Annotated in this window: 51 protein-coding genes (1 of these 51 running past the window's edge); 21 read left to right on the top strand and 30 right to left on the bottom strand. The window is 60.5% G+C overall.

The annotated features are described in order from the left end of the window. Positions 1-77: the end of a hypothetical protein gene (locus JMA46_RS05060; RefSeq protein WP_207344302.1), read on the top strand. It extends 82 nt beyond the left edge of the window; only the last 77 of its 159 coding nucleotides appear in the window; the start codon falls outside the window, past its left edge; its stop codon occupies positions 75-77. Positions 78-139: 62 nt separating this feature from the next. Here the strand turns inward: JMA46_RS05060 and glnA are convergent, their stop codons facing one another. Beyond that, a complete protein-coding gene (glnA, locus tag JMA46_RS05055; protein ID WP_207344211.1) occupies positions 140-1564 on the bottom strand; it encodes a type I glutamate--ammonia ligase in 1425 nt (474 codons plus the stop codon). 177 nt (positions 1565-1741) lie between these two features. On the opposite strand from glnA, the gene JMA46_RS05050 reads away from it, so the two are divergent. Next, entirely contained in the window at positions 1742-2179 is a 438-nt protein-coding gene (locus JMA46_RS05050; RefSeq protein WP_207344210.1) for an RDD family protein, read from the top strand. Between the two features lie 112 nt (positions 2180-2291). Then, entirely contained in the window at positions 2292-2948 is a 657-nt protein-coding gene (locus tag JMA46_RS05045) for a pyridoxal 5'-phosphate synthase (protein WP_207344209.1), read from the top strand. A 90-nt stretch (positions 2949-3038) separates the two neighbouring features. Here JMA46_RS05045 and JMA46_RS05040 read toward each other — a convergent pair whose 3' ends face one another. After that, positions 3039-3971 carry an aldo/keto reductase gene (locus JMA46_RS05040; protein ID WP_207344208.1) on the bottom strand — a complete coding sequence of 311 codons (933 nt, stop codon included), beginning with the start codon at positions 3969-3971 and terminating at the stop codon, positions 3039-3041. Between the two features lie 63 nt (positions 3972-4034). On the opposite strand from JMA46_RS05040, the gene ilvA reads away from it, so the two are divergent. Beyond that, positions 4035-5288, top strand: a complete 1254-nt coding sequence (ilvA, locus tag JMA46_RS05035) for a threonine ammonia-lyase (protein ID WP_207344207.1) — start codon at positions 4035-4037, stop codon at positions 5286-5288. Positions 5289-5377: 89 nt separating this feature from the next. Here the strand turns inward: ilvA and JMA46_RS05030 are convergent, their stop codons facing one another. The 3 genes from JMA46_RS05030 to lipB form a co-directional block, all read right to left on the bottom strand. Further along, positions 5378-6148 carry a DUF4191 domain-containing protein gene (locus JMA46_RS05030; RefSeq protein ID WP_207344206.1) on the bottom strand — a complete coding sequence of 257 codons (771 nt, stop codon included), beginning with the start codon at positions 6146-6148 and terminating at the stop codon, positions 5378-5380. A 62-nt stretch (positions 6149-6210) separates the two neighbouring features. Beyond that, positions 6211-7227 carry a lipoyl synthase gene (gene lipA, locus JMA46_RS05025; protein WP_207344205.1) on the bottom strand — a complete coding sequence of 339 codons (1017 nt, stop codon included), beginning with the start codon at positions 7225-7227 and terminating at the stop codon, positions 6211-6213. Further along, on the bottom strand, positions 7224-7961 hold the full coding sequence (gene lipB, locus JMA46_RS05020) for a lipoyl(octanoyl) transferase LipB (RefSeq protein WP_348770063.1): 738 nt from the start codon (positions 7959-7961) through the stop codon (positions 7224-7226). The genes lipA and lipB overlap by 4 nt, the downstream gene beginning before the upstream one ends. A gap of 90 nt (positions 7962-8051) precedes the next feature. Between lipB and JMA46_RS05015 the strand changes: the two genes are divergently transcribed. Further along, entirely contained in the window at positions 8052-9899 is a 1848-nt protein-coding gene (locus JMA46_RS05015; protein ID WP_207344203.1) for a serine/threonine-protein kinase, read from the top strand. Positions 9900-10025: 126 nt separating this feature from the next. On the opposite strand, the gene JMA46_RS05010 is transcribed toward JMA46_RS05015, so the two are convergent. The 3 genes from JMA46_RS05010 to fdxA form a co-directional block, all read right to left on the bottom strand. Then, positions 10026-11309, bottom strand: coding sequence for a citrate synthase (locus JMA46_RS05010; protein ID WP_207344202.1), 1284 nt, complete (start codon positions 11307-11309; stop codon positions 10026-10028). A 215-nt stretch (positions 11310-11524) separates the two neighbouring features. Beyond that, positions 11525-12682 (bottom strand): succinyldiaminopimelate transaminase, encoded by a 1158-nt coding sequence (gene dapC, locus JMA46_RS05005; RefSeq protein WP_207344201.1) that lies wholly within the window; start codon positions 12680-12682, stop codon positions 11525-11527. A gap of 10 nt (positions 12683-12692) precedes the next feature. Beyond that, a complete protein-coding gene (gene fdxA / locus JMA46_RS05000) occupies positions 12693-13016 on the bottom strand; it encodes a ferredoxin (RefSeq protein WP_176636557.1) in 324 nt (107 codons plus the stop codon). 107 nt (positions 13017-13123) lie between these two features. On the opposite strand from fdxA, the gene JMA46_RS04995 reads away from it, so the two are divergent. Beyond that, a complete protein-coding gene (locus JMA46_RS04995; protein WP_348770059.1) occupies positions 13124-13357 on the top strand; it encodes a hypothetical protein in 234 nt (77 codons plus the stop codon). Between the two features lie 32 nt (positions 13358-13389). On the opposite strand, the gene JMA46_RS04990 is transcribed toward JMA46_RS04995, so the two are convergent. The 11 genes from JMA46_RS04990 to JMA46_RS04940 all read right to left on the bottom strand — a co-directional run bounded on the left by JMA46_RS04990 (position 13390) and on the right by JMA46_RS04940 (position 28110). Next, positions 13390-13836: a hypothetical protein gene (locus tag JMA46_RS04990; protein ID WP_207344200.1), complete on the bottom strand. Its 447-nt coding sequence runs from the start codon at positions 13834-13836 to the stop codon at positions 13390-13392. Beyond that, the gene (locus JMA46_RS04985; protein ID WP_207344199.1) at positions 13833-14699 is read right to left on the bottom strand and encodes a PIG-L family deacetylase; all 867 of its coding nucleotides are present in this window, start codon (positions 14697-14699) and stop codon (positions 13833-13835) included. Before JMA46_RS04985 ends, JMA46_RS04990 begins: the two co-directional genes overlap by 4 nt. 161 nt (positions 14700-14860) lie before the next feature. Next, the gene (locus JMA46_RS04980) at positions 14861-16648 is read right to left on the bottom strand and encodes an ABC transporter ATP-binding protein (RefSeq protein WP_247647065.1); all 1788 of its coding nucleotides are present in this window, start codon (positions 16646-16648) and stop codon (positions 14861-14863) included. Between the two features lie 4 nt (positions 16649-16652). After that, positions 16653-17666 carry an ABC transporter permease gene (locus JMA46_RS04975; protein ID WP_207344198.1) on the bottom strand — a complete coding sequence of 338 codons (1014 nt, stop codon included), beginning with the start codon at positions 17664-17666 and terminating at the stop codon, positions 16653-16655. Beyond that, entirely contained in the window at positions 17659-18585 is a 927-nt protein-coding gene (locus JMA46_RS04970) for an ABC transporter permease (RefSeq protein WP_207344197.1), read from the bottom strand. The genes JMA46_RS04975 and JMA46_RS04970 overlap by 8 nt, the downstream gene beginning before the upstream one ends. Before the next feature lie 217 nt (positions 18586-18802). Continuing rightward, on the bottom strand, positions 18803-20437 hold the full coding sequence (locus tag JMA46_RS04965; protein ID WP_207344196.1) for an ABC transporter substrate-binding protein: 1635 nt from the start codon (positions 20435-20437) through the stop codon (positions 18803-18805). A 650-nt stretch (positions 20438-21087) separates the two neighbouring features. Continuing rightward, entirely contained in the window at positions 21088-23004 is a 1917-nt protein-coding gene (gene typA / locus JMA46_RS04960; RefSeq protein WP_207344195.1) for a translational GTPase TypA, read from the bottom strand. A 315-nt stretch (positions 23005-23319) separates the two neighbouring features. After that, entirely contained in the window at positions 23320-25125 is a 1806-nt protein-coding gene (locus JMA46_RS04955) for an ABC transporter substrate-binding protein (protein ID WP_207344194.1), read from the bottom strand. 695 nt (positions 25126-25820) lie between these two features. After that, positions 25821-26432: a hypothetical protein gene (locus JMA46_RS04950; protein WP_207344193.1), complete on the bottom strand. Its 612-nt coding sequence runs from the start codon at positions 26430-26432 to the stop codon at positions 25821-25823. Next, on the bottom strand, positions 26429-27214 hold the full coding sequence (locus JMA46_RS04945; protein WP_247647064.1) for an endonuclease/exonuclease/phosphatase family protein: 786 nt from the start codon (positions 27212-27214) through the stop codon (positions 26429-26431). Before JMA46_RS04945 ends, JMA46_RS04950 begins: the two co-directional genes overlap by 4 nt. Before the next feature lie 92 nt (positions 27215-27306). Beyond that, complete coding sequence (locus JMA46_RS04940) at positions 27307-28110, bottom strand: glycosyltransferase family 2 protein (RefSeq protein WP_207344191.1); 804 nt, start codon at positions 28108-28110, stop codon at positions 27307-27309. A gap of 202 nt (positions 28111-28312) precedes the next feature. Between JMA46_RS04940 and JMA46_RS04935 the strand changes: the two genes are divergently transcribed. Together JMA46_RS04935 and JMA46_RS04925 are read left to right on the top strand one after the other, a co-directional pair. Further along, entirely contained in the window at positions 28313-28798 is a 486-nt protein-coding gene (locus JMA46_RS04935) for a nucleoside deaminase (protein ID WP_207344190.1), read from the top strand. Between the two features lie 1067 nt (positions 28799-29865). After that, entirely contained in the window at positions 29866-30018 is a 153-nt protein-coding gene (locus JMA46_RS04925; protein WP_207344188.1) for a hypothetical protein, read from the top strand. 503 nt (positions 30019-30521) lie between these two features. Here the strand turns inward: JMA46_RS04925 and JMA46_RS04920 are convergent. Next, positions 30522-31004: an isoprenylcysteine carboxylmethyltransferase family protein gene (locus tag JMA46_RS04920; RefSeq protein WP_207344187.1), complete on the bottom strand. Its 483-nt coding sequence runs from the start codon at positions 31002-31004 to the stop codon at positions 30522-30524. A gap of 270 nt (positions 31005-31274) precedes the next feature. On the opposite strand from JMA46_RS04920, the gene JMA46_RS04915 reads away from it, so the two are divergent. The 4 genes from JMA46_RS04915 (at position 31275) to JMA46_RS04900 (ending at position 34458) form a co-directional block, all read left to right on the top strand. Further along, positions 31275-31904: a hypothetical protein gene (locus JMA46_RS04915; RefSeq protein ID WP_207344186.1), complete on the top strand. Its 630-nt coding sequence runs from the start codon at positions 31275-31277 to the stop codon at positions 31902-31904. 515 nt (positions 31905-32419) lie between these two features. Then, a complete protein-coding gene (locus JMA46_RS04910; RefSeq protein WP_207344185.1) occupies positions 32420-33112 on the top strand; it encodes a histidine phosphatase family protein in 693 nt (230 codons plus the stop codon). Positions 33113-33136: 24 nt separating this feature from the next. Next, positions 33137-33691, top strand: coding sequence for a DUF3090 domain-containing protein (locus tag JMA46_RS04905; RefSeq protein ID WP_207344184.1), 555 nt, complete (start codon positions 33137-33139; stop codon positions 33689-33691). After that, on the top strand, positions 33691-34458 hold the full coding sequence (locus tag JMA46_RS04900) for an SCO1664 family protein (RefSeq protein WP_207344290.1): 768 nt from the start codon (positions 33691-33693) through the stop codon (positions 34456-34458). Before JMA46_RS04905 ends, JMA46_RS04900 begins: the two co-directional genes overlap by 1 nt. A gap of 140 nt (positions 34459-34598) precedes the next feature. On the opposite strand, the gene JMA46_RS04895 is transcribed toward JMA46_RS04900, so the two are convergent. Then, a complete protein-coding gene (locus JMA46_RS04895) occupies positions 34599-35039 on the bottom strand; it encodes a YtoQ family protein (RefSeq protein ID WP_207344183.1) in 441 nt (146 codons plus the stop codon). Positions 35040-35189: 150 nt separating this feature from the next. Next, positions 35190-36275 carry a redox-regulated ATPase YchF gene (gene ychF, locus JMA46_RS04890; protein WP_207344182.1) on the bottom strand — a complete coding sequence of 362 codons (1086 nt, stop codon included), beginning with the start codon at positions 36273-36275 and terminating at the stop codon, positions 35190-35192. A 131-nt stretch (positions 36276-36406) separates the two neighbouring features. Here ychF and JMA46_RS04885 point away from each other — a divergent pair, with 131 nt between their 5' ends. Next, the gene (locus JMA46_RS04885; RefSeq protein ID WP_207344181.1) at positions 36407-37603 is read left to right on the top strand and encodes a DNA recombination protein RmuC; all 1197 of its coding nucleotides are present in this window, start codon (positions 36407-36409) and stop codon (positions 37601-37603) included. Here JMA46_RS04885 and JMA46_RS04880 read toward each other — a convergent pair whose 3' ends face one another. Continuing rightward, the gene (locus JMA46_RS04880) at positions 37604-38683 is read right to left on the bottom strand and encodes a 4-hydroxy-3-methylbut-2-enyl diphosphate reductase (RefSeq protein ID WP_207344180.1); all 1080 of its coding nucleotides are present in this window, start codon (positions 38681-38683) and stop codon (positions 37604-37606) included. A gap of 10 nt (positions 38684-38693) precedes the next feature. Continuing rightward, entirely contained in the window at positions 38694-39527 is an 834-nt protein-coding gene (locus tag JMA46_RS04875) for a hypothetical protein (protein ID WP_207344179.1), read from the bottom strand. A gap of 165 nt (positions 39528-39692) precedes the next feature. On the opposite strand from JMA46_RS04875, the gene xseA reads away from it, so the two are divergent. Together xseA and JMA46_RS04865 are read left to right on the top strand one after the other, a co-directional pair. Further along, on the top strand, positions 39693-40997 hold the full coding sequence (gene xseA, locus JMA46_RS04870; protein WP_207344178.1) for an exodeoxyribonuclease VII large subunit: 1305 nt from the start codon (positions 39693-39695) through the stop codon (positions 40995-40997). Further along, positions 40994-41272, top strand: a complete 279-nt coding sequence (locus JMA46_RS04865) for an exodeoxyribonuclease VII small subunit (RefSeq protein ID WP_207344177.1) — start codon at positions 40994-40996, stop codon at positions 41270-41272. Before xseA ends, JMA46_RS04865 begins: the two co-directional genes overlap by 4 nt. A gap of 64 nt (positions 41273-41336) precedes the next feature. Here JMA46_RS04865 and JMA46_RS04860 read toward each other — a convergent pair whose 3' ends face one another. From JMA46_RS04860 to JMA46_RS04845, 4 genes are all read right to left on the bottom strand, one after another. Continuing rightward, positions 41337-42191 (bottom strand): polyphosphate kinase 2 family protein, encoded by an 855-nt coding sequence (locus JMA46_RS04860; protein WP_207344176.1) that lies wholly within the window; start codon positions 42189-42191, stop codon positions 41337-41339. Positions 42192-42205: 14 nt separating this feature from the next. Next, the gene (locus JMA46_RS04855; RefSeq protein WP_207344175.1) at positions 42206-43423 is read right to left on the bottom strand and encodes a pyridoxal phosphate-dependent aminotransferase; all 1218 of its coding nucleotides are present in this window, start codon (positions 43421-43423) and stop codon (positions 42206-42208) included. Positions 43424-43490: 67 nt separating this feature from the next. Continuing rightward, complete coding sequence (locus JMA46_RS04850; RefSeq protein WP_207344174.1) at positions 43491-44462, bottom strand: glycine betaine ABC transporter substrate-binding protein; 972 nt, start codon at positions 44460-44462, stop codon at positions 43491-43493. A 26-nt stretch (positions 44463-44488) separates the two neighbouring features. Continuing rightward, positions 44489-46405, bottom strand: coding sequence for a glycoside hydrolase family 35 protein (locus JMA46_RS04845; RefSeq protein WP_247647063.1), 1917 nt, complete (start codon positions 46403-46405; stop codon positions 44489-44491). Positions 46406-46617: 212 nt separating this feature from the next. On the opposite strand from JMA46_RS04845, the gene JMA46_RS04840 reads away from it, so the two are divergent. Further along, a complete protein-coding gene (locus tag JMA46_RS04840; protein WP_207344173.1) occupies positions 46618-47640 on the top strand; it encodes a LacI family DNA-binding transcriptional regulator in 1023 nt (340 codons plus the stop codon). 17 nt (positions 47641-47657) lie between these two features. Here the strand turns inward: JMA46_RS04840 and JMA46_RS04835 are convergent, their stop codons facing one another. Further along, positions 47658-48578 (bottom strand): BadF/BadG/BcrA/BcrD ATPase family protein, encoded by a 921-nt coding sequence (locus JMA46_RS04835; protein WP_207344172.1) that lies wholly within the window; start codon positions 48576-48578, stop codon positions 47658-47660. Positions 48579-48595: 17 nt separating this feature from the next. Between JMA46_RS04835 and JMA46_RS04830 the strand changes: the two genes are divergently transcribed. The 3 genes from JMA46_RS04830 to corA all read left to right on the top strand — a co-directional run bounded on the left by JMA46_RS04830 (position 48596) and on the right by corA (position 51306). Beyond that, positions 48596-49651 carry a nitronate monooxygenase gene (locus tag JMA46_RS04830; protein ID WP_207344171.1) on the top strand — a complete coding sequence of 352 codons (1056 nt, stop codon included), beginning with the start codon at positions 48596-48598 and terminating at the stop codon, positions 49649-49651. Between the two features lie 101 nt (positions 49652-49752). Beyond that, the gene (locus JMA46_RS04825; protein WP_207344170.1) at positions 49753-50268 is read left to right on the top strand and encodes an Lrp/AsnC family transcriptional regulator; all 516 of its coding nucleotides are present in this window, start codon (positions 49753-49755) and stop codon (positions 50266-50268) included. 42 nt (positions 50269-50310) lie between these two features. Next, on the top strand, positions 50311-51306 hold the full coding sequence (corA, locus tag JMA46_RS04820) for a magnesium/cobalt transporter CorA (RefSeq protein ID WP_207344169.1): 996 nt from the start codon (positions 50311-50313) through the stop codon (positions 51304-51306). 18 nt (positions 51307-51324) lie between these two features. Here the strand turns inward: corA and JMA46_RS04815 are convergent, their stop codons facing one another. Beyond that, positions 51325-52611: a GNAT family N-acetyltransferase gene (locus tag JMA46_RS04815; RefSeq protein WP_207344168.1), complete on the bottom strand. Its 1287-nt coding sequence runs from the start codon at positions 52609-52611 to the stop codon at positions 51325-51327. 152 nt (positions 52612-52763) lie between these two features. Between JMA46_RS04815 and JMA46_RS04810 the strand changes: the two genes are divergently transcribed. Together JMA46_RS04810 and JMA46_RS04805 are read left to right on the top strand one after the other, a co-directional pair. Beyond that, on the top strand, positions 52764-53393 hold the full coding sequence (locus JMA46_RS04810) for a malonic semialdehyde reductase (protein ID WP_207344167.1): 630 nt from the start codon (positions 52764-52766) through the stop codon (positions 53391-53393). A 324-nt stretch (positions 53394-53717) separates the two neighbouring features. After that, complete coding sequence (locus tag JMA46_RS04805; protein ID WP_247647068.1) at positions 53718-57578, top strand: family 20 glycosylhydrolase; 3861 nt, start codon at positions 53718-53720, stop codon at positions 57576-57578. The last annotated feature ends 93 nt before the right edge of the window (positions 57579-57671 follow it).

Below are 57671 nucleotides of genomic sequence, written 5' to 3'. Positions count from 1 at the left end.
TGGCCGTTGTCGCAATTGTTTTGTTCGTTGCCACAGCTGCGATTGGTTGGGTGCGGCGGAACGTCACATCCAAGTAGTTCACAGCGTGGCATGAGGAAGGGCCGGAACGTAAACGTTCCGGCCCTTCCTCATGCGGTGTCTAGCAGCCGTAGTAGAGCTCGAATTCGTACGGGTTCGGGCGTAGCTGCAGCGGCTTGATCTCGTATTCGCGCTTGTAGTCGACCCAGGTGTCGATCAGATCCTGGGTGAACACTCCGCCGGCTTGCAGGAACTCATTATCGTCCTCCAAGGCGATCAGGGCCTCTTCGAGTGACTCGGGCGCCTTCGGGATGTCCTTGGCTTCCTCCGGGGGAAGCTCGTACAGGTCCTTGTCGATGGGGGCGGGGGGCTCAATGCGGTTGCGGATACCGTCCAAGCCGGCCATCAGCTGGGCGGCGAAGGCCAGGTACGGGTTGGAGGACGGATCCGGGGCGCGGAATTCCAAGCGCTTGGCCTTCGGGTTCGAGCCGGTGATCGGAATGCGGATGCCGGCAGAGCGGTTTCCCTGCGAGTACACCATGTTCACGGGTGCTTCGAAGCCCTTGACCAGACGGCGGTAGGAGTTGACGGTGGGGTTGGTAAACGCCAGCACAGCCGAGGAGTGCTTCAGCAGGCCGCCAATGTACCAGCGGGCCATGTCGGAGAGGCCTGCGTAGCCCTTCTCGTCGTAGAACAGCGGCTCGCCACTGGTCCACAGGGACTGGTGGCAGTGCATTCCCGAACCATTGTCTCCGAAGACCGGCTTGGGCATGAACGTGACGGACTTGCCCCACGCCCACGCTGTGTTCTTAATGACGTACTTGAACTTCTGCATATCATCGGCTGCATGGACCAGGGTGTTGAACTTGTAGTTGATTTCAGCCTGGCCGGCAGCGCCAACCTCGTGGTGGGAGCGCTCAACTTCCAAGCCTGCGGCATCCATTTCAAGGCACATGGCGTCACGCAGGTCAGCTTGGTGGTCAATCGGGGCCACGGGGAAGTAGCCGCCCTTTTCGGGGGTCTTGTAACCGAGGTTGCCGCCCTCTTCCTTGCGGCCGGTGTTCCAGTAGGCCTCTTCGGAGTCGATCTTGTAGAAGGATCCCTTGGCCGAGGATTCATATTGCACGTTGTCGAAGACGAAGAACTCGGCCTCGGCACCAAAGAATGCGGTGTCGGCAATGCCGGTGGAAGCCAGGTAGGCCTCGGCCTTTTCGGCCACGCCACGCGGGTCGCGGTGGTACGGGTCGCCGGTGCGCGGGTTCACGATGGAGAAGTTCAGCGCCAGCGTCTTTTCCTTGCGGAACGTGTCAACGAAGGCGGTCTTGGGGTCCGGGATCAGCTGCATGTCGGATTCGGCGATGCCCTGGAAACCACGGATGGAGGAGCCATCGAAGAGCTGACCGTTGACGAAGAAGTCAAGGTCCACTGTCTTGGCAGGCACGTTGAAGTGCTGCTGGACGCCGGGAAGGTCGGTGAATCGAATATCGACGAACTTCACATCTTCGTCTTTGATGAACTGCAGGACTTCTTCCGCGTTCTTGAACATCTTGCTCCTTGGTGCTGGGGGCTTTGGCCGACTGTACCCGGCCGTGGGCAATGCAACTTCTCATAAGAGTAGATCGACGCTATTTCTCTACCGTGTCTGAAATGTTTCCAGCACGTTACACGTGCCGGAAACGGTGTCCGATGCCCGGCTTCCAGCCTGCGCCGGTAGGCTGGGGGAGTGGTAGATCGTAAAGACATAGGTTCATGGCTCAGTGGGCCGGACACTTCTAATATATCGAAATTCCCCGGCGAGCGTTTAGGCCGGCCGGAATCCGGGCCCGGTTCCATGGCCCGTGCCGGAAGGCGCATCCTTGCCCTGTGCATCGACTGGGGCTTGTCCTATCTCATTGCGGTCGCCTTCTTCAACAGCAATCCCAACGCCATTCTCGCCATTTTCGCGGCCGAACAGATGGTCCTTGTGGGCACTCTGGGCTACAGCGTGGGCCACAGGATCATGGGCATCCATGTCACCAGGGTCGACGGCGGAGCTCCCGGCCTGCTTGCAGGTGTGGTTCGCGCTCTGCTGGTGTGCCTAGTCATCCCGGCCATCATTGTTGACGCGGACCACCGGGGACTGCACGATAAGGCCATGAAGACCATCCTGGTCCGCCGCTAGGGTCGCAGTTTCCGCCCCTGTTGGCTCCACAAGACCTTATAGTCGGTCTCGCCCATCGCTGGTGTCGGGTGCGCGCCTTCCGCGGCTGTCATTCCTGTTGGACAATAGGTCGATGCAGACACTTCGTGATGAACTTCGAGCAATTCCTTCGATCGTTGGACAGGCCCCGGACTTCGATTCAGCTTCAGTACCGCAGACACCCCAGGAGCTATTTCTAGATTGGTTGCGGCAGGCAGTTGTTGCTGGAGTGCCGGAACCCCACGCTGCCACGCTCTCGACCGTAGATAGGGATGGTCTGCCCGATGCCCGCGTATTGATCATCAAAGACGTAACAGAGGACTGCGGTTTCAAGATCTCGACAAGCGACGAATCGGCTAAGGGCCGCCAACTGGGACACAATCCGAACTGCGCCCTCACGTTCTTTTGGAGTCCACTAGCCCGCGCGGTTCGAGTACGTGGGATTGCGCAACGGGCTTCCACGTCAGAGTCAGCCGCAGACTTCCTCGCACGCCACCCGCATACCCGAGTCTTCGCTTTGGCAGGTCAGCAGAGTTCTGTCATTTCTGATCCCGCCACCCGAATTGAGGAGATTGCGCGTGCCAAAGCGGAGGTTGAGTCCAACGAAAATGTTGTCTCACCGCATTGGGCGGTGTGGACCATTGAAGCAAATTCAGTCGAATTCTGGCAAGGCGATCCCAGCCGCGAGCACCAACGCCTTCGCTATGTCCGGACCGGGTCCGGATGGGACACGCAACGCCTACGGCCCTGAGGGCAGGAACGAAGGCATCGAGTCTCTTCTTTCTTTTTGGATAAGGGGGTTACCTGCCCCCACGGGCCCGCTGTCGGAACGGCGAATTTCCTACCAGGCGTAGTCTTCCGGTGCGGTTTTGGGGCCGGGGAAGATTTGGTTGAGCCGGGCCAGCGCCTCACGGTTCAAGGAAACATCCACTGCCCGCAGTGCTGCCACGAGTTGTTTGGAAGTCCTCGGCCCGATGATGGGCGCTGTTACGGCAGGTTGGTGCAGCAGCCAGGCGAGGGCGATCTCAGCCGGATCCTCGCCGCGCTTGGCAGCAAACTTTTCAAAAGCGGCAACGCTGTCCCGGCACCCTTTCAGCGCTTTGGCGGCGCGGCCCTCCAACCTGCGTACGCCGTCGTGCCCGTTCATCAGGACGCCGCCGAGCAGGCCGCCATGCAAAGGTGACCACGGCAGCAGCCCCAGGCCATAGTACTCAGCGGCAGGGATGACCTCGCGCTCAACGCTGCGCTGGAACAGGTTGTAGATGGACTGCTCACTGACCAAGCCCGTGACGGGCCGGCGCGCGGCGGCCTCCTGCGCGGCGGCAATGTGCCACCCGGCGAAGTTCGAGCTGCCCGAGTAGATGATCTTGCCTTGCTGGACGGCGACGTCTACTGCCTGCCAGATCTCATCCCATGGTGTGCCACGGTCAACGTGGTGGAACTGGTACAAATCGATGTGGTCGGTCTGCAGCCGCTGCAGGCTGGCGTCCAGGGAGCAGCGGACGTTCAAAGCGGAGAGCCCGGAGCGATTCGGGGCATGCTCCATCCAACCGTAAACTTTGGAAGCCAGCACGGTGTCCTCGCGCCGCCCGCCACCCTTGGCAATCCAGCGTCCGATGATCTCCTCGGTCCATTGCGGCCTAGATGTGTGTGCTTCATGGTCAACTGCCTCCTTGCAGGTGGTTCCTGACTCCAATTCTGCCCTCCGCCCATCGCGCAAAGCACCCGGGTGTTGGCCGCAAGTGCGGTATATGTTTATGGTGAGGAAGGTCATGCTTGAACGATGTGATCACGATTTTCTCGGGAGAACAGCAAATTTAGGTAGAGGAGTCTCATCATGTGTGAAGCAGGCGCGGTCAACGACGAATTAATGCCAATTCGTCTCTCTGAGATCGAGCGGGCCAGGGAGTTGCTCAAGGGTGTGACGTCTTGTACGCCTATCGAGACCAGTACGTCGCTCAGCGCCCTGGCTGGAGTGCCGGTGTTTCTCAAATGTGAGAATTTGCAACGTGCTGGTTCGTTCAAGCTGCGTGGTGCCTTCACACGGCTCTCGGCGCTGAGTGAGGGGGAGCGCAAGCAAGGAGTGATAGCGGCCAGCGCTGGCAACCATGCTCAAGGTGTAGCCGTAGCCGCACGCGAGTTAGGGATTGACTGCGTCGTCTTCATGCCGACCGGGGCTGCACTTCCAAAAGTGACCGCTACCCGAGGATACGGTGCCGAGGTGCGCTTGGCCGGGGAAGACCTGGCGGAGTCCATCGAATTGGCGCAGGCCGAGGCTGCCAAAAGTGGGCGTGTTTTCATTCCACCGTTCGATCACGTTGACATTGTCACCGGCCAGGCAACTTTAGGACTTGAGGTCCTGGAACAAGTTCCAGATGTTGCCACGATCATTGTCCCCACTGGAGGCGGGGGACTGCTGGCCGGGGTGGCTGCAGCCGTCCACCTCACCGGTTCCAGTGCCCGAGTGGTCGGGGTGCAAGCTGAGGGGGCGGCAGCATTCCCGGCGTCGCTGGAAAAGGGTGTGCCGGTGCGTCTGGCCCGGGTGGTGACCATTGCCGACGGGATCGCGGTGCCTGAGCCCAGCCAGTTGACGCTGGACATTGTGCGGCAGCACGTAGCCGAGATTCGGACAGTGACGGAGGAGCAGATCGATGAAGCGATGCTGCTCCTGAGCGAGCGGGCGAAGCTGGTGGTGGAACCTGCAGGTGCCGTTGGAGTTGCTGCCCTGCTCGCCGGAGCTAAAGGATTGGAAGGGCCCATCGTTGTCGTCTTATCCGGCGGGAACGTGGACACATTGCTGCTTAATCGGGTGCTACAGCATGGACTCGTGGCGGCCGGGCGATACATGGAGATGATAGTGCGCGTACTTGACCGGCCTGGATCGCTCGTGAAGTTCCTTACGGCACTGGCCCGAACCGAATGCAACGTGGTGAGTGTGGAGCACGACCGCACAACCACCGGGCTGGCGGCTACCGACGTGCAGATCGGTGTCACGGTCGAGACCAAAGGCCAGGAGCATAAGAGGGAGATCATTGCAGAGCTCAAACGACTCGGGTACGACGTCTCGTTTCACGCTCTTGAAAGAACGTGACGGTCATTCCGCAGCCCTGCTGATCTCTTGCAGTTGAGGACACAAAGGAGCCCGGCAGGTCATCCTGCCGGGCTCCTTTGCATGTGTGCTCAACGTCCGCGTGCTGCCTTGCGGTCAGGGCGCGCCTTATAGGGGTCGACGCCCTTGGGGATGGGCAGCTTGTTGCCCATGGAGGAGATGCGCTTGTTGACAGCTCCAACTTCACCCTTTGTCAGCTCATTTTTGAGCTTGCCCAACTTCTTGGTCAGCTTGGCGATCGGCACTTGGCCTTCAGCTTTGCCGGTCTCGATTACCGTGATCTTGACGTTGGGAAGAATCCGGTTCATGCGTCGGCGTTCCGCATCGACCAGACCCTTCACGCGGTTCGAGGGGCCTTCGGTGACCAGCACAATGCCTGGCCTGCCGATGACGCGGAAAACCACATCCTGCGTGCGCGGGTTAACCGAGGCAGGCTGCTCGTTGAAGATCCAGCCCTTCTTCAATGAACCCAAGGCAGCACCGGCGGCGCCGGCCTTGCCCTCGATCTGTGAATAGGCTGCACGCTCGGCGCGGCGCGACATGATCAACAGTGCACCCAGCAGACCCAGGGGAATGCCCATGAGCAGGCCAGTGGGCCAGTTGCCCGGGAACAGCAGCAGCGTCACCAAAAGTGACAGGGCGATCAGCCCGAAGAAGGCACCGAGCATCAGCCACGTGACCATGGGGTCGTGGCGGCGGGTCATCTTGAAGATGTCCACCATTTGTTTGATGCGGCTGGGCTTCTTTGTCTTTTTGGGCTTCTCCGCCTTGGGGCTGCGGGAAAAGAGGGAACGCTTGGGTTCGTCAGCGTTGTTGTGTGCGGAGTCAGTGGTTTTGGCCATAGTAATTCAATTCTAGCGGGTGTTTGACGGGAATGTTACGTGCGAACTTACCGACCGGTCCGCTACCGCGCGGCGATGAGCGAAGCCGCTTCCTGACGCGTGGTGCCTGAATCTTCGATCCCCTCGGCAATGTGGGCCAAGTGCTCAGGAATGTCCAGGCCCTTTTTGCGCATGGCCGTGGCCCACAAGCGTCCGGCACGGTAGGAAGACCGAACGAGCGGACCGCTCATGACGCCGAGGAAACCAATTTCCTCGGCCTCTTGTGAGAGCTCCACGAATTCCTGCGGCTTGACCCAGCGGTCCACGGGGAGGTGGCGTTCGGAGGGGCGCAGGTACTGGGTGATCGTGATCAAGTCCGTACCGGCCTCATGCAGGTCAACCAGGGCTTGGGAGATTTCGTCACGGGTTTCACCCATGCCCAAGATCAGGTTGGACTTGGTGACCATGCCCTGGTTGCGTCCCTGGGTGATGACATCGAGGGAACGGTCGTAGCGGAACGCCGGACGGATCCGCTTGAAGATGCGGGGGACAGTCTCCACATTGTGGGCGAACACTTCGGGTTTGGACTCACAGATGGCCGTAATGTGTTCGGGCTTTCCGGAGAAGTCGGGGATCAACAGTTCCACGCCTGTATTCGGATTCAACTCGTGGATCTTTCGCACCGTCTCGGCGTAGAGCCAGACGCCCTCATCTTCGAGGTCGTCGCGGGCAACGCCCGTGACGGTGGCGTAGCGCAAGTTCATCTTAACAACGGACTTGGCAACCTTGGTGGGCTCGAACATGTCGATGGGTGAGGGCTTGCCGGTGTCGATCTGGCAGAAGTCGCAGCGACGGGTGCACTCGGAACCGCCAATGAGGAATGTGGCCTCACGGTCTTCCCAGCATTCGAAAATGTTCGGACAGCCTGCTTCTTCGCAGACGGTGTGCAGGCCCTGGCCCTTGACCAGGTTCTTCATAGCGATGTACTCGGGCCCCATGGAGACCTTCGCCTTCATCCATTCGGGCTTGCGTTCCACGGGGACGGCCGCATTGCGCTGCTCGATGCGCAACAGCTTGCGTCCTTCAGGTGCCAACGTCACAGCAGTGCTCCTTCTGACTGGGCCGCTTTCACGGAACCAGTGGTTGATGCCTGTTCAGGCTGGGTCTCGGCGATCAGCGGGGCAAGGAAACGCGCGGTGGCGTCTTTGACGAGCGGCACGAGGTCTTGTGGGGAAATGTCCTTGCCGGTTTCGGCCTGCAGGGTGGTGATTCCCGCGTCCTGAATGCCACAGGCAATGATCTGTGCATACGGAGCGAGGCTGTTGTTGGCATTGATGGCAATGCCGTGCATGGTGACGCCCTCATGGACCCTGATGCCGATGGCGGCAATTTTGCGATCCCCGCCGTTGCCGTCGGCTAGCAACCAAATGCCCGCTCGGCCATCCACGCGAACGCCGGCAACACCATAGTGCTCCAGCACCTCAATGATGATGTCCTCCAGGGCATGGACGTAGGCGCGGATGCTGTGGGCATCGGCCAGGCGCACGATGGGGTACATGACCAGCTGGCCGGGGCCGTGCCAGGTGAGCTTGCCACCGCGGTCAACGTTAATCACCGGTGTGCCGTCAAAGGGGCGTTCGTGATCTTCGGTGCGTTTTCCCGCCGTGTAAACGGCCGCATGTTCCAGCAAGAGGGCAGTGTGAGTTGATTCGCCGGCAACCACATCGGCGTGGACCTGGCGTTGTTGCTCCCATGCATCGTTGTAATCGATGAAATGAGGGGCAAATCCAACTTCGCAGAACTCAAGATTCATACAGGTCACTTTAGAGGAAATTGCAACCACACCTAAATCACAATTCACATTTCATCTCAAGCCTGTGGATAACTTGACGCAGGAAATCGAAAAGCGGACTACAACTGGTACATGGACAAGGTTGGAGCCGCCGCAACTACCGAACACCCGCCGCAGGTGGCCGGTTACGGGCCCGTGCGCTGCTTGGGGAAGGGGGCCAATGGGAGTGTCTGGCTCCTTGCCCCGGACGACGGCGGAGCCTGCCTTGCCGCTAAAATCCTCACCGTGGGCGGGGGAGTGAGGGCGGACACAAACGAGGCTTCACGCCGTCATAATGATAGCCAGATCACACATGAGTGGAGAGTTCTGGCACAGTTCCGGCACGACCACCTCATCCCGGTTCACGGTGTTGTACTAGATTCCTTGGGCTCACAAGTGCTTCTCATGGATCATGCGGGCGGAGGCTCACTGGAGCAAGTGGTTCGTGCCCGGGGCACCTTGGAAGTGGGGGAGGCCGTGACGGTCCTGACTCCCATGGGTCAGGTGCTGGCGTTCTTGCATGCCCGGGGTGCTGTGCATGGAGATGTGTCCCCAGGAAATGTATTGCTCAGTTCAGCCGGCAAACCACTTCTTTCTGACTTCGGTTTTGGCCGGATTCTGGGCCAGGGTGCGGAATCGGTGGCAGGAACACCAGGCTTTTCCTGCAGCCATGACAGTGCCCGGGATGCAGCCGCGGACGTGTACGCACTGGCGTCCGTGGGCTGGTACGCCTTGACTGGGCGGGCTGCGCCACGCACTCGGGACAGGCTGCCGTTGGGAACACTCGTTCAGGACGTTCCCCACGAGTTGGTGGCTGCCTTGGAAGCAGGGCTGAACGACGACCCGGCCCTGCGCCCGACGGCTGCTGCGTTCGCCCAGGCTGTCTTTCGCAGTGCCACTGCCCTGCCTGTGGCTCTGGGCCATGCCGTACATCCGAGCGTCCTGCCTGAACTGCTGACCCGGAAGGACGCCAAAGAGCGGCGTGGCAGGCGTGTGGGTGCGGCACATGGGGCAGGCGCCGTGCAAGGACACGGTGCCATGCGCAGGCATGGTGTCATGCGGGGAAATGGCGTCGCCGGACGGGCTCGCACCGCCCGTGTGCCACGGGGGCGTAGACGGTGGTGGGCGCGTCTACCACTGACACGCTGGCTGCCTCTGCACGAAGGTCGGCTCGAGCGTGAGGGGAAGCGAATGAGCCAGCTATGGGGGAGTGAGGTAGCAACGCCACGACGCCGCTTGCACGGCCATGGATTAGATGCGGGCCGCGGTGACGGCCTTCGGGTAGGCGTTCGACCTCGCAGACGTGTGGCAATGCTCACCGCTGCTGCCGTGGTGGTGCTTTGTTTGTTTGTCTTAGTGGTCCATGTTGTTCAGGGCGGAGGTTGGAGTGCACTGGCTCCGCCGGGCCAGGACCAGCACTCATCCACGTTTGCCCCTGGCGGGGCGGACTCTCGTGAGACTGCATGGGTGGCGGCTTTACCAGCGAAGATTCAAAATGGCCTGGTGCAGGAGGCAGCTCTCGAAGCTCTGCCGGCACTGGCCTGGTTGCGCTCATACGCGCTGTCCACGGCGGATAGTGCCTTGTTGGAGAAAGTCACTGTACCCGGCTCCCCGGCCTGGGAAGCCGACACTGCCGTCATGGCGAGCCTGCTGGAACGCGGTCACAGCTTTGCCGGGCTCGAAACGAGCATTGTGCAAGCTGGGATTGTGGAAGCTGGGATTGTGCAAACAAGCGCCGGTGCTTCTCAAAAGATCGTGCAGGCCACCGTTTCCACAAGCCCGTTTGCGGAGCTGGACGCTTCCGGGAACGTGGTTCACCAGCAGGAGACGGAACAGCAGCAGGCATTGCACATCGTGATGTCCAGGACGGGCGGGCGGTGGATGATCGAGCAAATACTTGCCGTGGACGAACATCTCGGGGCAAAGAAGTCTGCGGATTAAAGAAGTGGGGGGTGGGGGGGGGGGGGGGCCCCCCCCCCCCCCCCCCCCCCCCCCCGCCACAATACCTGGGCCCCCGCGCCCGAGGGCCCCACCCCGAACTTGTGAAGGGGTGAGAGGGCGTGGGGATTACCTCGAGGGGTACATCCGCTCGGGTTCGCCTGTGTAGAGCTGGCGCGGGCGGCCGATCTTCGTCTGCGGGTCCTTCATCATCTCGCGCCACTGGGCAATCCAACCAGGCAGGCGCCCAATGGCGAACAGGACGGTGAACATCTTTTCGGGGAAGCCCATGGCCTTGTAGATCAGGCCGGTGTAGAAGTCCACGTTGGGGTAGAGCTTGCGGGAGACGAAGTATTCATCCGTCAGTGCTACTTCTTCCAGGCGCATGGCGATGTCCAAAAGTTCGTCGTTGCCGCCGAGCTTTTCCAAGATTTCGTGGGCCGTTGCCTTCACGATCTTGGCGCGGGGGTCGTAGTTCTTGTAGACGCGGTGCCCGAAGCCCATCAGCTTCACGCCGTCTTCCTTGTTCTTCACCCGCTCCACGAACTTTTCAACAGGCTCGCCGCTGTCCTGGATCTGGCGGAGCATATTCAGCACTGCTTCGTTGGCACCGCCGTGCAGCGGGCCGAAGAGTGCGTTGATGCCAGCGGAGACCGAGGCAAACATGTTGGCGTTGGCCGAACCCACCAAGCGGACGGTGGAGGTGGAGCAGTTCTGCTCATGGTCTGCGTGCAGGATCAACAGCAGGTCCAGTGCCTTGACCACCACCGGGTCCATCTCGTAGTGCTCGGTCGGAACACCGAAGCTCAGGCGCAGGAAATTGGACACCAGGTCCATGGAGTTATCCGGGTACAGCATGGGCTGGCCGGTGGACTTCTTATGCGCGTAGGCGGCAATGACGGGCAGCTTGGCCATGAGGCGGAAGGTGGCCATTTCCACCTGCTCATCGTCGAACGGGTCGAGGGAGTCCTGGTAGAACGTGGACAGCGCGGAGATTGCCGAGGACAGCACCGGCATGGGGTGCGCGTCACGGGGGAAGCCGGCAAAGAAGCCCTTGAGGTCTTCGTGCAGCATCGTGTGGCGGCGGATGCGCTGGTCAAAAGCATCTAGTTCCGCCGCTGTGGGCAGATTGCCGTAGATCAGCAGGTAGGACACTTCAAGGAAACTGGAGTGTTCAGCCAGTTCCTCAATGGGATAGCCGCGATAGCGCAGGATGCCCGCATCACCGTCTATGTACGTGATGGCGGAGGACGTGGCAGCCGTATTGACAAAGCCGGGGTCGTAGGTGACCGCACCGGTTTCCTTCAGGAGCTTGGAAACGTCATACCCGGCGTTGCCTTCTACTGCATCAAGTCGCGGCAGTTCAAGCTCTCCGCCGTCGTAGCGCAGGAATGCGCTCGTGGAATCAGTCATGGAGTCCCCTTCATGAGGTAGCCTGCGAGAGGCTTTGGTTAGTTCACTGCAAGTTTTACGCCCCGGAGGACACCTGCGCCGGTTGAGTTGAAATCCAAGAAAAAACTCAGCACACTAAGCGCCCGGTGGCTTAGACGGCTATCTACGAAACTACCGCTTTAAGGGCCTTCGGCACTAATCCTGTACCGGAAAACGTGGCCCCAAGAGCCAAAACACTACGAATCTGCGCCGAGCCGCGCAGCCGCGGCGGCAATGCGCTCATCGGTTCCCGTCAAGGCCACGCGGACAAAACCGTTGCCGGCTTCCCCGTAGAACGTTCCGGGGCCGGCCACTATGCCAAGCTCGGCCAGCCGGCCGATGGTGGTCCAGGTGTCCTCTCCAGCCGTGCACCACAAATACAGTCCAGCTTCGGAGTGGTGGATCGTCAGGCCAAACGCTTCAAGGGCACCCACCAGCTGTGCACGGCGCCTGCGGTACAGCTCCTTTTGAGCTTTCACGTGTGCGTCGTCGGCAAGAGCCGCGCGCATGGCCTCCTGCACCGGGTACGGCACGATCATGCCAGCATGTTTGCGGCTATTGACAATGTTCGCCATGATGGCGCCGTCCCCCGCCACAAAGGCCGCCCGGTAGCCGGCCAGGTTCGATTGCTTGCTCAGCGAATAGACGGCCAGCAAGCCCTCGTGGGAGTTCCCGCAGACGCGTGGGTCCAGCACGCTGGGAACGGCTTCCCCACCATTTTCTGGATCCCAGGCGCCCCAGCCAAGCTCCCCGTAGCATTCATCGGAGGCCACCACGGCACCCAAGGCGCGGGCCTGCTCCACCAAAGTCTTCAACTCCGCAACGCCACGCACAATCCCGGTCGGATTGCCCGGGGAATTCACCCAGACGAGGCGCACGCGGGCGCGGGTTTCGGCGTCGAGCTCGTCCAGCGAATCGGCGGCAACGCTCTTAGCCCCGGCAAACACGGCACCCATGTCGTAAGTGGGATAGGCAACGGCTGGCCGCACCACAACATCACCTTCACCCAGACCCAGCAGTAGCGGCAGCCAGGCCACCAGCTCCTTGGACCCGACTGTGGGCATGACGTCCCGGGGGTCCAGCCCGGCTACGTTGCGGCGGCGCGCAAACCAATCCACAATCGCCTGGCGCAGCTCGGGCGTTCCGTGCGTGGTGGGATAGCCAGGCGCATCCGCAGCCGCCTTCAGCGCGTCCTGAATCAGGGCCGGAGTGGGGTCCACGGGAGTGCCAATGGACAGGTTCACCACGCCGTCGCGGTGTTGGGCTGCCTTGGCCAAATAAGGTGCAAGCGCATCCCACGGATAGTCGGGCAGCTGCAGGCCGAAGGGCTTGCCGGAAGAGTGTGGGGGCGTCATAGGGTTCGAATCAGCCCTGGTTCTGCGGCGGAAGGGCAGCAATCAAGGGGTGATCAGTGTGGGTATTTCCGATCTTTGCCGCTCCACCGGGGGAACCGAGCACGTCAAAGAACTCCACATTCGCCTTGTAGTACTCAGCCCATTCATCAGGGGTGTCATCTTCGTAGTAGATGGCTTCCACCGGGCACACAGGTTCACAGGCACCACAGTCAACACATTCGTCGGGGTGGATGTAGAGCGAGCGTTCACCCTCGTAGATACAGTCAACAGGGCATTCTTCAACACATGCCTTGTCCTTGACATCCACGCACGGCTGCGCAATTACGTACGTCACGTCCCCAACCTTTCTCGAAAGACTTATACCGGCACAAAGAGAACCGGTTCCCCCATTATCCCCCACCACCGCCGCGCCCGCATCTCAACGAGACTTAGTATGAAGGTGTGAACAGTGCACTTGAACGCCTGGCCAGCCTTCCGTTGGGCACCCGCATGGTTATCCGGTACAGGATCGACGGCGGGCTGACGGACGCCTTGGGCGAACTCACCGAGCGTGACGGCATCAGCGCCACCCTCGCCACCCGTACTGGTTATGTCACCATCCAGTACGACGACGTCCAGCTGGCCAAGGCTGTTCCCCCGCCTCCTGCACGGCGAGCCAGGCAAGTGCGGCAGTAGCCCCAACGCTCTGCCCGAAGCGACGGAGTCGGCTACTTTTTGCTCCGCAACAGGGCCCAGACAAGCCAAGCCACCAGTGGCGTGACAACCGCTATGCCGTACAACCAAACACTGCCTTGAACGTTGTTGGTGATCATGCCAAAGGAGCCCAGCTGCAATGACAGGGCCCCAGCTGTGAGGTAGGCCGCCGCACCACAGGCCACCACAACCCACGAGCTCCGGCTCCACAGGCCGACGAAGAGGCTCACCGCCGCAAGCAATAACAGCGCCAGTGCAGCACCGTAGGGAACCACCGAGTCTCCAGCACCTGGGTACCACGCATGGCCGTGCAGCGAGGTACCCAAAAGCCCGCTGCCAATGCCGGCTCCTGCCGCGGCGGCCAACACGGCCCACCGGCGCGGTCTGGGCAGCTGGGTGCCTGGCTTCTGCCCCGGAAGATCCTGCGCAGAGTCACCAGAGTGCTGCGTCGGCGCCGTCACGACGCACCGCTCCCGCCAGGTTCCGCCGGAGGGTAAATACCAGCCGGATCCACAGCAACAAACTCCTCCACAGCGGAGATGTCCTTCCACACATTGTCTGATAATGCATAGCGGTCCCCATCAACCGTGATTTGGGTCTTGTGGGCGGCCATGGCTGCAGTCTTCGCGGCCAGATCCCCTGCCACAGCCAGCCGCGTCACGCCCGTTTCAAGGGGACGCTCCGGCCGGTCGCTGACAATCGTGTAAACGCTTGATACCCGCCACGCCGCGGACGTGGGGGTGGGTGCGGCAGCCAGCCGCAGGGCTGCCATGGTGAGTTCATGGGTCCGCACGTGGTCCGGGTGCCCATAACCGCCGTCGGCCGCGTACGTGATGACAATGGTGGGCCGCAGCTCTCTGATGGCTGCGGCCATGAGTTCAGCCGTTTCCGCCAGCGGTGCCCGCGAGAGGGAGCCGGGCAGCACCCTAGAGGCGGCCATGGCGCGCCCGGCCGGACCCCATTGCATGCCTGAGTCCCGGAAGACCACAGGACCATCGCTAGGCGCAGCAAGGCCTTGGCCCAGCCAGAGATGCTCGTGGATGCCCAGCGCAGCCAAAGCGGCAGCCAGCTCGCGTTCCCGCTCTGCCGCCAAGGTGGAACCGTCAGCGGTGTTCCCTGCTTTAACTTCGAGGTGTGCCAGCTCGGCCGGAATGACCTCGCCCAGTTCGCCGCGCGTGCAAGTCAGCAGCACAACCCTCGCTCCGGCGGCGGCGGACGCAGCCATGCTGGCCCCTGTGACGATGGTTTCGTCGTCGGGGTGTGCATGCACAAAGAGGATCGTGGCATCGGGGCCGGCCCCTGGCAGTAAAGCGGGTGTTTCCATGCGTCCTAATCTACCTGCACGCACCCGGGGAGCCCCAACAGCAAGTTCCCTGCCCAATGGGCCGACAAAAAGCAGCCGGCACGCCCACGTGAAGTGGATGTGCCGGCTGCTGTTGCCGCAATGTTTCGCTGTCCCAGCAAGGTGCCGGGCCAGCAGAACTGTTAGACCAGCAAGGTTGCCCCTGGGATGGCGCTGAGCAGATCCTGCGTGTAGCGCTGCTGCGGGTTGTTGAAGACCTCATCGGTGGAGGAGGCCTCAACCACCCGGCCGCTCTGCATCACGGTGACATGGTCTGCGATCTGGCGAACCACAGCAAGGTCGTGCGTAATGAAAAGGTAGGTCAGTCCCAACTCTTCCTGCAGCTCGTTGAGCAGATTCAGCACCTGCGCCTGCACCAGCACGTCAAGGGCTGAAACGGCCTCGTCACAAATAATGACGTCCGGATTCAACGCCAAAGCGCGGGCGACGGCTATGCGCTGACGCTGGCCACCGGAGAGCTCGTTCGGGAAACGGCTCATGGTGGCAGCAGGCATCGAGACCTGATCCAGCAGTTCACGCACCTTCTTCTCCCGGGACTTGGCGTTGCCGATCTTGTGGATCTTCAACGGCTCCTCAATGGTCCGGTAGATGTTGAACATCGGGTCCAGGGAGCCATAAGGGTCCTGGAAGATCGGCTGCACGCGGCGGCGGAAGTCAAAAAGCGCCTTCCCTTTGAGCGTATTCACCTCCACCCCGTCAAAGAGGATGCTGCCCTCGGTGGGTGCCAGCAGGCTCAGGGTCATCTGCGCCACCGTGGACTTGCCCGAACCGGACTCCCCCACAATCGCCATGGTGGTCCCGCGCGGGACCGTGATGTTGACATCGTCCACGGCTTTGAAGTCCGTGGTCTTGCCCAGCGCACCGCGCAGTTTGAACACCTTGGTGAGGTTCTTAATCTCAAGAATGGTGTCCCCGGCCTGTGCGCGTCCCGGCTCCGCATCCTTCCGCAGTGACGGCAGACCCGATTTAGCAGGGACAGGCGACGGTGTGTACCCGGCTTCCACCGGCTCGTCCAGTTCCGCCACAGCCCCTGCCAAGGCATCCTTTACCTTCTGCGACTGCAAACGGCGGGAGGACAGTGAAGGAGCGGCGTTGATCAGGCGCTGCGTGTACGGGTGCTGAGGGTTGCGCAGGATCTCCAACGCTGCACCCGACTCGACCACCTGGCCCTTGTACATGACCACAAGCTTCTCGGCCCGCTCCGCGGCCAGGCCGAGGTCGTGGGTGATCAGCAGCACGGCTGTGCCCAGCTCGGTGGTCATGGTGTCCAAGTGGTCAAGAATCTGTCGCTGCACTGTCACATCCAGTGCGGATGTGGGCTCATCGGCAATCAGCAGCCGCGGACTGCAGGCCAGTCCGATCGCGATCAGCGCTCGCTGACGCATGCCGCCGGAGAACTCGTGCGGGTACTGCTTGGCACGCAGTGCGGCATCAGGCAGGCCAGCGTTGGTGAGCACCTCAGCAACGCGTTCCTTGTGGTTTGATCCTGCAAGTCCGTTGGCCTTGAGCGTTTCCTTGACCTGGAAGCCGATTTTCCACACCGGGTTCAGGTTGGACATCGGGTCTTGCGGCACCATACCGATCGAGTTCCCACGGAGTTCAACCATTCGCTTCTCACCGGCGTGGGCAATGTCCTCGCCATCAAAGAAGATCTGCCCGCCGCTGACACGCCCATTGGAGGGGAGCAGGCCGATGGCAGCCAGTGCAGTCGTTGATTTGCCTGACCCTGACTCGCCCACAATGGCAACTGTCTCTCCGGGCATGATGGTCAGGTGCGCACTGCGCACTGCATTGACCGGTCCATTTGCGGTTTCGAAGGTGATGGCCAGGTCCCTGATTTCAAGCAAGGGGGTTTCATCAGTCTTCTTCGCGGGGTTGTTCACGCTCATGTCCTTTTCGTAGTTTGACATGGTGTCACCGCTTCCTTGCCTTGGGATCAAGCGCATCTCGCAGGGCGTCACCCAGCATGATGAAGCTCAAAACCGTAATGGACAGGGCCACGGCGGGCCACAGCAGCACAGCTGGGTTGTTGCGCACCTGAGGCTGGGCTGAGGCAATGTCATTTCCCCAGGACATGACGGAGAATGGCAGCCCGATGCCCAGGAAGGACAAGGTGGCCTCGGCAACGATGAACGTTCCGAGCGAGATGCTGGCCACCACAATGATGGGTGCCAGCGAGTTCGGCACTACGTGGCGCACCAGGGCTTTGAAACGGGACAGCCCCAGCGCCTTGGATGCCGTCACAAAGTCCGCGTTGCGGTTTTCAATGACGGCACCTCGGGTGATGCGGGCAATTTGCGGCCAACCAAAGATCACCAGTACTAGGACCACCGTCCACACGCTGCGGTTCTCGCGGAATGCGGGAAGCTGCATCATGACAATCGAGCCGAGGATCAGCGGCAGGGCGAAGAACACGTCACCCAAGCGGGCCAGGATCACGTCAATCCAGCCGCCGTAGTATCCGGCCAGGGCGCCCATGACGCCACCGATGATCAACACGCCAATGGTCGTGAACAGGCCCACCATGAGGGAAGCTCGGGTGCCGTAGATCACGCGTGAGTAGACGTCGCAGCCCTGCAGCGTAAAGCCAAGCGGGTGCCCTGAACGTGCGCCTTCGGCCGAGTTGCCCAGATCGCAACTGGTGGGATCCACGTTGGCAAACAACTGCGGGAAGATGGCCACCACCAGCACAAGCAGGATCAGCAGTGTGGAAATGATGAACAACGGCTGCTTGCGCAGATTGCGCCAGGCTTCCGCCCACAGGCTCAATGGAGCCGCGGTTACGTCGACACTGTCGACGGCGGACAAGGGCGTTTCCTCCAACGGTGCCACATAGTGCTCAATGACGCGGCTGGAGACTTTGCCTTGCCGCGCTGGCGGGGTAGCCGCCGGGGACAGGTCTTTATCGGGTGTCAGGTTCTCAGACATAGCGAATCCTTGGGTCGAGCCAGGCGTACAAGAGGTCAACGACGAGGTTGGCAATCACAAATACAATCACCAGGATGCCAACCACCGCCACAACGGTGGGTGTCTCCCCGTTCAAGATGGCCTTATACAGCAGGTTGCCGACTCCTGGGACGTTGAAGATGCCTTCCGTGACGATGGCCCCGCCCATGAGGGCACCCAGGTCGGCACCGAGGAAGGTCACCACGGGAATCAGGGAGTTTCGCAGAATGTGCACCACCACCACCCGGCGGCGGCTCAGCCCCTTGGCCGTTGCGGTGCGGACATAGTCTGCGTTCATGTTCTCGCTGATGGAGGCTCGGGTGAGCCTGATGACGTAGGCCAGGGATACCAGCCCCAGCACCAGCGCCGGAAGGATGAGTTCGTTCCAAGGTGCCGCGCCACTGACTGTCGGCTTGGCCCAGCCAAGCTGAACGCCGACCACAAGCTGCAAAACAAAGCCCAGGACGAAGGTGGGGACTGCAATGACGATCAGGGATGCCACCAGGACGGTGCTGTCAAACAGCTTGCCCTTGCGCAGGCCCGCAATAACGCCGAAGAACACTCCGAAGATCGCTTCGAAGGCCAGGGCCATGATGGCAAGCCGTGCCGTGACGGGGTATGCCCGGCCGATCACGGCCGCTACTTCCTGCCCGGAGAAGGTTTGACCGAGGTTCAGTGTCACGAGGTTTTTCAGATATAGCCCGTATTGGATCCAGAAGGGCTGGTCCAGGTTGTATTGGGCCCGGAGGGCGGCTTCGACGGCCGGGGCCATCGGCTTGCCACCGGACAGAGCTGCAATGGGGTCGCCAGGTGTGGCGAAAACGAGGAAATAAACCAGCAGGGTGGCCCCGAAGAAAACGGGAATCAGCTGCAGGAAGCGCCGGAGCGTGAACATGACCATTACAGCACCACCACGCCCTTCATCCGCAAGCACAAATCATTCATGAAGTTACCTGTTCAATAGTTGTCTGTGCCAGATGCCGGTGGGATCGTCCACGCCATCTTGCACGATGAGTACCATTTAGTTGTTGTAAGACTATGTGAAGTCTGGTGAAAAAAGGGGGAACCCGGCTGTTCAAGCCCGGTTCCCCCTTTCTTATGCCACTGAGATGCAGATGCTACTTGGCCGTGATGTCGTAGTACAGCGGAACGCCGTTCCAGCCGAACTGGACGGTGTTGACGTTGTTGCTCCACACGCCCTGGACTGCCTGGTACCACAGGGGCACAACCGGCAGGTCCTTGAGCAGGATTTCCTGTGAATCATTGAAGATCTTGTTACCGGCTTCAACCGTCTTGGCCGATAGGCCTTCCTTCAACTTGGCGTCGAAGGCGGGGTTGGAGTAGTCGCCGTCGTTGGATCCTGCACCGGTGCCGTAGAGCGGCCCGAGGAAGTTGTACAGCGACGGGTAGTCGGCCTGCCAACCGGCACGTGAGGCGCCGGTGAGCTTCTTCTTGTTGACCAGGTCGCGCATTTCCTTGAACGTTGCGATCGGGTTCAGCTCAGCCTTGATGCCCAGGTTCGTGGCGATCTGGTTGGCCATGGCCGTGATGTATTCCTTGTTGCCGGCACCATCAATGTTTGAGGTGATGGTGAAGACCTTGCCAGCGGGCCACGGGCTGATCGCGTCAGCCTTTTCCCACATTGCCTTGGCCTTGGCTGCGTCGAACTTCAGGACGTCGCTGCCGGGCAGGTTGGCGTCGTAGCCATCCAGCACTGGAGAGGTGAACTCAGCAGCGACCTTCTTGTTGCCGTAGAAGATCTTGTCGATGATCTGCTGGCGGTCGATCGCCATGGAGATTGCCTGGCGACGCATCTGACCGGCTTCACCCTTGAACTCAGGCAGGTAGCTCGGGATCGTCATGGTGGCGTTGCCAGCGTAGGGCTGGTTGACGAAACGGTCCTTGAAGTCCGTCTTGAAGTTCTGCAGGCCGCTCGGGGGAACCTGATCCAACACGTCCAGGTTGTCCGACTGCACATCCGTGTAGGCAGCGTCCGTGCTGTTATAGAGCTTGAACGTCACGCCACCATTTTTGGCCTTGCGCGGTCCGTTGTACTTGTCGTTGACAACCAGCTTGACAGCCACATTGTGCTGCCAGCCGCCGGTGTCCAGCTTGTACGGGCCGTTGCCGATCGGATCCTGGCCGAAGGCTGCCGGATCCTTGTAGGCGGACTCGGGCAGCGGGTAGAAGGCTGTGTAGCCAAGGCGCAGCGGGAAGTCGGATTCGGGTGCGGCCAGCTCCACCGTGAAGGTCTGGTCGTCAACGACCTTCAGGCCTTCCATCTTGTCCAAGGTGGAGTCCGCGGCGCTGACCTTGTCGTAGCCCTTGATCGATTCGAAGAAGTAGCTGTTCAGCTGCGTGTTCTTGGCGGCTGCACCGAAGTTCCAAGCATCCACGAAGTTCTGAGCCGTGATGGGTGAACCATCACTGAACGTCTCACCGGATTTGAGCTTAATGGTGTAGTTCTGGGAGTCCTCAGTCTTGATGGACTCGGCCAGTTCATTCTGGATCGCACCCTTGACGTCATAGCTGACCAGACCGGTGAAGATCAGGTCCATGACTCGTCCGCCACCAACTTCGTTGGTGTTGGCGGGGAGCAGGCCGTTCTGCGGTTCGGTGCTGTTGGCCGATATGACCTTGCTGGTGTCGCCGCCGGCATTGCCGCCGCCGTCGCCCGAGCCACCACATGCGGTGAGAGCCATGGCCAGTACTGCCGCCACGCCCAATGCTTTGGAAGTGCGTGAAAAACGCATTTCGTCTCCTTGAGTGAGTAATTGATTCGAGCCGAAACGACAGCCGTACTGAGAAAGTCCGGGTCACCGTTGACCCTCACTGTGTTTCAACTCATACCCCCCTAGGCTAGCTCGAAAGATTACCGAACAGCACTCCAGAGCACTTTGTCGGGGTTTCTTTACCGATTCGAAACCTTAAGTACAGCGGTCCACCTTCGTCACCGTGTGCGAAAGCCGGGTACGGGAAATACTGCGGGCTGGCTCTGCGTATGGCAGCACCTGCGGGTGCCGCCAGCCAGACCCCACTCATATGAGCGCTCCTGCGGGTCATCCCGCCCGACACCCGCATTAGCTGCAGTTCGAACACACCGGTCGGTGGCGCACCCGCATTACCTGCAGTTCGAACACACGCCGGGCATGAAAGCCGCACCAAATACTCGACACGAGCCCCATCTGCTGAAATAGTGCGAGTTGAGCGCGTCGAACACATTCATATGAGCGCTCCTGCGGGTCATCACGCCCGACACCCGCATCAGCTGCAGTACGAACACACCGGTCGGTGGCGCACCCGCATTAGCTGCAGTATGCCGCCACCCAAACGAATAGCCTGTCCCTGCAGATGCAGGAACAGGCTATTCGAGGCGCATGGGAGCACCTTATTAAGTTACCGATTAGACCTTGGCGCGGGCACGGAATGCCTTGGCGCGGTCCCCGGCGTTGAGGATCAGCTTGCGGATGCGGATCGACTCCGGCGTAACCTCAACGCACTCGTCTTCACGAGCGAATTCCAAGGACTCTTCAAGGGTCAGGTTGCGCGGCGGGGTCATGTTCTCGAAGGTGTCCGAGGAAGCTGCACGCATGTTGGTGAGCTGCTTTTCCTTCGTGATGTTCACGTCCATGTCATCGGAGCGGGAGTTCTCGCCGACGATCATGCCTTCGTAGACCTCGGAAGTGGGCTGCACGAAGAAGTTCATGCGCTCTTGGAGTTTGATCATGGCGAACGGGGTGACGACGCCAGAGCGGTCAGCCACGATCGAACCGTTGGTGCGGTATTCGATGGGACCGGCCCAGGGCTCGTAGCCTTCGGCGATGGAAGCTGCAATGCCGGCACCGCGGGTGTCGGTCATGAAGCGGGTGCGGAAACCGATCAGGCCACGAGCTGGCACGATGAATTCCATACGGCACCAGCCGGTGCCGTGGTTGGCCATGTTGACCATGCGGCCCTTGCGGGATGCCATGAGCTGGGTAACGCCGCCCAAGTACTCCTCGGGTACATCGATGGTCATGTGTTCCATCGGCTCGTGGGTCTTGCCGTCGACCTGCTTGGTCACAACCTGCGGCTTGCCAACAGTCAACTCGAACCCTTCGCGACGCATCTGCTCCACCAGGATGGACAGAGCCAATTCGCCACGGCCCTGAACTTCCCAAGCATCGGGACGCTCGGTCGGGAGAACCTTCAGGGAAACGTTACCGACGAGCTCGCGGTCGAGGCGGTCCTTGACCTGGCGTGCTGTGACCTTGGCGCCCTTGACGCGGCCAGCAAGCGGAGACGTGTTGATACCGATGGTCATGGAGATGGCCGGCGGGTCAACGGTGATCAGCGGCAGCGGCTGCGGGTTGTCGATGTCGGTCAGAGTCTCACCAATGGTGATGTCTTCGATGCCTGCAACAGCAACGATTTCGCCGGGGCCGGCTGATTCGGCCGGAACACGGGTCAGTGCCTGGGTGGCCAGCAGTTCGGTGATCTTAACCGGTTTGATGGTGCCATCGGCACGGGCCCAGGCAACTGTCTGGCCCTTGTGCAGGGTGCCGTTGAAGATACGCAGCAAAGCCAAGCGGCCCAGGAAGGGGGATGCGTCAAGGTTGGTGACGTGGGCCTGCAGGACACCCTCGGGGTTGTACTTAGGAGCGGGGATGTGCTCGATGATGGTCTTGAACAGCGGCTCCAGGTCCTCGCTGTCCGGTGCGGAACCATTTTCGGGCTGCGTCAGGGAGGCGCGGCCCAGTTTGCCGGATGCGTAGACAACCGGAACGTTCAGGACGGCGTCGAGGTCCAGATCAGGAACTTCGTCAGCCATGTCGGAAGCCAGACCCAGGAGCAGGTCCATGGATTCGGCAACAACCTCGTCGATGCGGGCATCGGGGCGGTCGGTCTTGTTGACCAGAAGGATGACGGGGAGCTTGGCGGCAAGTGCCTTGCGCAGCACGAAGCGGGTCTGCGGCAGCGGGCCCTCGGATGCGTCTACCAGCAGAACAACGCCGTCAACCATGGACAGGCCGCGCTCCACCTCGCCGCCGAAGTCGGCGTGGCCGGGGGTGTCGATGACGTTGATTGTCATGATCTGGCCGTCGGCTGACGGGCCGTTGTAGGCCACCGTGGTGTTCTTGGCCAAGATGGTGATGCCCTTTTCGCGCTCCAAGTCCCCGGAGTCCATGACGCGTTCAGCAACATTGCCGTGTTCGGCAAATGAGTGCGTCTGCTTGAGCATGGCATCGACCAGGGTGGTCTTGCCATGGTCAACGTGCGCCACGATGGCTACGTTGCGCAGGTCATTGCGCGAGGCGGTGTTGAGAGAAAGATCGCTCATGGATGAAGACTCGTTTCAGTTGGGCCCGGCTGCAGGCCCGGAAGGGCAAAGCAGAAAGTCACATTGTTGTTTGGCCGTGAAGAATCGGCAGATAACACCATTCTAGTCGCTTGGACAAATACGGCCTCCCCACTTTATCCCATAAAGGGCACATTTTTTGCCGCCCAAGGCACATCCGGTTCATCCGGGTGTTCTGCAGCGGCGGTTTTTCGCCTAAAACGTACGACGGCGCTAGGCGGCTTGCGTGACGAAACTCACCCGCCGCCGTCAAAGAAGGGGACAAGCATCCTGTTCGCCGAGGCCAACTTGCGAGGGCTACTTCACAGACGACCATTGAGCGACGCTTTGCCACGGGCCAAGGTTCAACGCCGAACGCTGAACCCCAGCAACATGTTTGCCCGAAGCACTCAGCGTGCTGCGCTGAAAGAGCGGCAGTCCATAGCCAGCGTCCACGGCAAGCTGGTCAATCTGTAGCTTCAGAGCATTCTGCTTGGCCTCGTCGGGGTTCACGGCAAGTTGTTCCGTGAGTTGGTCCACTACCGTATTGGAAAAGTTATTGAAGTTGGAGACGGCTCCGGTCCGGAAGACCTGTGGGATCTGGGCAGAACCGGTGGGGTTGCTGGTCCAGCCATAGATGGCCACATCAAAGGCACCCTCCTTGAGCGCACCGATCCATTCACTTGCGCTCCGCCCGGCGTCGGTGACGGAGAAACCAGCCTCAGTCGCTGCGGCTGTGATCAGCGAATACTCCTTGACTCGGTCTGGATCATCCTTGTTGTACAAGATCCGCACGGTGGGCTTTGCGCCGTCGAGCAGTTTCCTGGCCTTGTCAGCAGCAGCGGTCTCCAGTGCGCCGGTGCGGAAAGCCGATGTTCCGTTGCTCTGTACAGCTTCCTTGTACGGCACTTGAGCTGGGCGGAACACAAAGGAATTCAACACTTCGGCATTCGGATCCATAGGCTTGGCGACTTGGTCAACAATGGCCTGTCGCGGAATGGTGGACAGGAACGCGCTGCGAAGATCCGGCGGTGAAAGAACGCCCTTGAAGTTCAGCACCACTTGGTCAAAGCCCAAGCCTTGTCCCTGCTGGATTTGCACGCCCTGTGACTTCATCTCCGCCAGCGCGTCAAATCGCTCTGCTGTAAGTTCCGGACTGATGACATCGGCGGTCCCGGCTTTCAATGCAGCCACTTGTTTGTCCGAATCTGCCTCGTAATGCACGGTGAGCGAGTCGAGTTTGGGCACCTGGCCCCAGGTGTAGTCAGGATTCTTAGTGAGGACCAGATCCTGCCCTGCTGTGATGTTCTTGACCAGGAACGGACCGTTGGACAATGCGAGTGAAGGGTCGGGCATGCCGCGGACGTCGAAGCCCGTGTTCCAAAAATCAGCCACCTTGCGCAGGGTTGGGTTGGCTGAGATGGGGAAGGCGGGGTCGCCATGGGGCATGCCTTGCAAAATTTCTGTCAGCGCGGCGGCATCTTGGAAGCCTGAACGAAGGGCAACGATGTGCGCCGGCACGTCCACCGTGGATCCGAGCGCTGTCTGCCAATCAGAAAACGCGGTGGAGTACGTCAAGGTCAATGACATTCTGTTGTCGCCGATGACAGGAAGGCCGGTTTGCTTCAGGCCCTTGTTGTCCCCCGCTGCATGAAAATATGCCGTGCCCTTAGTTACAGCAAAGGACGCGCCCAACGTGGCGTCATCAAAGTAGCCCGAGGCTGCCGCCCACTGCAAGAACAGGTCATCGGCGGTCACTGGAGCCCCATCAGACCATTGGACACCACTGGCAATGGTGTACTTGATGGTCAGCGGGTTGTCCTTGACCTTTTCAATCTTGCCGAACTTTTCGTTACTGGAGATTTTTAGTTCATCGTCCACGGAATAAAACCCTGAGTGGGTGGCTGCCCCGATCCGGGTGTTTATCAGGGTGCTGCCGGTGACACTCGTGGCGTTGAATGAACTGAACGGGGCGCTTTCCAGGACGGTGACATTGCCACCGACGGCCGCCGTCGTAGTTTGTGTGGTTGCGATGGGGTCGGGGGTTGTTCCCGTGCACGCCGCCAGGCTTAGTGCCAAGACTGCGGCCGCCGCCAGTACTTTGGATATGCGTCCGCGCCGCATTCCACCTCCAGGTCTTTACGTCAATATGGGCTTCGGGATGAAAGTGCCGTTGGCCCGTCCCTGGAATCAATCCTGCTTGCAAGAGTACCGCAGCACTCTGGACTGTGATGATGGCTGTGGCGTCGGAAGGACCAAGCTGCTGGTTTCCCACTTGGAGGTCCTGGCGTCCAGCCGCGTTGACATTGGCCGAGGCGCCGATTTCATGCGGGTGGTGATGGCAGACCCGGAAGGCACCGAGTTCTGCCTGCTCCGGCCCCTTCGATGTGGAGCTTCAGCCCAAGCCCACGATGGAATAACCGTTCCAGCCCAGATCGCACAGGAGACCGGCAGCCTGGCCTTTCGCTGCTGCATCGTCGCCTGAGACGAACATAGTGCCGGGCTCGAGCTCGGATGGTTGACGAAAACTTTGCGGGCGCAGGTGTTTATCGTTTTGACCACTTTTGCATCCGGAGCAGCTGTTGCAAGTATTAATCCAAGCTGGATTCGGTGTAAGACAACGTGTTGGAGGATGCGGCTGCGTTAGCCACACCGATGAGCGGCTTGCCACTGAATTCCTCGGTGCCTCGTGCAGTGTCTGTGGGAGTCGCAGCAGGGTAGGGAAGGTCATCCCGGCTCCACGTGCCAGACTACGTTCATTGCGTGCTGGCCGGCCCACAGTGGTTCATGCTGAACCAAACGCATCGATGGATCCGGTGTTACTTGGACGATCTGGGGACTTCGGAGGGGTTGGACTGCAACGTTCGCAGCAGCGGTAGAAAGACGATTGCGAAACCGGCACACAACGCTCCGAATCCACCCACCGCCATATCGCCGATGGTGTCGTCGTAGGCGGTGTAGATCGCATCACTGATGTAGGTGCCGCCGATCCATTCGACCATCTCCCAAAGGGCACACAAAGCAAGCCCAATAGTCGTGGTGAGGATTAGGCTGGCTGTGGAAGCCAATCGCGCCGTCTCCGGGGCAGAGATAATCCCAACCTGAGCCAGGAGGAGGTAAACCCCTGCCGCAACAATGCCGGTGCATACAAAATGCTCCGCCAAATCCCACCACCCGATCCTTGTATAGAGATCGAGGACGTTGCTCCAGGCCGCAACCAGCAACGTGCCGCCGAACACCAAGTCCGCCCATGCCTTCATCCCAATAAAGCGTGGAAAGAAGAGCCCCGGCAGCGCGAATGCGACGATCCCAGCGTCGGTGGCGTCGAAGAATATCGCTGCGAGAACAACGCTGAGCACTCCCAAACCACGAAGCACATCTGCTCCCACGTCGACGGTTCCCCGCAAAGGACGCAGGAAGTTCTCGATCATTCGCTGCCCCCGGCCTCGCGCAGAACCATTACCGCTTGAACGGGCAGGTGATCCGATGCCCAGCGCCCGGCATGGAGCTGGGCATTGATGGCGGCTCTATCGACGCGAAAAGCCGGTGAGGCCAGAATCCAGTCAAGGCGTTTGCCATTGCGGAGGGGTCTTTTGTAGTTCGGAAAGGTGCCCCACTCCTCGCTCTCATGAGCCCGTGACACGTCCCAAGTCTCTGCGAGCCTGCCATCTTCGAGCAGCACACGCAGAGGCGCACTTTTCACTCCAGCGTTCAGGTCACCGGTGACCACAGCGGGCAAATTTCCGGTGGAAACGAGGCGGCCTACAGCTTGCGCGGAGCGCAGGCGCGACCGCGCGGACAAGTGATCGAAATGGGTGTTGACTGCCATGAAATGTCGGGCGGTGGCACGATCCACAAAAGTTGCCGAAACCATAATGCGGGGGATGACATTCCCCCACGACGTGGACCCCGGGCTGGTCGGATGGTCGGACAGCGCTGCCTGTTGCCAATCGAGCATCTCAAGCCTTTCGGCGTCGTAGAACAGTGGACAGCTTTCCCCGCCGCCGGGACCCCGGCCCCTCCCCACCCATCGATAGTCTCCCCCCAATGCTCGGGCGACGAACTCTGCTTGGTCCGCGAGCGCCTCCTGCACTCCCAACAGTGTCGGTTTTTCCGCGCGCAAAAGAGCCTCCACTGCGGGTGCACGTTGATCCCATCGGTCCACCGGTCGAGGAATAAGATGACGGACCCGACGTCGGATATTCCAGCTCATCACGTGCAGCGCCGGAGATGCAGTGGGACCAATGAGATGCCCACTGCACGGTGGGGTGGGCTGCGTGGCCCTGGCGCGGGGGTCGTGGCTGTTCATCGGTTGGCCCGCATGGACGCTGCGAGGCTTTGGTAGCCGAGCACTAGCATCCGAGACCACCTGTGGGGAGGGAAATCTCGGGGCCAATGGACCGCGACGGTGCGAAAGCCCCTGTAGGTCCGCTGTCGGAACGAACTAGCGCTTCGGAACGGGCGCATCGACATGCCCATCGCCTCGGTCTTGACGTAACGGACTCGATGACGCTCGCCGATGTGGAACGACAGATCGAGGTCGTCGTGGAGTTCCGGGTCGTCACGATGCACTGATTTCCGCACGGATTCCCAGACTTCACGGCGCATCGCCAGGTTGGACCCGAACAGGGGGCGATGACCCAACGCCGGCGCAGTCGCAACGGTATATGTGAAAAGGTAGACTGCTGCCAGCGGAGCCCTGAGTATCGCAGGACCATCAATGAACCGGGCCGGACCCGTCAATGCTGCGACGTCGGGGTGATCTTGAAAGGACTTCAAACTGTTCTCGATCCAAGACGCTGGAGGAACGCAATCGGCATCAAGACGGAAGATAAAATCGCCGGCAGCAAAGTCATAACCGCGTGAACTCGCCGCCGGTATGCCGGGTTCAAGGCATCCAATAACCGTTGCCGCAGCCGCTTCCGCTGTCTGCACCGAGTCGTCCGATGAACCGTTGTCCACCACAATGACCTCGTCGGCCAATCTGGTTTGCGCGGCAAGCGCCGCGAGGCATCGCTCCAGCATGACACTGTCATCCTTAACCGGGATGACCACGGAAACCACTGGTCGCTGAGGGGCCTCGTGCACGCCCTCATGCTTAGTCCGCATGCTCGCTCCTGTCCGGCTGCCTATCCCCTAGGTTAGCGCGTTGGTCCGGGCTCTGCGTGCAGGGACGTTTGCCACCATCATCCTGCATTCTGGGCCTCCAGCTTTATTGACATCGCCGCCGAACTTCTCCCACCACTGTCAAATCAGGTTTTTGCGTTCGCACCAGTTCCACGTCGCATACGGAGGCTATAGGGTGTTAGCCATGGACACCCAAGCAACTTCCGAAGATCAGTTTGTGCAGCGCTCCGTCGATCTGGCACGCGAGAACGTCGACGCCGGGGGCAAGCCGTTCGCCTGCCTGTTGGTGCGTCACGGAAAAGTGGTCATCGAAGCGACCAACCAGGTGGCACAGACCGGAGACGTCACTGCGCACGCCGAAATCCAAGCGCTGCGCCTCGCAGCCGAGCAGGGCCTGAGCGACCTCGGCGAATTCGACATCTACATCACCGCCCATCCTTGTCCCATGTGCCTGGGTGCGCTCTACTATGCGGCGCCACGTGCCGTAATTTACGCAGCTACGCGTGAGGAGGAAGCCGAGCACTATCAGGACGGCAATCAATACATGACACTGGAAACCTTCTACGATGAGTTCCCCAAAGCCCCGGCCGCTCGCAATCTGCCTATGCGCCAGGGATCCAGCGCAGATCCCGCAGCATCTTTCCGCCACTACGCGCAAATCAACAACTAGTTGCGTTCAGGGGCGGGCATGATGTTGAAGAAAAGTGGGCGCAGTAACATGAGGAGTTTTTCACCCTGACTCCCCGTGCCTTCGCCACACACGCACCATCGCCTGAAAGCACCGCCATTCTGCAACAACAGTTGAGTGATGTGACTTTTCTGCATTGGCGAGTCGACCCAGCCATGGTGGCGCCTTAAATGCCCGCAGGATGTTCCCCTGGCGTGATCGATGGGGGTACAAGGGTGGGGCTCATCGGGTTTCAGATGTCCAGGAGTTTTTCTTGGCGGTCCCAGCATTTCTTGGCTCGGCAACTTTCCCTAAGTCAACGTCCGTCTCTACTCTAGTGATGAACGCGGCCACCGCGAAGGGTTGTCTTTCGTAGTCTCGAGACATCACATTTCTTCCCGGTGCTCATTGCGCGAGTCGTCTTTGGGCTGAACTACCAGTGAGCTTCAATGAAGCTTTAGAAGCGCGATGGCAAAGTCGCCTACCTCAGAAGCGGCACGGTCGACCCGACGCCGCTTCGCATATGATCATGCTCCCGAGTGCGAATGCTGCGACCAACGCTAAGATCGCGACCGATCCGATGGCAACGTTTCTGACGGCACGCTGGGGCCTTCACGGGATTCATCGCGGCCACACCATCTACTGCCGTACCCAGCATGAACCAGGGCCGCTGCAGCATGCCGAACTCCTGTATTTGAACGATGGTTTGCTGGCACCTGCGGGCTTCAGGGGACTCGCCGACGCGGTCCTGATTCGGTGCTGTGCGCCGCCTAAGCCATCACCGTCTTCGTGGCGCTGCTGGAACGCCATCGTCTTGGTTAATCGAATGAATTGATTCCCCCTGCGCCGAGTTAAAGAGCTTTTCCCCTGCTGCCTCGGCTTCCTCCAGTCCGGGTTAAATTCCCGCGCTAACGGGCCAGTTAATCTGCCACGTCCCGGGCAGCGACGTCGCCGGAGTAGAGTGCGCCTTGGTTTGAACCTGTGCACCTGAGGTCTCTTGTTATCAGCGTCCTGCAGCCCGTCCACTGGGGGCGGATTATCTCAAGCGGCGGTTGCTGGGTAGGGAGAGCATGAGGCACAACGTGGTGAACCACAACCTCGCAGTTCCGAATGCGGACTTGGTAGAGGCGCTGAAGGTCACGGCGGAGGGCAGGCTCTTCCGAAAGCCCATCAGGGCGATCCAACAGCGTCGTGGCCTCCACAAGATGTTCTCCAGCAGGTGAATAAGACGGCGCAGCATCGGGCACGACGGCGGTGCGCCAGATCCCCCCGGCGGGTCCGCCACCGGGGCCGGTGGCACCATGAGAAACCGATCGGTCTACGGCCGGTCCGAGGTCTTGGAACCACTAAGTGGTCAGTCCGTTGGGTCACCGGCGCCTCCAGTTCGGTGAGATGAGCGACGTTCTCGGAGGCGACGATTACCACTACTGTCCGTTCCCGGATGGTGCCGTTGGCCCGGCCCTGATATCAATAATGCTTGCAAGAGTACCGCAGCACTTTACACAGGGCTGTGGCACCAGTAGACAATGGTCGCGGGAGCCTACGCGTTGAGGTATTCTCCTTCGACTCGGTAGGGCTGCACAGATCGCGCATTTTTAGGCTGTGGCGCTTGACTGGCAGATCGTCGACGACGGCGATCCCGACGGCAACGAGTTCTGCGTGCTGCGCGCCCTACGGCCAGACGAGCGTGCCGGGTAGCAGTCACCGGGCGGCGTCCCCTTGGCATTCAGCGCCCCTTGAAGCAGTCCAAGGTACGCCGTCCAATCCACCGGGGCGTGCGGGCACAGTATTGGAGGTATGCCTCCCCGAACAGGCTGCGCAGGGCATGCTCTTCACGGACAATCTGAAGGCGGTCCGCCACCACTACAAATCCGGCCACGGGCAGCAGCGCCTGCCAGGATCCCCTACTGACCGCATGGGCCAGCAGCATCCCGGCCATCGCCGCATACATGGGGTTGCGTGTGATCGCATTGGTGCCGCCAGTGACAAGGGTAGAGGCGCTCGCCGGGACTGTGGGATCCACGGTGGTGCCATGCCGGGTAAAGGAGGCGAAAGTGGAGAATAGAAGCGTGCCGGAAGCAGCCATCAGGATCACCGAAGCCGCCCGGCGGAGCCGCCGGCATTTCTTGCCCTTGGGCGTGAATCGCTGTACCACCCCAGCTGCGACCATCGCCACGGGCGGAACAGGAATACCCTCATGCTTGCTCATGCTTGCTCCTCACCTGGCGTTGCACCATGTACTCAGGCTAATCCTTCAACTGGCGATAGGTCGAGGCTCTATCCGGACGCACAGACCACGCCGTTCCCAGGCTCTTGACGCTGCAGCGTTGGACGGTACATGTTCACTCTGCGCAGTGACGCCGTGAACGGCCCCTTGAAGAATCTCTGTGCAGCCTGATGACTCGTGAGTTCCGCTCGATTACACTGTATGGATTCGAGGTGCCCCTCGATGGCGAACTTTCTGGCGAAAGGCTCCCCCATGAGCGACGAAATACCCAGTCGGAACTTCGGAACGCCAAGCGTTGAGACCGCGCCATCATCACGCCGTCGGCTCGTCGCCATCACAGCCATCGCCGGTGCCTTGCTTGTCGCCGTCGTGGTGTTGCTTATGATCCTCATGACCCGTGGCACGTCCGACCCCGTCTCGGCTCCGGGCCTCTCCACACGTCCCACACCAGGCCCAATCTCGTCACCCAGTGATGCCCCATTGGCAAGTTCAGCCCCGTTGGCCAATCCCCCACCACTTCCTTCTTCACCACCTGGCGATGCTCCGCAGGCACTCACCCCGAGTTTCAGCTCTTTCTCCGCCCCGGCAGAAGAGTCCGGATGCTCGACGGGTGGTCCTAGCTTTGCCCCCACAGCGCCCGGGGTGAAAGTATCGTGGGCGACCACCGGGGCCGTTGAAGTGTGGTTCGTTGTTGGCAACAGCGATGCAGCAGACTCACGATTCATGCAGCTTCCGCTGGCCGGCACCCAGGACGACTTCCCCTACCCAGGCGATTTCGGATGTTCCAGGGACAGTGTTGACTACACACTCACACTTGTCGGTGCTGGCGGAGAGCACGTGCACAAACGCTGGACGGTCATAAATACCGGCGACAAGTTCTAGTGTCGATCTCTTGTGTGCAGGCACTCTCCGTGAGAGTCTCACCGGATGAATGAGTGAGAGCTGGCCGCTCGGGTCAGTGGTCGTCAACGATCTGGAGTTCATGGAGACCTGCGTCGGTCAACATTCAACAGATCCGCCACCGGTCCTCAATCATGAAACTGCGTTGATTGCCCCGAACGCCTTCAGCACTTCGAGCACGTTTCCCGGTGACACGGGTTGGCGATGCGTCAGCCAGCCGTGCTTGTGCTTCCGAATGTCAGGATGATACGACCAGTGCATCACCTGAGGATCAACAGCCCTGGACGTAAAACCGGAACTTCATCACGTTCCAGCACGGGACCACCCTTCGGTCGTCCCGTGCATCACGTGAGCTTGTCTATGCGTACCGAGTACGTCTGGGCATCTTGGAGTGCGTCGGCGTGCATGAAGGGTTCCGCCAGTACTATGTCTGCCTGGTCACCCAGCCAACCGATGCCGTCCACACCCCCATCGAGGGAAGTGACTAGGCTAGGTGGATGGCGACAGTTATTCTCGTGCGGCACGGCCGCACCACAGCCAATGCCACTGGGCTGCTGGCCGGCCGGGCGGAAGGCATCGATCTAGACCAGGTCGGGCGCGACCAAGCGGTCCTGACCGGAGTCCGTCTCGCTGCTGTGCCCCTGGTCGGGGTGGTGTCGAGCCCTCTTGAGCGTTGTCAGCAGACCGCCCAGCTCATCCTCGATCGCCAGGCTGGCACTCCGAGCACGACGGTCGATCCGGATCTCATCGAGTGCGATTACGGCCAGTGGCAGGGCCGCGCACTGCGTGATCTCGCGAGCGAGGATTTGTGGCCGATGGTGCAGTCGCAACCGTCCGCCGTCGTATTTCCCGGTGGTGAATCAATGGCCGGGATGCAGGCTCGGTCCGTGGCAGCAATTCGACGCCACGATGCAGCCTTCCACGCCGAGTACGGGCCAGGGGCTGTGTGGGTGGCTGTGAGCCACGGTGACATCATCAAGTCAATCCTCGCCGACGCGCTCGGCATGCACCTTGACTTGTTCCAGCGCATCAACATTGGTCCTGCCTCTGTATCGATCGTGCACTATGGCGTTAGTCGTCCGACCGTCCACGCGACCAACACCACCGCGGGCGATCTGTCGTGGCTGTCGAACGGCATCGTCGCTGGTGATGCGCCGGTGGGCGGCGGTGCAGGGCAAAAAGCGCCGTGAACCAAATGTGCCTAGAATACAGATATGCCTACACGTATCCACGAGTTTGACTGGCCTGATCGGGCTGTCGTTGGCACCATCGGCCTTCCGGGGGCGCGAACCTTCTACCTACAGGTGCGCGCAGGAGCGCAGGTGGTGAGTGTTGCCCTTGAGAAACAGCAGGCTGCTCTGCTTGCGGACAAGATCGACGAAATTCTTGACCAACTCATCACCGTTGAAGGCAACCCCTTCAGCGTTCCGACAAGTACTCCCATTGAACTTGTCGACAATGACCAGCTCGACGCCGTTCTGGAGCAGTTTCGCACCGGGGCCATGAGCTTGGGGTGGGACCCAACCACGGCCCAGGTCGTCATTGAGGCCCACCCCATCACCATTGTCGACGCTGATGACAACGACGAATGGCTCGTAGAAGACAGCGCCAACGAGCCAGAAATGCTGCTGGTGCGAATACCGGTCGGCACCGCCCGCGCATTCGCCATGCGCACCCGCGAGATCGTGGGCGCTGGGCGTCCGACGTGCCCACTCTGCGGTTTCCCCATGGACGCCGACGGGCACATTTGTCCCCCTCCCGAGATCTGATGTCCGCGCCAGACCTAGCGACCTCTGAGCTGACTCTCACCGGCCGCATCACGACGGCTTCAAACGCCACTTTCCTGGGCAGGATCGGCGACGTGGTGGTGGTCTATAAGCCGATAGCAGGCGAAAGTCCGCTGTGGGATTTTCCCGAAGGATGTCTGGCTCATCGGGAGATGGCCGCGTATCTTCTCTCGCAGGTCTTTGGCGGGCACGTCGTGCCGCACACCTGGCTGCGCGATGGTCCGCTGGGCGAAGGAATGGTGCAGCTCTGGCAGGAGCAAGACCCCGCCCAAAACGCCGTGGACCTGGTCGCAACGGACCTTGTGCCGGAGACGGGCTGGAAACAGATTCTCGAGGGACGCGATGAGACCGGTCGGATGATCGCGCTCGTTCACGAGGACTCGCCGGCGCTGCGACGCATGGCGGTGTTCGACATCATCATCAACAATGCCGACCGCAAAGGCGACCACATACTTGCGATGGCCGACGGAAGCCGACACGGTGTGGACCACGGGCTCACCTTTCATCGTGACCACAAGCTGCGCACGGTGCTGTGGGGATGGCTGGGAGAGGATCTGACCGCTGAGGAACTCGACGGCGTAGACCGTGTCAGCGAAGGCCTTCACGGTGGGCTGGGCCGAGAACTGGGGGACTTGCTCACTGCCGGCGAGATCGCATCGCTCGCCGCGCGTTGCTCCCAGTTGCGCTTGGCAGGGCGGTTTCCGGCGCCGAGCGGCAAGATGTCCGCGGTGCCTTGGCCCCTATTCTAAGGACATTGCGGTACTAGCTACGCAGGCTGTATTCCGTTGAAGCATCATTTCGATGGAACAACCGGTGGCAAAAAAGTACATGGCCGCTAAGAACACGTGTTCTTAGCGGCCAACGGTAAAAGTTTCAGCGAAGTTGGAACTTATGCCTTGAGCACGTATTGCAGTGTCTGCACCACCTGCTCGGTGGTCGTGCACCAAGCCTGAGCCTCGGCGTCGACCTCCTTGAGCGGATGGACAATATCTTCGTCATGCAACGTTACGTATGGCTTGCCCAGCGCGGCGCAGTAGCCAGCATCGAAGGCGGCGTTCCACTGTTTGTACTTGTCCCCAAAGCGCACCACCACCAAATCACTCTGTTCAATCAAGGTGCGCGTACGAATGGAGTTGACCTTGGCGGACTGGTGATCACGCCAGAACTGGCTGGAGGTCGCGCCGAGATGGTCGCCTGCGGCGTCGCTTGCGGGGTGGTCGGTCACCGGCGCCGTAAATTCCACGTCCAGCCCGGCAGCCTGTGCGCCGCGCTGGATCTCGTCGCGCCAGTCGGTGTGAATCTCACCGGAAAGATAGACATTAAAAGTCATGGTTGGAAGCTCCTTCATAAGTGCCGGACGAATCTGAGATTGATCTTGTAGTCAACCATCCAATAGATCAGCGGAAAGATCCAGCGGCCGGTAGGGGGTGAAACGCGCAGGGTTCTCTGCCGCCGCGTTACGAGTTCAGACCGTTGAGTGTCAGACGTTAAAGCGGAACTCCACCACGTCGCCGTCGTGCATAATGTATTCCTTGCCTTCGATGCGCACCTTGCCGCGGGCCTTGGCCTCGTGCATGGAGCCTGCCTCCATCAGGTCATCAAAGTGGACCACTTCGGCCTTAATGAAGCCACGCTGGAAGTCGGTGTGGATGACGCCGGCTGCCTGCGGTGCGGTGTCGCCTTGGCGGATGGTCCAGGCGCGTGATTCCTTCGGCCCGGCCGTCAGATATGTCTGCAGGCCCAGGGTGTGGAAGCCCACGCGTGCCAGCTGGTCGAGTCCGGATTCCTCCTGGCCGCTCATCTCTAGCATCTCGCGTGCTTCTTGTTCGTCCAGTTCAACGAGGTCGGCCTCAAGCTTGGCATCCAGGAAGATGGCGTCGGCCGGTGCCACCAGTGCGCGCAGTTCTTCCTTGCGCTCCGGGTTGCCCAGCACGGCGTCGTCAACGTTGAAGACGTAAATGAACGGCTTGGCCGTCAACAGGCTCAGTTCCTTCAGGTATTCCATCTCCAGCTTGTCGCTCTTGACGGAGGAAAAAATGGTGTCGCCGCGTTCGAGGACGGCCAGGGCAGCCTTGACGGCGTTGAGCTCTGCAGCTTCGCGCTGCTTGAGCTTCACTGCTTTTTCAAGACGCGGGACGGCCTTTTCGACGGTCTGCATGTCAGCCAGGATCAGCTCGGTATTAATGGTCTCCATATCGGAGCGCGGATCAACCTTCCCGTCCACGTGGATCACGTCCGGGTCGTCAAAGACACGGATGACCTGGGCGATGGCCTCGGCTTCGCGGATGTTGGCCAGGAACTTGTTGCCCAGGCCCTCACCTTCCGAGGCGCCCTTCACAATCCCGGCGATGTCCACGAAGGACACCACGGCCGGGAGCAGGCGTTGGGAGCCGAAGATGCCGGCAAGCTGTGCCAGGCGGGGGTCCGGGAGGTTGACGACGCCGATGTTCGGCTCGATCGTGGCGAACGGGTAGTTCGCAGCGAGCACGTTATTGCGCGTCAAAGCGTTGAAAAGGGTTGATTTGCCGACGTTGGGCAGTCCGACGATGCCAATAGTAAGAGCCACGGTATGTGATTCTACAGTTAGGGCCCGCTTTTGTGCCTATTGCGCCGCTTTGCCAGCCTTGCACGGCCGCGCAGCACTTGGCGAAACGCCGTGAAACGCGGAATGTCAGTGCCCCGTGCGAAAGTGGTTCCATGAATGGAATTGGCTGGCTTGTAGCGATTTTGATGTTGTTGGCAGGGGTGCTTCTGGGCGCTGCCTTGGTTGCCCGGCTGTTGTTGGCCAGATTGCGCGGCGCTGAGGGGGAAGCTGACGCGGCCCACAGCCGTGCGGCAGACCTGAACGCGCGTTTTGCCGCTGCCGACGCTGAGCGCCGGCTGTTGTCCACTCAAAACCACGCACTGACGGCACAGCAGGGCTCAGACGCTTCCGTGCTCCAAGCCCTGGGACCTGTGGCGGAGAAACTCAACGCCGTCCAGCGTCAAGTCTCGCTTCTTGAACGCGACCGCGTCGAGCAGTACGGCCAGCTGGCCGAGCAACTTCGCGAGGCTAAGGACGCCGACGCCAAACTGCTGGCCACCACATCCTCCCTCGCGTCCGCCCTGCGCTCCACGAGTGCCCGCGGCAAGTGGGGTGAGGTGCAATTGCGTCGCGTGGTGGAAGCTGCCGGATTGCTGTCGCACGTTGATTTCCAGGAGCAGGTCCATACCGCAACCGACGACGGCGTGCACCGCCCCGACATGGTGGTCAGGCTGCCCGGTGGCAAAGAGCTGGTCTTGGACGCCAAAGTACCGTTGAGTGCCTTCCTCAACGCGCACGACGCCGGCCCGGAAGACAGCGTCGAAGCCCGCCAACATTTGACCCGCCATGCAAAGGCCGTCAAATCCCACATTGATGCGCTGGGCAGCAAGCAGTACTGGACTTCGGCAAAGAACTCCCCCGAACTGGTGATTTGTTTTGTCCCCGTGGAGTCCATTTTGTCTGCAGCCCTCATGGCCGACCCCGAACTGTTGGATTACGCCATGGCAAGAAACGTCGTCCTGGCCTCACCCATCTCGCTGCTGGCCATCTTGAAGTCTGTCGCCTTCACGTGGCGACAGGACGTGCTGACTGAAAGCGCCAAGGAACTTTTTGAGCTTTCGGCCCAGTTGTACTCGCGTTTGGGCACCATGGGTGAAGCAGTCTCCGCCGTTGGCGTGTCGTTGAAAACGAGCGTCGAACGCTACAACAAGCTTGTGGGAACGCTGGAGGCCAGAGTTCTGCCCACTGCCCGCAAGCTCAACACCATGGACCCCAAAACCCTTGACTCCCCCGCACCTGTGGAGGTGGCACCGCGGGGACTTTCCGCACCGGAGTTCGAAGCGCCCGGCCGGCTGGGGGCCGCCGGTTGATCACATCAGGTTGGCGCTCCGGACGCCCTTGTAGTCGGGGTCGCCAGCTGCCTTCAACGTTGCGCGCAGTTCCTTGGGCAGGGAGAACAGGATGTCTTCCTGGGCCGTGACCACTTCTTCCACTGATCCGTAGCCGTATTCGGCGAGCAAGTGCAGCACGTCCTGAACCAGAATTTCAGGGACCGAGGCACCGCTGGTGACGCCCACAGTAGCCACACCCTCGAACCAGGTCTCGTCAATTTCGTTGGCAAAGTCCACGCGGTGCGAGGCCTTGGCTCCGTACTCCAAAGCAACCTCCACCAGCCGGACGGAGTTGGAGGAGTTGGAGGATCCAACCACGATCACCAGGTCTGCCTGCGGGGCGATCTCCTTGATGGCCGACTGGCGGTTTGTGGTGGCGTAGCAAATGTCGTCGCTGGGAGGGTTTTTCAGCTTGGGGAACCGCTCACGCAGGATTTCAACAATCTCCATCGTCTCGTCGACCGACAGCGTGGTCTGGGAAAGCCAGATCAGGTGTTCGGGATCCTCAACGTGGACAGTGCGGGCCTCTTCCGGATTGTTGACGATCGTGATGCTCTCCGGAGCTTCTCCGTAGGTTCCTTCCACTTCCTCGTGGCCTTCGTGGCCGATCAGCAGGATGTGGTTTTTTTCCTTGGCAAAACGGACGGCTTCCTTATGTACCTTGGTCACAAGGGGGCAGGTCGCATCGATGGTGCGTAGGCCTCGGTCTTCAGCCGACTTGACTACGGCCGGGGAGACGCCGTGCGCGGAAAAGACCACCAGCGCACCTTCCGGCACTTCATCGTTTTCTTCCACGAAGATGGCTCCACGTGCCTCAAGGGAGGACACCACATGCACATTGTGCACAATCTGTTTGCGGACGTACACGGGTGCGCCGTAATGATCAAGCGCCTTCTCAACAGCGATGACGGCCCTGTCCACCCCAGCACAGTAACCGCGGGGCGCAGCCAGCAGTACGTGCTTTTCACCCGTCACTGGAGCAGCGGCGGCAATGTCTTCCGGCGTGCGGCGGCGGCGCGGAACAGTGGGCATGGGAACGGAAACGGCAGTGGTGCTCATGCCCACCATCCTACGTTGTACGCCTGCGACCCACCACGAGAGATACGACACCGACTGCCGCCACCACACCAGCCAGAACAAACGTGAGCGTTATTCCCCCTTGCCAGCTCTCCCTTGCAAGCTCCGCCACCTGGGCGCCAATTTGGGTGGCTGCCTCCGGGCCCAGGACCAGTGCGGAGAGGTAGCCCTGCACCGCGCCGGAGACCAGCAGCCACAGCAACGCCATGATTCCCAGTCCCACGCCGCCGGCAATAACGGTCAGTGCACGGCGCCTGGCCACGATCACTCCCAGCGCCAGAAGGTCGACGGCGATGAACACCATCCAGCCCGACCAGCCTCCCAGCGTGGCAGCCAACGGCAGGACGCGTGCGATCTCCGGCTGTTCCATGCTGACCACCACGTCCTTGGGGGTAGGCACGGTGGCACCCACATCCGCAGTAACCTTGGCCGCAACCAAGTCAACCAAGGGGGCAAGATCCAGTTGCAGGTCCCCGACAACTTCTGATTTTCCGGCTGCCGCAAACGTCAGTGCGTGGCTGCGCTGAAGAGTTTCCGACCATGCCTGCGGGTATCCGGGATCGCTGTAAATGTTTTGCGCTGCGGAAGTGATGATTTCCACGGCCAGCGTATTCAACAGTGGCGGCAGGTTCAGTGATGCCGCGGCTTTGCTGGACAGCAGCGAAGTGAGGCTTTGTTGGAACACCTTGTCGCCGCCCAACGGGCCGGCAAGCGCCACAAAGCCTTCCTGGTCCACAACATTGCGTTGCAGCCACAGGGACGGACCTGCAATGGCAGCCACTACCAACGCCACTATGACAAGAATTGCTGAACTTGCAGTGCGCATTCGCCGTCCCTAAAAAGCACAAGTACATCCGATAGTAAATTTCAACTTTAGTGCATGCCTGTGGATAGCTCCCTCGCGTGTCAGCGGTGAAAGCTAGAGTTGATGCAAAGGCCGCATCAGGTGGCCCGGCAAGACACTTTTAGTGAAGGGCGGCGAACTGCATCCATGGCGGAAACCCCTGAACGCAAAATCAATGCAACGACAGCAGCAACAGCGGCAGAGACCTCCCCAGACAACCCCTGGCCCCTGCAACTACTCAGTCAAAAGCTCAAAGCACACATTGAAAAGGCCCCACCGGCGTGGGTGGAAGCGCAGGTCATTGAACTCAACAAACGCGCCAATGTGAGCTATCTGACATTGCGGGATGTTGACGCCGAAGTTTCGCTCAGTGTGACTCTATGGGGTTCGGTGCTGGGCCGGCTGGAAGCGCCCTTGGAACGCGGTTCGCGCGTCGTGGCCCAGCTCAAGCCCGACTTTTGGCTCAAAACGGGCCGACTCTCCATGCAAGGCCAGGACATCAGACCCGTGGGATTGGGTGATTTGCTGGCCCGCATTGAAAAACTGCGTCAGGCACTGGCTGCTGAGGGTCTCTTTGACGCCCGACGCAAGAAGCCATTGCCATTGCTACCCCACAGAATTGGCCTCATCACGGGCCGTAATTCAGATGCCATGAAGGATGTTGTACGCAATGCTTCCCTGCGCTGGCCGGCCGTGGAGTTTGAGATCCGCGAGGTCGCCGTGCAGGGAGTCAATGCCGTTGCCGCGGTGACCGCAGCACTGGCCGAACTCGATGCTGACCCCCGCGTTGACGTCATTGTCATTGCCCGCGGAGGTGGATCATTGGAAGATCTGCTGGCGTTCAGCCACGAGTCCTTGGTTCGTGCCGTTGCCGCCGCCCAAACACCCGTGGTGAGCGCCATCGGCCACGAGGCCGACCGCCCTCTGCTGGACGAGGTGGCAGATCTAAGGGCATCCACACCCACCGACGCCGCCAAGCGCATTGTTCCCGATGTTGGGGACGAACTACGGCGCGTGGATGCAGCTCGTCAGCAGCTCAACCGGCGCATCCAAGACCTGCTGAGCCGTGAATCCGAGCGCCTCGCTTACCTGCGCTCACGCCCGGTGCTGTCGAATCCACACATCATGCTGTCCACCAAGTTCGACGACGTCACCGCGTTCCGTGCCCGGGCCCTGACCGCCGTACGCACCCAAGTGGGGCGCCATGGTGACCGCCTGGCCCATCTGCGCGCCCAAGTTCGTGCCCTGTCGCCGCAAAAGACCCTGGACCGCGGCTACGCCGTTGTCCAACTGGACGACAAGCGCATTGTCCGCGACCCCACCCAGGTCACCGTCGGCACACCTTTGAAAATCCGCGTAGCTGGAGGCGACTTTGCCGCAACCGGAGCGCAGCAAACCTTCGCCGGCCCCGCGCCAGCCACCTCGAACACCTCAAAAAAGGAAAACGCATGAGCCCCTCAAAAGACGCACCAACTCCCGCCTCGAACAGCACGGCAGAGAACAGCTCGGCAGCAGACAGCACCTCGGCGGGAGTGGCCGCGCTGAGCTACGAGCAGGCTCGCGAGCAGCTGATGGAAGTCGTCAACAAGCTGGAGGCCGGCAGCTCAAGCCTTGAGGATTCTCTAGCCCTGTGGGAGCGAGGGGAAGCTTTGGCAAAGCGGTGCGAGGAGTGGCTGGAGGGTGCCAAGGCCCGGCTGGACGCGGCCCGCACCACCAGTGAATCCTGAGCTCCCACCGTTATGACTTCAAGCGGGCATGGCCTGACGCGGACCACGGCGTGCAGGCTCTGGGTTAGGCGTGCTTCAGGCGGACACGTTCCGCGGCGAGGTCAAAGTCCCCTGCCGGCCATTGCAGGTTCAACGCTCCCAATGCCTTGATGAGAATTTCCTGCACAGCCATGCGGGCATACCATTTCTTGTCTGCCGGGACCACATACCAGGGAGCGTGCTCAGTGCTGGTCCGCTCAAAGACCCGCTGGTACGCGTCCATGTACTCCGGCCAGAACTTCCGTTCGTCCAAGTCTGTGGGGCTGTACTTCCAGTATTTGGTGGGATCCTGCAAGCGTGCGGTCAACCGTTCCAGCTGCTCTTCCGGGCTGAGGTTGAGCATGATTTTCACGATGGTGGTGCCAGCAGCAACCAATTCCGCTTCAAAGTCATTGATGGCGTTGTAGCGACGCTGCAGTTCAGTTTCATCCGCCCATGCGTGGACACGGTGGATCAGCACATCCTCGTAGTGGGAGCGGTCAAAAACACCGAACATGCCCGGTTCCGGCGCAGCTGGCCGCACTCTCCAGAGGAAATCGTGCGCTTTTTCCTCATCGGTGGGTGCCTTGAACGTTGTCAGCTTCACGCCTTGGGGATCCACTGAACCCACCACATGCCCCACGATTCCGCCCTTTCCGGCGGTGTCCATGGCCTGCAGAATCAGCAGGACGGACTTTGTGCCACCGAAGCGGCTTTCGGCAAACAGCTGCTCCTGTAACTGCGCAAGCACAGGTGCCCGTGCAGCCAAAGTCTCTGCACCGTCGGACTTCTTTCCCGAGAACCCGGGAGCCACATTCGTGGGCTGCCCTGCCAGGACGAATCCCGGCCCAACCCGCAGCAGTTCGGAAGGGTGGTCGCTAAAGCCGACGGGCAGTGACATGGTGGAGCCTTTCGCTAGGGTTTGTACGTGCTCAGGAACTCTGCAATGCGGCCAATGGCTTCTTCCAAGTCGAGAAGGTTTGGCAAGGTGACAAGGCGGAAGTGGTCAGGACGAACCCAGTTGAAGGCGGTGCCGTGTGAAATCAGAATTTTTTGTGATTCCAGCAAGTCCAGCGCGAACTTCTCATCACTCTTGATGGGATACGCTTCCGGGTCAAGCTTCGGGAACAGGTACAGCGCCCCCTTGGCCTGGTTGGTGCTGACCCCAGGAATGTCATTGAGCATGCGGTAGGCCAGATCGCGCTGGTCGCGCAGCCGCCCTCCCGGCAGGATCAGGTCCTGAATGCTCTGATGCCCGCCCAAGGCAGTTTGGATGGCGTGCTGCCCAGGGGCGTTGGCGCACAAGCGCATGCTGGCCAGCAGATTGATGCCTTCAAGGTAATTGGCAGCCGACGCTTTCGGTCCTGAGATCGCCAACCAACCGGAGCGGTATCCACAAATTCTGTACGCCTTCGACAATCCGCTGAACGTCATGCACAGCACGTCGTCGCCGGTGATGGTGGCGGTGTTGATGTGTTCGGCGTCGTCGTACAGGATTTTCTCGTAGATCTCATCCGAGAACACCACCAGATCGTGTTTCCTGGCCAAGTCGACCATGCCCTGAACAATGTGTTTCGGGTACACGGCACCGGTGGGGTTGTTGGGGTTGATGATCACCAGGCCCTTGGTCTTGGGGGTGATCTTCGCGGCAAGGTCTTCAAGGTCCGGCCACCACTCATTGTCTTCATCGCAGAGGTAGTGCACGGGACGCCCGCCAGCCAAGCTCACTGAGGCAGTCCACAGCGGGTAATCGGGGGTTGGAATCAGGACTTCATCGCCGTTGTTCAGCAGCGCCATGAGGGAAAGCGTAATAAGTTCGCTGACGCCGTTGCCCAAATAAACATCATCGACGTGGATGTTCTGGATGCCGCGCGTCTGGTAGTACTGCACCACGGCCGTCCGCGCGGAGAAAATACCACGCGAGTCTGTGTAGCCCTGGGCGTGCGGAAGGTGGCGGATCATGTCTACCAGGATCGCGTCCGGGGCTTCAAAGCCGAACGGGGCCGGATTGCCGATATTAAGTTTCATGATCCGGTGGCCCTCGGACTCCATCTGCTGCGCCCGCTGCAGCAGCGGACCGCGGATGTCGTAGAGGACATTGTGGAGCTTGGTGGACTGGGTGAATTCTGCCATTTACCCAATATGGCACACCGCGGCCGATGTTTGGTTACGCAACGGCCAGGCGCACGCAGCGCAATGGCTAGGAACGGGCCTTTATCAGCCCTTGTTGCAACAGCCACGCGTCGGCAGCATCCGTTACCGCGTCATAGTGTCCGTCAAGGGCCAGCCGGTTCAAGTTGCCCAGTTCATCCATGCCCAGTGCGGCACTAACCTTGTTCACACCACTTTGCGCAGTGGCCGGCACCTTCCCGGTGGCCACGAGAGGGACAATATTCTGGCTCAGAAACAACTGCTTTGGATCATCAAGCACCACCAATGAATTGTCTGCGATGGTGGGAGAAGAAGTGTGCATGCTGATCATCTGTGCGTCATCGCGCAACAGCGCCCAAAGGATGCTGTCAGCGCTGTAGTTGGCGGTGGGCTGCAGCGGCAGATATTTTTTGGGCACGCAATTGTAATCACTGCCGAGTCCGGGCAGTCCATTGGGTTTTGTCATGAACGCCTTCGTGCCGCTCATGACCAGTTTGTCGCACACCTGGCCGATGTCGCTGAGGCTCTTGAGCTGATATTTTTCTGCCGTCACGGCGGTCACCACCACGGCACTGCGGTCTTCGGCCTTCGCCGCATCCAACTGGCTGATGCCGGTGGGCAGCGCTGCTTTGAGCGCACTGACTGAGTCAGCAGCCGAACCAACAACGGCACCTGCTGCAGGGTCGACGCCGGCCAGGGCAAGTCGGGAGTATACCGGGAGCAGGTCTATGCTGCCGGATTCAAGGCTGGTGACGAGTTGGCTGGGCATCACAGGAGTGGGTACGACAGTTGCCGCAACGCCGGCTGCTTTCAAGGCCGCGGCATAGACGTGTGCCAGCAGCTCACCTTCTTGCGGATTGACACCGTCGGGCACTACGGGCGTGCCGATCTTCAGGGCAGGCGCGCTTGGCCCCTGCGACGCACTGGGGATGTTCACAATGGGTTCGGGGGTACAGGCAGTGGTTGTGCCCAGCAACATCGCAGCCACACCCAGTGCGGCCATGAGTTTCCGATGCGCCACTGCCTGCTCCTCAAACTTGTTTCCGGTTAGCCCAAATCCTCAACATACGTTACCCCGGTAAGGCCCAGATTAGGTTCTTCGTGGAACTGGGCATGTGTACCACCGTGCTCAAGCTCAAGCACTGTGATCTTGTTGCTGCCAGGTTGCAACAGCGGTCCGGGAACGTACAGGGTCACCTGTGGTCCGATCTCCCAGAAGCGTCCAAGCAGGAAGTCATTGACCCACACCAGTCCTTTTCCAAAGCCAGGCAGGGCAAGATGGGTATCGGCGGCTTGCTCGAGGCGCAGTTCACCACGGAACCAGCCCGCCCTGCGAGTCTCCGAGGCCGGTGCTGTGGAATTGGCGCTGTCAGGATTCTGCGTACCGCCGGGCACCACCCCCACTTGCAGCAGTTCGGTGAGCGGCCTTTCCAAGTTGATCGGGCGCTGTTCCCAATGGAAGACGTAGCGCTGGTTGATCAGGACGCCGTCGAGGATGCCCTTGCCTTGACCAAAATTCGGGCCGTAGTTGATGCGACCCTGGTTTTCCACAAGGATCTCGAGCACGGCAAGCTCGCCGGCGCCGTTGACTTTCAAGCCTTCCTGGCAGTTGGCGTCGGTGAGCACGCCGGCGTAGACGTTGTCCGCCCAAATGTAGGCCCTGTCGTGCAGGCCGCGGATCTTTATGGTCCCTTCACCCATGGGCAGCACCGCCTGGGCAGTGTAATGGACGAGGCCGCGGTCCAGCCCCAGCTTCTCAAAGGACATCGGTTTGACACTGCGTACTGGTTCCACGGCTCGGGCAAAGTCCAGCAGGGCCGTGCCGGGGTGCAAGGCCACGGTACAGGCAGGGACGACAGGTGCCGGATGCTCCAAGTGGGCGGGGATGGGCGCCAGCTCCCGTCCGGATGCAGTGTGGAACGCCTCACGCATGGCGTGAAACTTCTCCGTCAGGCGGCCGTCCTCGGCGATCGGAGCGTCGGAGTCGTAGCTTGTGACGGTCGGCTGGATGGAGCCGTCATGGTTGGCCCCCGAAGACAGCCCAAAATTCGTCCCGCCATGGGCCATGTACAGGCAGATGGAGCCACCAAGGTCAAGGATTTTCGTGGCTTCTGCAGATGCATCGGCCGCACTTCGTGTGTGGTGGTCCTCGCTCCAGTGATCAAACCAGCCGTTCCAAAACTCAACGTTGAAGAACGGCTCGCCCGGACGCCGTCGCTCCCAGACGGCGTCCGCATCGTCCCCGCGCGAGCCCAGGGTCGCCGTTGCCCACGTGTCTGGCAGGGCGCCGCCGTCGAGGAAGTAGTCCGTGCCGCCGTCGGCCGTGAACAGCATTTCAGTGATGCTCCGGTCCAACAGGGCCTGGCGATTCCAGCGCAGGTATTCCTTGTCGTCGCCATAGCTGCCGTACTCATTTTCAATCTGGACCGCAATCACGGGGCCGCCATGGCAGGCCTGTAGCGGCTCAATGACTGGCAGCAACGTATCGAACCACTTCTCCACCACATCCGTGAACAATGGGTCCGAGGAACGCAGCACCATGTCAGGATTGGAGATGGCCCAGGACGGGAATCCGGCATTGTCCCATTCAGCACAGATGTAGGGGCCAGGCCTGACAATGACGTCCAGGTCTGCATCGCCAGCCATGCTGATGAAGCGGGCGATGTCCCGCCAACCGTTGAAGTCCGGGGCAGCGTCTTCATAAGGCTGGTGGAAGTTCCAGGCAATGTAGGTGTCCAGGGTATTCACACCCATGGCCACAAGCCTGTCAATCCTGTCCTGCCACTGCTCGGGGTGGATACGGAAGTAGTGGACGGCACCGGCAATGATGCGGTGCGGCTCACCGTTGTTGTAAAGCTTTCGATCTGCATAGCTCAGTGCGGAAGTCGCGGCCTCGGCATCCATTGATGCAGCCAGTACTGATGCACCAGGGGCTGCCCCTGACAAGGTCGTGAACTGTGACAACTAGACTCCTACACTAATGTTCCAAAGGAAGAAAGAGAAAACTGTTATGGATAACAATCTTAGGCGAACACCCTCGGTTAAACGAACGAGGATGTAGGTAACAATAGGGGATTCACGGTATGTTACAAGTAAACAAACCTTCTTGCAGCTGGGTTCGCCCAAAAGAAGCGGTGCCTAAACAGGCAAGCGTACCCCATATCCCAAGGAGAGCAATGAGTACCGAGCAGTTCACCCGTGGGCCAGCTATGCGCGATGTTGCCGCAGCAGCCGGAGTCTCAGCACAAACAGTTTCACGGGTGCTCAACGACCATCCCAACGTTCAAGACAGTACCCGGCGTCGCGTCATGGCTGTCATTGAAGAGCTCGGCTACCGGCGCAACAACACCGCCCGCGCCCTGGTCACCGGGAAGTCCCGGACCCTCGGCGTATTGACGCTGGCAACCAACAATTATTCGCGGTCCTCGCTTGCGCTCGGCATTGAGTTGGGCGCACGCGAAGCCGGTTACACTGTGAACTCAGTCACCTCAAGCCTTAGCGCCACTGCACTGACCGACGCCGTCAGCCGGCTGGTGCATCAAGGCGTGGACGGCATTATCATCGCCGCTCCGCTGCAAGACGCCGCCGAGCAGGTTCGACACATCACAGCACGGATCCCCACCGTCAACACCGACGGCTCCTCCAGCATGGGCGAGCGCATGGTGGGTGTTGACCAGGATATTGCCGCGGTTTTGGCGACCAGGCATCTGCTGGACTTGGGCCACAAGACAGTGTGGCATGTGGCTGGGCCCGCAGATTGGTCCGATGCGGCCAGCCGCCTGAACAGCTGGCGCCGAACCTTGAAGGAAGCGGGGAGGGAAGTGCCTCCGGAACTTCACGGTGATTGGAGCCCGGAATCCGGCTACCGCAATGGTCTTATTCTGGCGCGTATGCCAGAGGTCACCGCCATTTTGGTGGCAAGTGATGAGATGGCCTTTGGTGTGCTGCGTGCACTGACTGAACTGGGACGGCGCATCCCCGAGGACGTCTCGGTCGTGGGCATCGATGACATCGATCTGGCCGCATTCTCAAATCCACCACTGACCACCATCCGCCAGTCTTTCGAAGACACGGGCCGCCGTGCCGTGCATCGCCTCGTATCCCAGATTGCACACCCGGAAGAGGCAATTGCCCCCGACCTCGTGGCACCCACTCTGGTGATCCGCAGCAGCACCGCTCCCCCACCGCCGGGCAGCTGAAGTTCCGGACAAGTGGCTCAGGTAGCAGGCTGCTGCGCGCCGACTAGAAGCGGGATGCCAAAAATGGGGTCCTGTTGCAAGATGTGTACATCATTGAGCCCCAATGCGGCCAGCTGGAGCTTAAACGCTTCCTGCAAGGCGGGGACATTGCTGCCCATGCCACTGCCCAGCACGATGGGGCCCGGGATATCAAGCTGGCTAGCGACCTTGGCCGCCATGCCAGCCAAGTCTGCGGCAGCCTGCACCACCATGGCACGCGCTCCCGCATGCCCTTGCGCTGCCGCGGCAAAGACCACCGGAGACGTGGCAGCCCAGTAACGCCGAGTGGTGTCTTGGTGGAAATGACGAATGAGCTCTCCTGGGTGAGCAAGTCCGCAGTATTCCAACAGGGCTGCCGTGAGTTCATCGGCAGGCTGCCCCGCGTCCATCCGCCGCAGGCTGTGGCGCACTGCTTCCCGGCCCAGCCAGTAGCCACTGCCTTCATCGCCGAGCAGGTAGCCCCAGCCGCCGGCCCTGGCTTGTTTCCCTTCAGCGTTGACGCCCCAGGCAGCCGAACCGGTCCCCGCGATGACGGCCACGCCCTCGCTGGCCCCCGATGCCGCAAGCAGCAAGCGGGTGTCATGGACCACGCTCACCTGGGCACCAGGAACAAAAGGTGCGATGAGGCTGCGAAGTGCCGCTGCGTCGTCGTCCGTGTCAATACCGCCCGCGCCAGCAAAGACTTCAGTGGCACCGGCGGCCTCCAGCTGGGCAAAAAGCTCCGCCATGTTTTCACGAGCCGTTTCCACACTTACGTTTTGGACATTGGTGCTTCCCACGCTGTGGTCGGAGGTGACGGCGCCGCCGGTCCAGACGATTCCACGGGTTTTGGAGCCGCCAATGTCCAAGCCCACAAAGCGGGCCTGGCGTGTCGATACGTTAAGAGGGTCTTTGTCCACGCCTCTAGACTAGTGGCATGTTCAGCACACCCTTAATAGCAGCCCCCATGGCGGGTGGAACGACGACACCGGAGCTCACCTTGGCAGTCCAAGGCGCCGGAGCTTTTGCTATTGCCGCCGGAGGGTACAAAACCGCAGAACAGTTGCGCGCACACATTGCGCCTCTGCGTGCCAGCGGCCTGGACTTTGGCGTCAACTTGTTTGTCCCCCGTCCTGCCGCGGAGTTGCGAGCGCGTGAGCAGGACGCTTTGTTGGATGCGTATCGCACCGCACTACTGGCAACGGCTGCCCGGTACGGCGCGGAGCTGCCGCAGGAACTGCCTTCTGCCGAGGATCCGCCTGTGCAGGACTTTTGGGCGGAGAAAATTGCTCTGCTGCTGGCGGATCCGGTTCCAGTGGTCAGCTTTACCTTTGGCTTGGCCCCGGCCAGTGTTGTTGACCAGCTGCACAAGGCAGGCACCCGTGTCCTCGCATCGGTGACAAGCGTTCCCGAGGCACTGGCCGCAGCTGAGACCGGAGTTGATGCCCTGGTGGTTCAGCACACCAACGCCGGCGGCCATACGGCAGCCTTTTTGCCCGTCCCCGCAGCTGGAGATTCCAGCGATCCGGCCAAGAACCGCACACTTCCACAGCTGATTGCGGCGGTGAGTGCAGCTGTGGAATTGCCGCTGGTTGCCGCCGGCGGTGTCAGCGATGCAGCAAACGCGAAGGCCGCTCTTGCTGCCGGCGCGCAGGCGGTGGCCATCGGCACAGCCTTGATCCGCACCCATGAGAGTGGGGCCAGGTCGCTGCACAAGGACGCACTGGCCGATCCCGCCTATACCCGCACAACCCTGACAAGGGCCTTTACGGGAAAGCTCGCCCGCGCATTGGAGAACGACTTCGTCCGCACCTTTACTCAGGCGGCCCCCGAAGCGTATCCGGAAGTACACTTCCTCACGGCGCCGCTGCGGGCAGCTGCCGCGGCAGCCGCAGATCCACAGTCCCTCAACCTATGGGCCGGCACCGGCTGGAAATCCGCCCAGGCAGCTCCGGCTGCAGACGTGGTGCAGGCATTCCTCCGCGAACTCTAAGCTCCTACAGATCAAATATTCGGTAATTTGCTAGAATTGCGAACGAACGCACACAGCAGTTGGCAGTATTATGACGAAATTCAGGACTCTTGGAGGGCCTCATGGCAACACCGGCGAAGAACGTTCGACGCGAGCAAGCACAAGGTAACCTGTCAACCGAGGTGCTGGACGCCGTCGACCGCCAGATCATCGACACACTGCTAGCTGATGCCCGCATCACGAACCGGGACCTCGCCGACGCCGTCGGGATCGCACCGTCAACGGCGCTGATGCGTACCCGTGCTCTCATGGAACGCGGAACGATTGAAGGCTTTGAGGCAAAACTGAACCTCACCTCGATCGGCCGCGCCGTGCAGGCCCTCATCGCTGTGCGGCTGCGCGCCCACGACAGGGACCAGATCGATGCCTTCACGTCCCGGGTGCCGCTGTTGCCCGAGGTGCTTTCCACGTTCCACACCTCCGGTTCGGTGGACTACCTGCTCCACATTGCCGTCCGCGACACCGATGCATTGCGTGACTGGGTGCTGGACAACCTGACCACTGACCCCGTCGTAGGTCACACCGAAACCACCCTTGTCTTCAAACATATTCCGGGGCACACGGGACCAATCGGCTGACCCTGCACGCATTGCCCTACCTCCCTCGCCCATAATAGGCAGGTGACCATCATTGATAATGCCGTCTATGTAGACGGCAAACGCTTCGCCAATCCCGACAGCCTCGATCAAACCTATGAGGTGATGGATTCCTGCCACGGCATGGCGTGGATAGGCATGTTCCGGCCGGACGCTGAAGAAATGCGCTCGCTCGCAACCGAGTTTTCTCTCCACGAGTTAGCCGTGGAAGATGCCATCAAGGCCCATCAGCGGCCCAAGCTGGAACGTTACGACGACGTCCTCTTCACTGTGCTGCGCCCGGCCCGCTACGACGATGAGAGTGAGACGGTGGAATTTGGCGAACTACACGTTTTCACCGGTCCGGACTTTGTCGTCACCATCCCTCACGCAGAGACCCCCGGTCTGGGCTCAACCCGGACACGTCTGGAAGCTGACCCCGAGTTGCTGGCTCTGGGCCCGGAAGCGGTGCTTTACGCCATCATGGACCAGGTGGTCGACGACTATCAGCCAGTGATCAATGGTCTGGAAAACGACATTGACGAGATCGAGGATCAACTTTTCGCAGGAGAGCCCAATGTCTCACTGCGTATTTACCAGCTCTCCCGCGAAGTCATCCAGTTCCAGCGGGCCATCCATCCCTTGCAGGAGATATTGCAACAGCTCAAAGCCGGCTTTGAAAAATTCCGCGCGAACGTCGAGCTGGAGCGGCGCTTGCGGGACGTGGAAGACCATGTTGAAACTGTCACGGCCAAGGCAGACTCCTTCCGCCAGCTGCTGCAAAATGCGCTGACAGTTGACGGCACATTGACCACGAACCGGCAAAACGAGGCCGCTGCCGCCGAGAACGAACAAGTAAAGAAGATCTCCTCCTGGGCAGCCATCATCTTCGCCCCGTCTTTTGTGGGTTCCATTTACGGCATGAACTTTGACATCATGCCTGAACTCCACTGGGCGTACGGATACCCCTTCGCCCTGACATTGATGTTCCTGGTTGGCCTTGTCATGTATGTGATCTTCAAGAAGAAGGGCTGGCTCTAAGCGCGCATAGGCACTTGGCTACGTCCTGGCCAATGCCGCAATGTCCTCAAGGAATTCCGCCGCCACGGCGTCGCTGACCGTGGCCCTCGTCTCCGCTACGGTTTCCAGGTAGTCGGCCGTCTCCGGACCACTGCGTGTGGTGAGCTGATCGTCGTCGTACACGGCCTTCTCCAAGGCGCGCTGGGAGGCGCTGCGGGCAGCAAACTCAATGTCGGCCGGCGAGAAGCCGGCACTGGCCTCCACGAGCATTTGAATGTCGATTTGCCCGGCGACTGTGGCTGGAATGAACCGCTGCCACATGGCAGCGCGGGCCTGCTCGTCGGGCAGCCCGATCGGGATGACATAGTCGAAGCGGCCGTGGCGCAGAAAAGCGGAATCCAGAGACCGGATGAAGTTCGTGGCACAGACCAGGATTCTTCCGGGCTGGTCGCGGAAGGCCGGGATGATCTTGAGCAGCTCATTGGTGACGCCCTGCATGGGAGAGGGCGGCTCCCCCGAACGCTGCGAGGCGATCTCCTCCACCTCATCGATAAAGACCACAGCGTGTTCCAGCTCGGCGATGTCCAGGAAGGTTTGACGCAGGGCGCCGGCGAGTCCACCGGGATCCCCTGCCAGCCTCGACGGGAACACCTCCACGAACGGCCACTCCAGCCGGGAAGCGATGGCCTTGGCAAAGGTGGTCTTGCCCGTGCCGGGAGGACCAAACAGGACGACGGCGCGCGGCGGCACTACACCAAATTCCTCAGCCAGTTCCGACTTGGCCAGAGGGAGGACCAAACGGCGCTCCAGCAGTTCCTTTTCAGCGCTCATTCCTGCGACGCGGTCCCAGAGGTCCCGTGGCAGGATTCGACCGCCAAGGTCCTCAAGCGCACCGCGTTCCGCGCGCTGGACGGGGATGTGCCGTTCAAAGTAGCGAAGGTTCTTTTTCACCACGAAGCCACGGTTGCTGAAGGCTTCAACGCGGGTTTCCGTCTCCGGCATGAGTGCGGAAAGCTTGTTCAGTCCGTGGCTGGCCATGCGGCGTTCGACGGCGGCCAGCAGCAACGTGCCTATCCCGCGGCCGCGGAAGGAGGGGCGGGTGGCCAGAAAAACGATCCAGCCTTGGTCGTGCGCGGCACGCCCTACGGCGGCGCCGACAATTTCCTCGCCATGAACCGCCACCACGGCATGGTCCTTTTCACAAGATGCCAGCACTTCGGAAAGGTCATAGACCGGTTCCACACCGTCTTCGCGCAGCGCCTGCCACAGCTGAAGAATGCCCTCAACGTCGTGTGCATGAAAATCGCGAATGGTCCATGTCGTCATAAAACTGCCGCTCCTTTGCGTTGGCCACTGCCCGCATCATGGCACAGCAACGCCTACGTGTTCCACTTCACGGCCAATTTGGAAACATTTCGGACCTTGCCAGCGCTGTAAAAAAGGAAGAACGTTCACTGGAGTTAGAGAAAGCTGATCACATGAGCCTTGACGTTGCCACCGAACCGGACCTTCACCATGAACTCGTTGTTGACAAGGAAGCTGCGGCGGCCTTGTTCCTCGACGCCCGCACGGCAAACAACTGGGCGGATGGGGAGATTGCCGAAGAAACCTTGCAAGCCGTCTATGCGCTGACCCGGATGGGCCCGACTGCCATGAACATCCAGCCGATGCGCATCACGTGGGTCCGCTCGCCGGAAGCTCGGGAACGCCTGGCCGTGCACATGAATGACGGCAACCGGGCCAAAACCTTGGCGGCACCCATGGTTGCCGTGTTGAGCTACACCACCCAATGGCATGAACTGATCCCCACCACGGCACCGCACATGTCCGCAATGGTGCCGACTTTTGAGTCAAATCCCGACGCCCGCAAGCTCATGGCCGTGAACAACGCACACCTGCAAGCGGGATATTTCATCATGGCCGCCCGTGCCGCAGGACTGGCAGCCGGTCCTATGACCGGCTTCGATGCTGCAGGTCTCGACGGTGATTTCAATGTTGACTCCGCCAGCAAATCCTTCATGGTGGTGAACCTTGGGCGCCCCAGCGATGTTATCGATCGCGCACGCCTCCCGCGGCTCGAATTCGACGCTGCCAACGTAACCTTGTAAGAAATATTTACCTACTTTTCAGACCCCATCGGGCGGAAAGTCAGTAGGCGCGCTGCGCTCCGCTTTTCGCGGTGAGCGGCGCGCTTTTCGTCAATATTCACCTAGATTCCGTGGTTCTGATCAGCGAAATGACGATCCTCTACTGACATATTTTCATCCATAGTCCAGGTGCTCACAACTGACTGTGCCCTCGACTTCCGCTCCCCGACCTGCGCCTGTCACTTAATAGCCCGCGTCCGCCTGTTCATCCACCGCTGGTATGGATAACATCACCTTGTGTGATTTGTGTCTCTCGCGTCAACAAAGGATGAATACGTGCGTTCCATGTGGAAGAAAACTCTAGCGATGGCGGTGGTGACGCCAGCCATGCTACTCACCATGGCTGCGCCGCCCGCCGTGGCTGCTCCGGGCGATCCCGCCCCAGTAAATCTTGCCCTTGCCTCTGCCGGCGCTACTGTCACCTCATCCGGTGACGAGACCCCTGGCTCCAACGGCACCGACCTTGCCATCGATGGCGACGGAACCACCCGGTGGTCCTCGGATCATGCCGACGATGCACAGCTGACAGTAAAGCTGGCCAAGCCGGCGGTCATCGACAAGATCGTCATCAAATGGGAGGCCGCCTGTGCCGCCCAGTACAAGCTGCAGGTCTCAACAGACGGGGTTTCCTTTGTGGATGCCACGGACGTTATTTCCCGTGCCAACTGCGCTCCGGAAACCCCCGACACCCAGACCATCGCTGCGGCTTTGGCTGGCAGTAAATACCAGTATGTGCGCATGCAGGGCGTGAACAGGACGCCCATTGCTGGCACCAAATGGGGCATCTCACTGTTTGAAATGGAAGTTTGGGGCGTCCCGGCTGCTGCCGGCCAAAACGTTGCGCTGGCCTCAGCCGGCGCAACGGTGAGCTCCTCCGGACAGGAAGTCGCAGGCCAGTGGGGTCCCGCCCTTGTCATTGACGGCGACACGGATGCCACCAAGCCCAACGCCCAGCAGTCCCGCTGGTCCTCTAACACGGCTGACAATGCCCACATCACCGTCAAGTTGGCTGCGCCGACCGTCATTGACCATGTAGCCATCGTCTGGGAAAAGGCGTGCGCCGCCAAGTACAAGCTGCAGGTCTCAACCAACGGAACGGACTTCGTCGACGCCACAGGCGAGATCGCACCCACCTGCAACACGCGCGACGTGCAGAAACTCAACGCCAGCGTTGCTGGCAGCGCCTACCAGTACGTTCGCATGCAGGGTATCGACCGCACGCCGATCGACGGCAAAAAATATGGCATCTCCCTGTGGGAATTCGAAGTGTGGGACGGCGAAGAAGCCACCACACCAACCCCTGCTGCCGAGCCCATCAACTTGATCCCGCTGCCGGTCAACATGGAAACCCCGGATGAGGCACCCTTCATTCTCGGGGCAGGCTCGCGCATCGTTGCCAACACGGCCGAAGCCACGACGAGCGCCAACTTCCTGGCCGATGTTTTCCGTACCTCCACCGGCCTAGAGCTGCCCGTGGTGGATGGTGAAACGGGCGACGCGGACGACATCGTGTTGCTGCAAACCCCTGGCAAAATCCCCAATTTGGGGGCTCAGCTTCAGGAAGAGGCCTACACGCTGAGCGTCGACGCACTCACGGGCGCCAAGGTCACCGCGGCGACCGACGACGGTATCTTCAACGGCATCCAGACCCTGCGCCAACTTTTCCCGGCGTTCATTGAATCAAAAACCAAGGTCAACGCCAACTGGTCTGCTCCAGCCGTGGAAATCTCCGATGCTCCGCGTTTTGACAAGCGGGGCATGATGCTTGACGTAGCCCGCGACTTCAAGACCCCCGCCGAGGTCAAGGCCATTATCGATTCCCTGGCGGCCTACAAGATCTCCACTTTGCACATGCACCTTGCCGACGATCAGGGCTGGCGCATCCAGATCACCAACGACGGCAAAAAAACCGGCGATGACATTGACTACAACCTTCTGACTGAGGTCGGTGGCAAGTCGGCCATGACTCAGTTCAACCGCACCTATATGGACCACCTCGGCTACACGGGCTTCTATACCCAGGACGAATACAAGGACTTGGTGGCCTATGCCGCCGAACGCCACATTGAGGTCATCCCGGAGATCGACGTTCCGGGGCACACCTCGGCCATCCTGCACTCCATTCCCCAGCTGAACACTGCTGGCACCAAGCCGAGCGTTGATGAATGGGGCGTAGTTCCCGCGGACGGTACCGGCAATGTAGGAACGTCCACCTTGGATGTCAAAGCACCGCAGACGTGGACGTTCCTTGAGCACGTTTTCGGTCAGATCGCGGACATGACACCCAGCGAGTACATCCATATTGGCGGCGATGAATCCCATGTGACGGGCCACGACAACTATGTCGAGTTCATCACCAAGACGGTGAAAGTCATCCACGACTTGGGCAAGAAGCCGATCGGTTGGAACGAGGTCGCCATTGGTGGCCTCGAAGAAGATGACGGCATCCAGTATTGGGTTGGCGGCACCACAGACACACTGAAGGCCATCAAAGACTTGGGTGCCAAACTCATGGTTTCCAACGGCTCCACGGCCTACCTTGACATGAAGTACAACTCCAAGACGCCGATCGGCCTGACGTGGGCCGGCATGGGCGACTTCTCCAAGTACTACGACTGGAATCCGGCAGCCGTGGTTCAGGACGGCGGGGTCAACCTTCCCGACTCCGCCATCCTTGGTGTGGAGGCCCCCCAGTGGTCGGAGACCATCCGTGGCGGCAAACAAGCCGAGTTCATGATTTTCCCGCGCGTGATTTCCTTCGCCGAAATCGGCTGGACTCCTCAGGCGCAGCGAAATATTGGCGACTTCAAGGTACGCATGGCTGCGATGGGTCCGCGCATGCTGGCCAATGACACCAATTTCTATGACGGCAACGAAGCCAAGTGGAACTCCGCTCTGGCGGGCCTGCCCGTGGCTGTCTCCCCCGGCAAGGCTCTGAACCTCAATGTTGGACAGCTGGCAGCGCCTGGCACGAAGGCATCGGCCGACGGCTCCTCCATTGCCGTTGACACGGTTGACGACGCCGACGGCGTGAGCGCCTCGAGCATCGTGGGCAATCTGGGTGCAAGCATCAACTGGGGTGATGGGACAGCCACCACCGCCGCAACTTTCGTTGCCAACACGGCACGCAACCACATGTCCTCCGGCAGCCTGTACCAGTTGCAGGGAACACACAGCTACGCCACAACAGGAACCTACACAGGCACCTTGACGGCAACTAATGGGACAACGGCAAAGTTCACCGTGGTTGTTGCGCCCGGCACCGCTGACCCTGAGCTTCCCTACGTTTGGGATTCATCCCAAACCCCCACGTTGGAAACAACCACCTCCACCGTCCGCGCCGGATACCGCGCCTTGACCACCTTGACCGGCTTCGTACCCGGCGAATACGTGACCCTCACCCTGGGCGGCAACAAGGTTGGCACGGTCCTTCCCGATGCCGAGGGCAAGGTGACGTTGCAGATGCCGGTGTACCCAAGCACCTACTCGGGCAAGAATGCACTCACTGCCACGCAGGGTGAGCGCACGGCCACCACCTCCTTGAATGTGGAGTCAAGTGTGGTTCCACTGCCGAACAAGATCACGCAGAGCGATATCTCCATCGCCTCGGTCTCGTCCCAGGAACTAACTGGCGAAACCGCACCGAACGGTCCTGCCGCTGCTCTGCTCGATGGCAAAGTGGACTCCTTCTGGCACACCAAGTGGAAAGGTGGCACAGAGGAGTTCCCGCACTCAGTTGTCTTTGACCTGTCCAAGAGCTACTCCGTGACGGGCTTCGAATACACCCAGCGCCAGTCCAACACCAACGGCAAAATCAAGGACTACGAGATTTTTGTCTCCGACAGCCCCACCGACTTTGGCACCAAGGTTGGATCAGGCTCCTTCGCAGACATTGCCCGTCCCCAGGTGGTGACCATTGAAGGAGGCAAGGTTGGCCGTTACGTGAAGCTGGTGGGCCTGAACTCGATCGCTGGCAACAGCTTCGGCGGTGGTGCGGAAGTCAACATTGGCGGCGTCCTGCCGGACGCACCGGTTGAGTCTGTTCCGACCCTGACGGCACAATCCGGCACCGTCGAAGCCGGCAAGGACTTGACCTTCAATCTCAAGGGCTTGGCGAGTTCTAGCGGTCGTTGCAACACCCCTTGAAAACGGGAGTTGCTCCACCCATGGATTCACCGTCAATTAATGATGCTTTCTTAACGGAAAAATCACCATTGGGGATAGGCGCTGATTTGGCTG

The sequence above is a fragment of the Arthrobacter sp. E3 genome, assembly GCF_017353415.1.
GTDB lineage: Bacteria > Actinomycetota > Actinomycetes > Actinomycetales > Micrococcaceae > Specibacter.
Note: the sequence above shows the minus strand (reverse complement) of the source record. Positions and strands in the feature narration are given on the sequence as shown.

Bases quoted from the DNA above. Each gene is read 5' to 3' on its own strand.
- glnA (WP_207344211.1), bottom strand. From the start codon at position 1,564: ATGTTCAAGAACGCGGAAGAAGTCCTGCAGTTCATCAAAGACGAAGAT.
- JMA46_RS05045 (WP_207344209.1), top strand. From the start codon at position 2,292: ATGCAGACACTTCGTGATGAACTTCGAGCAATTCCTTCGATCGTTGGA.
- JMA46_RS05040 (WP_207344208.1), bottom strand. From the start codon at position 3,971: ATGACCTTCCTCACCATAAACATATACCGCACTTGCGGCCAACACCCG.
- ilvA (WP_207344207.1), top strand. From the start codon at position 4,035: ATGTGTGAAGCAGGCGCGGTCAACGACGAATTAATGCCAATTCGTCTC.
- JMA46_RS05030 (WP_207344206.1), bottom strand. From the start codon at position 6,148: ATGGCCAAAACCACTGACTCCGCACACAACAACGCTGACGAACCCAAG.
- JMA46_RS05015 (WP_207344203.1), top strand. From the start codon at position 8,052: ATGGACAAGGTTGGAGCCGCCGCAACTACCGAACACCCGCCGCAGGTG.
- JMA46_RS05010 (WP_207344202.1), bottom strand. From the start codon at position 11,309: ATGACTGATTCCACGAGCGCATTCCTGCGCTACGACGGCGGAGAGCTT.
- dapC (WP_207344201.1), bottom strand. From the start codon at position 12,682: ATGACGCCCCCACACTCTTCCGGCAAGCCCTTCGGCCTGCAGCTGCCC.
- JMA46_RS04985 (WP_207344199.1), bottom strand. From the start codon at position 14,699: ATGGAAACACCCGCTTTACTGCCAGGGGCCGGCCCCGATGCCACGATC.
- JMA46_RS04980 (WP_247647065.1), bottom strand. From the start codon at position 16,648: ATGTCAAACTACGAAAAGGACATGAGCGTGAACAACCCCGCGAAGAAG.
- JMA46_RS04975 (WP_207344198.1), bottom strand. From the start codon at position 17,666: ATGTCTGAGAACCTGACACCCGATAAAGACCTGTCCCCGGCGGCTACC.
- JMA46_RS04970 (WP_207344197.1), bottom strand. From the start codon at position 18,585: ATGGTCATGTTCACGCTCCGGCGCTTCCTGCAGCTGATTCCCGTTTTC.
- JMA46_RS04965 (WP_207344196.1), bottom strand. From the start codon at position 20,437: ATGCGTTTTTCACGCACTTCCAAAGCATTGGGCGTGGCGGCAGTACTG.
- typA (WP_207344195.1), bottom strand. From the start codon at position 23,004: ATGAGCGATCTTTCTCTCAACACCGCCTCGCGCAATGACCTGCGCAAC.
- JMA46_RS04955 (WP_207344194.1), bottom strand. From the start codon at position 25,125: ATGCGGCGCGGACGCATATCCAAAGTACTGGCGGCGGCCGCAGTCTTG.
- JMA46_RS04950 (WP_207344193.1), bottom strand. From the start codon at position 26,432: ATGATCGAGAACTTCCTGCGTCCTTTGCGGGGAACCGTCGACGTGGGA.
- JMA46_RS04945 (WP_247647064.1), bottom strand. From the start codon at position 27,214: ATGAGCTGGAATATCCGACGTCGGGTCCGTCATCTTATTCCTCGACCG.
- JMA46_RS04940 (WP_207344191.1), bottom strand. From the start codon at position 28,110: ATGCGGACTAAGCATGAGGGCGTGCACGAGGCCCCTCAGCGACCAGTG.
- JMA46_RS04935 (WP_207344190.1), top strand. From the start codon at position 28,313: ATGGACACCCAAGCAACTTCCGAAGATCAGTTTGTGCAGCGCTCCGTC.
- JMA46_RS04925 (WP_207344188.1), top strand. From the start codon at position 29,866: ATGAGGCACAACGTGGTGAACCACAACCTCGCAGTTCCGAATGCGGAC.
- JMA46_RS04920 (WP_207344187.1), bottom strand. From the start codon at position 31,004: ATGAGCAAGCATGAGGGTATTCCTGTTCCGCCCGTGGCGATGGTCGCA.
- JMA46_RS04915 (WP_207344186.1), top strand. From the start codon at position 31,275: ATGAGCGACGAAATACCCAGTCGGAACTTCGGAACGCCAAGCGTTGAG.
- JMA46_RS04910 (WP_207344185.1), top strand. From the start codon at position 32,420: ATGGCGACAGTTATTCTCGTGCGGCACGGCCGCACCACAGCCAATGCC.
- JMA46_RS04905 (WP_207344184.1), top strand. From the start codon at position 33,137: ATGCCTACACGTATCCACGAGTTTGACTGGCCTGATCGGGCTGTCGTT.
- JMA46_RS04900 (WP_207344290.1), top strand. From the start codon at position 33,691: ATGTCCGCGCCAGACCTAGCGACCTCTGAGCTGACTCTCACCGGCCGC.
- JMA46_RS04895 (WP_207344183.1), bottom strand. From the start codon at position 35,039: ATGACTTTTAATGTCTATCTTTCCGGTGAGATTCACACCGACTGGCGC.
- JMA46_RS04885 (WP_207344181.1), top strand. From the start codon at position 36,407: ATGAATGGAATTGGCTGGCTTGTAGCGATTTTGATGTTGTTGGCAGGG.
- JMA46_RS04880 (WP_207344180.1), bottom strand. From the start codon at position 38,683: ATGAGCACCACTGCCGTTTCCGTTCCCATGCCCACTGTTCCGCGCCGC.
- JMA46_RS04875 (WP_207344179.1), bottom strand. From the start codon at position 39,527: ATGCGCACTGCAAGTTCAGCAATTCTTGTCATAGTGGCGTTGGTAGTG.
- xseA (WP_207344178.1), top strand. From the start codon at position 39,693: ATGGCGGAAACCCCTGAACGCAAAATCAATGCAACGACAGCAGCAACA.
- JMA46_RS04865 (WP_207344177.1), top strand. From the start codon at position 40,994: ATGAGCCCCTCAAAAGACGCACCAACTCCCGCCTCGAACAGCACGGCA.
- JMA46_RS04860 (WP_207344176.1), bottom strand. From the start codon at position 42,191: ATGTCACTGCCCGTCGGCTTTAGCGACCACCCTTCCGAACTGCTGCGG.
- JMA46_RS04855 (WP_207344175.1), bottom strand. From the start codon at position 43,423: ATGGCAGAATTCACCCAGTCCACCAAGCTCCACAATGTCCTCTACGAC.
- JMA46_RS04840 (WP_207344173.1), top strand. From the start codon at position 46,618: ATGAGTACCGAGCAGTTCACCCGTGGGCCAGCTATGCGCGATGTTGCC.
- JMA46_RS04830 (WP_207344171.1), top strand. From the start codon at position 48,596: ATGTTCAGCACACCCTTAATAGCAGCCCCCATGGCGGGTGGAACGACG.
- JMA46_RS04825 (WP_207344170.1), top strand. From the start codon at position 49,753: ATGGCAACACCGGCGAAGAACGTTCGACGCGAGCAAGCACAAGGTAAC.
- JMA46_RS04815 (WP_207344168.1), bottom strand. From the start codon at position 52,611: ATGACGACATGGACCATTCGCGATTTTCATGCACACGACGTTGAGGGC.
- JMA46_RS04810 (WP_207344167.1), top strand. From the start codon at position 52,764: ATGAGCCTTGACGTTGCCACCGAACCGGACCTTCACCATGAACTCGTT.
- JMA46_RS04805 (WP_247647068.1), top strand. From the start codon at position 53,718: ATGTGGAAGAAAACTCTAGCGATGGCGGTGGTGACGCCAGCCATGCTA.